A 57,517-nucleotide genomic window follows, 5' to 3' on the forward strand; every position below is an offset into this window, starting at 1 on the left:
GTGGCCGACACGATCGACCTTGGCGCGGTGTGGGCGGCGACGACCGAGGAACTGGCCGACGAGATTATTTCGGCCCAGCAGCGCGCCTATCTCCGGCTGACCCGTCTGCACACCATTATCGAGGACACCGCGCTGCTCTCCGTACCGGACGCCTTCACCCGGGACGTGATCGAGTCGCGGCTCCGCCCGGCGATCACCGAGGCACTCTCCCGCCGGCTGGGCCGGGCCGTCCAGGTGGCGGTCACCGTACGGCCACCCGAGGACGGCCAGGTGCGCCCGGCCGGTACCGGCTATTCGGCCGGACCCGAACCGGCGGGGATGGCCGTACCCCCGGGGTATCCCGGATCCGGCGGCCCGTCGGGCTATCCCGGAGCCGAGCCGGCCGGCGGATACGACGGCGCCGACCCGCCAGGAGGCTACGCCGAGCCGGATCCGGCCGGTGGATACGGCGACCGCGAGCCGGCCGGGTACGCCGACTCCGACCCGACCGGCGGATACCGGGCCGAACCGCTCCGCTTTCCCGGCGAGGCCGAGCGCGAGTACCCGGTACGACCGGAGCAGGAGTTTCCGGCCGGCCCTCGCGCGGAGCCACCCGAACACCGGAACCCGGTGCCGGACCAGACCGGCGGGCGCAAGCCCCCGACGTTCACCGGCTCGGCTCAGGTGCCGTCCGGCGCTGCGGGACGGCCGCCCGGTCGCCCCGACCCGGCCCGGGGCAACCTGATTCCGGCCAGCCGGGACGGCCAGGAGCCGCTCTTCAGCGCGCCCTATCCCGAGCCGTACCGGCCGACCGCCCCGCACCAGGAGCGGCGCGGCTTCGACGAGCGGGGGACCGACACCGGCGACCTGGGTCAGTTCGGCGACCACCGGCCGGCGGACCGCCGCTACCACGACACCCGGGACGGTGCCGGACGGCTCGGGCCGGGTCGGGACGGCGGCCCGGACAACGGCCCGGGGCGGGGCGGCGGCAACGCCTTACACCGTCCGGGTGGTCGGGACGACCGCCGGCCGGGCGGGGTCGGCGGGGCCGGAGACGTCGGCGGCAACCGGCTGAACCCGAAGTACATGTTCGAGACCTTCGTCATCGGCTCGTCCAACCGGTTCGCCCACGCGGCGTCGGTAGCGGTCGCCGAGTCGCCGGCCAAGGCATACAACCCGCTGTTCATCTACGGCAGCTCCGGGCTGGGCAAGACCCACCTGCTGCACGCCATCGGGCACTACGCGACGACGCTGGGCAACGCCCGCTCGGTCCGGTACGTCTCGACCGAGGAGTTCACCAACGACTTCATCAACTCGCTCCGGGACGACAAGACGAGCGCGTTCCAGCGCCGCTACCGCGACGTCGACATCCTGCTGATCGACGACATCCAGTTCCTGGAGAACCGCGAGCGGACCCAGGAGGAGTTCTTCCACACCTTCAACACCCTGCACAACGCCAACAAGCAGATCGTGATCACCTCGGACCGGAAGCCGAAGGACCTGGCGACGCTGGAGGACCGGCTGCGTACCCGGTTCGAGTGGGGCCTGCTCGCCGACATCCAGCCGCCGGACCTGGAGACCCGGATCGCGATCCTGCAGAAGAAGGCGGCCCAGGAGCGGCTCTTCGCCCCGCCGGACGTCCTGGAGTTCATCGCCTCCCGGATCGCCAACTCGATCCGGGAACTCGAGGGGGCGCTGATCCGGGTGACCGCGTTCGCGTCGCTGACCCGGTCCCCGGTCGAACTCTCGCTCGCCGAGGAGGTGCTCCGGGACTTCATCCCGGACGGCTCCGGGCCGGAGATCACCGCGGACCAGATCATGATCTCCACCGCCGACTACTTCGGGGTGAGCCTGGAGGACCTGCGTGGGCAGTCCCGGTCCCGGGTACTGGTCAACGCCCGGCAGGTGGCGATGTATCTGTGCCGGGAACTGACCGACCTGTCGCTGCCCCGGATCGGCCAGGCGTTCGGCGGACGCGACCACACCACCGTGATGCACGCCGACCGGAAGATCCGGCAGCAGATGGCGGAACGCCGCTCGCTCTACAACCAGATCGCCGAGCTGACGAACCGGATCAAGCAGAACACCTGACCCGACCGACCGAACCGGCGAGGGCCGGGTACGGGCCGACCCGGTCCGTACCCGGCCCTCGGTCGTGATCCGGGGCCCTCGACGACGATCGTCCGGCCCTCGGTCGTACCCAGGGCCGCTCGTTGTACCCAAGCTGTCCACAGCCAGTTGTCCACCGCCGGTGGATAACCTCGGTTCGGCTTCGCACCGGGAACCCACAACCTGTGGACAGAGGTTGGGGAAACGTGTGTGGACAGTCACCCAGCGTCACATGGTTGTCCACCACTCACGGCGGGCTGTGTACGGGCTGTTGAAGGTTCTGGGGACGGTGCCTGTCGATCTCCGCCCGGCTGTACCCACAGATGGGGAAAAGCCGGTGGGTAACCCGGTGGACGACCGGTGGACAAGCGTGGAAAACCCCGCCGACGGCGGCGGCTGTGGATCGCGAGCCCGGTTTCGGCCCCGGTTGTCCACACCTCGCACACCGGTGGAGAAGCGGCTGACCTGCGCAGAGGCCGCTCCTCCACAGTTTGCACAGCACCGATGAAGACGATTGAGTTATCTCTTCAAGAGAACAAAAACCAATCATCGGCGTTGGGCATCCTGTGGACTCTTTTGATCCGTCGTACCCATGGGTCAAGATCTGCCGAAGTACCGGGGTCGGGCGCACAGCCGATGTGGCCGGGTCCTAAGGTGCGATGCAGGGCCGCACGGTTGGCGGGGCCGGAAGGCGGCCGCCGGCATGAGACAGTTGTCGCTGACGTCGATCCGGAGGCATGGCATGAAGTTCCGCGTGGAGCGTGACGCGCTCGCCGACGCCGTGGCGTGGACCGCGAAGAGTCTGCCCAACCGTCCCTCGGTGCCGGTGCTGGCCGGCGTGCTGCTCCGGGTCGGTGAGGGTGGGCTGCACGTCTCGGGCTTCGACTACGAGGTGTCCAGCCAGGTGACCGTCGACGTGCAGAGCGAGGCGGAGGGCGCGGCGCTGGTCTCCGGCCGGCTGCTGGCGGAGATCACCAAGGCGCTGCCGGCCAAGCCGGTGGACATCGCCGCCGCGGGGGCGCATCTGGAGCTGGTCTGTGGCAGCGCCCGGTTCACCCTGCCGACGATGCCGGTCGAGGACTACCCGACCCTGCCGGAGATGCCGGGCAGCGCCGGCACCATCGACGCGGCCACCTTCGCCGCCGCGGTCGGCCAGGTCGCGATCGCCGCCGGCCGGGACGAGACGCTGCCGATGATGACCGGCGTACGCATCGAGCTGAACGGCTCGACCCTGGCGATGCTCGCCACCGACCGCTACCGGCTGGCGCTGCGTGAGATCGAGTGGCGGCCGGACGACCCGGAGGTCAGCATCAACGCGCTGGTGCCGGCCCGGACCCTGCACGACACCGCCAAGGCCCTCGGGCCGATCGGCGGCGACGTCACGATGGCGCTCTCCCAGGGCGCGGCCGGCGAGGGCCTGATCGGGTTCGCCGGTGGCACCCGCCGGACCACCAGCCGGCTGCTGGACGGCGCCAACTACCCGCCGGTGCGCTCGCTCTTCCCGGCCAGTTCCAACGCGGAGGCCCGGGTCTCGGTCGCCGCGCTCGTCGAGGTCGTCAAGCGGGTGTCGCTGGTCGGCGGCCGGACCACGCCGGTGCTGCTCAACTTCAGCTCGGACGGCCTGGTCGTCGAGGCCGGCAGCACCGAGGAGGCCCGGGCAAGCGAGGCGATGGACGCCACCTTCACCGGCGAGCCGCTTACCATCGGTTTCAACCCGCAGTACCTGATCGACGGACTCCAGAACCTTGGCTCGGCGCTGGCGGTCTTCTCCTTCGTCGACGCCTTCAAGCCTGCGGTGATCTCGCCCTCCACCGAGGATGGGGAGATCATCCCCGGCTACCGCTATCTGATCATGCCGATCCGGGTCACCCGCTGATCGCACCGGTTCTGGAAGGAAAGTTCATGCAACTCGGCCTGGTGGGCCTCGGCCGGATGGGCGGCAACATGCGCGAGCGACTGCGCGCCGCCGGGCACGAGGTAGTCGGCTACGACCAGAACCCGGCGCTCAGCGACGTGGCCAGCCTGGCCGAACTGGCCGAGAAGCTGGCCGCACCCCGGGCGGTCTGGGTGATGGTGCCGGTGGCGTACACCGAGCCGACGGTCGACGGGCTGATCGAGGTGCTCTCCGCCGGCGACATCGTCATCGACGGCGGAAACTCCCGGTTCAGCGACGACCTGCCCCGGGCGGAGAAGCTCGACCGGCACGGCATCGGCTACATCGACGTCGGCGTCTCCGGCGGCATCTGGGGGCGGGAGAACGGCTACGGCCTGATGGCCGGCGGCGACGAGCAGCATGTCGGGCGGTTGATGCCGATCTTCGACGCGCTCAAGCCGGAGGGTGAGTTCGGCTTCGTGCACGCCGGGCCGGTCGGCGCCGGGCACTACGCCAAGATGGTGCACAACGGCATCGAGTACGGCCTGATGCATGCCTACGCCGAGGGCTACGAGCTGCTCACCGCCTCCGAACTGGTGACCAACGTGCCGGGGGTGTTCAAGTCCTGGCGGGACGGCACCGTGGTCCGGTCCTGGCTGCTCGACCTGCTCGACCGGGCCCTCGACGAGGACCCGGAGCTGTCCCAGCTCAGCGACTACACCGAGGACACCGGCGAGGGACGTTGGACGGTGGACGAGGCGGTCCGGCTCGCCGTGCCGCTGAATGTGATCACCGCCTCGCTCTATGCCCGGTTCGCCTCCCGCCAGGACGACTCGCCCGCGCTGAAGGCCGTCTCCGCACTGCGCCAGCAGTTCGGCGGACACGCCGTCCGCAAGCACTGACCCGGTGTACGTCCGCCGGCTCGAACTGGTCGACTTCCGCTCGTACGAGCGGGTCGGGGTCGACCTGGAGCCGGGCGGGAACGTGCTCGTCGGCCCGAACGGGGTGGGCAAGACCAACCTCGTCGAGGCGCTCGGCTACGTGGCGACGCTGGCCAGCCACCGGGTCGCCACCGACGCCCCGCTGGTCCGGGCCGGCGCCGCGACGGCGGTGCTCCGGTGCGCGATCGTGCACGAGGGCCGGGAGCTGCTGGTCGAGCTGGAGATCGCCCCGGGTCGGGCCAACCGGGCCCGGTTGAACCGCTCACCGGCCCGCCGGGCCCGAGACGTGCTCGGCGCGCTGCGGCTGGTGCTCTTCGCCCCGGAGGACCTGGAACTGGTCCGGGGTGACCCGGCCGAGCGGCGGCGCTACCTCGACGACCTGCTGGTCAGCCGGATGCCCCGGTACGCCGCCGTCCGCGCCGACTACGAGCGGGTGGTGAAGCAGCGCAACGCGCTGCTGCGTACCGCCTATCTGGCCCGGAAGACCGCTGGTGGGCGGGGCCGGGCCGCCCGCGTCGATGCCGAGCGCCCGGCCGAGGGCGGCGGTGACCTGTCGACCCTGGCGGTCTGGGACACCCACCTGGCCCGGCACGGGGCGGAGCTGCTGGCCGGGCGGCTGGAGCTGGTCGCCGCGCTCGGCCCGCACGTGACCAAGGCGTACGACGCGGTGGCCGCCGGGCGGGGCGCGGCGTCGGTCGCGTACCGCCCGTCGGTGGAGCTGCCCGACCCGGTGCCGGACCGGTCGGCGCTGGAGGGAGCCCTGTCGGCCGCGCTCGCCGAGTCCCGGTCGGCCGAGATCGACCGTGGCATGACCCTGGTCGGGCCGCACCGCGACGAGCTGACCCTGACGCTGGGCACCCTGCCGGCCCGGGGGTACGCGAGCCACGGCGAATCCTGGTCGTACGCGCTGGCGCTCCGGCTCGCCGCCTACGATCTGCTCCGCGCCGACGGCGTCGAACCGGTACTGGTGCTGGACGACGTCTTCGCCGAGCTGGACAGCGGCCGCCGGGAACGCCTCGCCGAACTGGTGGCCGGGGCGAGCCAGCTCCTGGTCACCTGCGCGGTCGCCGACGACGTGCCGCAGGCCCTGCGAGGCGCCCGCTACGAGGTCTCCGACGGGCAGGTGTTCCGTGCCGACTGACCCGCGGACACCACGTCCGGGCGCGGAACCGCGCGGCTCCGATGACGGCAGTGGCCGGGCCCGCAGCAGGCCGACGGCGCGGTCCTCCGCCGACCGGGCCACCCCGGCCGAGCCGACACCGCCATCAGACGCTGCGCAGGCCGATCCGGCACCGCCGGCCGGAGACGGTGAACTGGCCGGTCCGGCGCTGGCCCGGGCGGTCCTCGACGCCGCGCTCGCGAAACGGAGGACGCCCGGCCCGCGCCGGCGTACCCCTGGCGGAGCCGACCTGGACGCGGCGCCGACGGCCGACGGGGCGGCAGGCGGCCCCGGCGGTGCCGGCTCGACCGCCGGTCGGCCGGGCGGGCAGCGGCGCCGGCCGCGCGGCTACTCCGGCCCGGGGCCGGATCCCCGCGATCCGCAGCTGTTCGGTACGGTGCTGGCCCGGCTGGTGAAGGCCCGGGGCTGGCAGCAGCCGACCGCCGAGGCGACCGTCTTCGGCGCCTGGGAACGGGTGGTCGGGCCGGACGTGGCCCAGCACAGCCGCCCGGTGAAGCTGGAGAACGGCGAGCTCACGGTCGAGGCGGAGTCCACGGCGTGGGCGACGCAGCTCCGGCTGCTCGCCGGCTCGCTGCTGCGGCAGATCGCCGCCGTGGTCGGGCACGGCGTGGTTCGTCGGCTGCATGTGCACGGCCCGACGGCACCGTCCTGGTCGCGAGGTCCGCGGCGGGTGCGAGGACGTGGCCCTCGGGATACGTACGGCTGAGCCGGACCGACGGGATGCGCCGGGCGAACCGGCTGACCGCGAGCCGGCGCCGGACGGCGCCGGAGCGGGCGGCCGGCAGCGCGAGCCGGCCCGGTGCGGGTCCGGCGGGCGCCGGCTCGCGGCGGGACAGTGCCAGGCCGGCCCAGACCGAGGCGAGCAGGCCGACGCAGCCGGCGAGGACCAGGGTCTGCCGGGGACCGGCGTGCTCGGAGAGCCAGCCGAGGACCGGCGCGCCGACGGCGGCCGCGACCGAGCCGGTCACCGCGATGGCGGCCAGCACCCGGCCCCGCATGGCGCCGTCGGTGTCGAGCTGGGCCCGGGTGCCGACGGTGGTGTCGATGATCACCGCGGCGGCGGCGATCGGCAGGATCGCGACGGCGAAGGTCCAGATCCCCGGGGCCAACCCGGCGACCGCCTGCAACACGCTGGCGGCCACCCCGGCACCGACCAGGAGCCGGTAGCTGAGGTCGCGCCGGCGGGCGGCGGCCAGCGCGCCGAGCACCGTGCCGACCGCGAAGACCGTGGAGAGCAGCCCGTACCCGCCGGCTCCGCCGCCGAGCGGGCCGGCGCTCATCGCCGCCATGGTGACCTGGTAGTTGCGGCCCAGGCTGCCGAGTACGAAGGCGAGTGCGAGGGCGGTCAGCACGACCGGCTGCCGGCAGAGGTAGCGCAACCCGGCGCGTACGCCGTGCCGGTCGCCGCCGCCTTCGGCAGCGGCGGCCTCCGGCTGGTGCAACTCCCGCTGGCGTACGGCGAGCAGCCCGGCGACCACCGCGGCGAAGCTGACGGAGTTGATCACGAACAGCATCGCCGGCCCGGTGGCGGCCACCACGACCGCGCCGACGCTCATTCCGAGGATCCGCCCGGCGGAGTTGGTCAGCGAACCCAGCGCCAGGGCGTTGCCGAGGGTCTCCCGGTCCACCATGGTCGAGCCGTACCGGCCCATCACCGGTCCCTCGATCGCCGAGAGCACGCCGCTGACCAGCGAGATCAGGTAGATCGTCGACATCTGCGGCGCGTCCGACCAGGCCACCGCGGCCAGCCCGGCGGCGAGTCCGGCGTGCCCGACCTGGGTGGCGACCAGCAGCGGCCGGGCGGGCAGCCGGTCCGCCAGCGCGCCGCCCCAGCCGCTGAGCAGCAGGGTGGGCAGCGCCTGCAGCAGCACCGCCAGCCCCATGGAGGTGGCCGAGCCGGTCTGCTGGAGGACGTACCAGTTGACTCCGAGCACCTGCATCCAGGTGCCGATCACTGAGACGAAGCCGGCACCGGCCCAAATCCGGTAGTTCCGATGGCGCAGCGCCCCGAACGTCGTACGCAAGGCCGCGAACCCTCCCCGTTGGTCGGCGGCGAACGCGGTACGTCCTGACGCCGTGGCCCTATGTCACCGAGACGTGACTCTCTGGGCGACGGGCAAGTCTGACTTCTGCTCCGCCCCGCCGTGCAGGGGGCGATGAGCTGCGTCACGCCGTACCGCCGCACAATCGACGATTCGGGCCAATAGCGGCGTACCCGTTCGGAGGAGGGGAGGTCGGTCGGGCGCCCGGGGAGGGTGGACGGACCACTCCCGTCCGCCAGCCCAGCCGTCGTCCAACGCTCCGGTGTCTGCGCCAGAGTCGGTGGCGGAGCCGGTTCAGGCGGGAGCCGGTTCAGGCGGGAGGCGGGAGGCGTCGGTCAGGAGTCGGCGTAGACGGCGAAGCCGCGTTCGGCGCACCGGCGGTAGAAACCGGCCAGCACGCCCAGTTCGGAGCGGGAGAAGCTCCACTGCGGCGGCGCACCGGACTCGTCGCGCAGCGCGTCGAGCCGGCTGTCCAGCCAGCGCAGTTGCTGTTCGGCCAGGCGGCCGCCGGCCAGCGCGGCCCGCAGTACGGCGCTGACCGTGTCGAAGGTCACCGAGTCGCCGTACTCCCGGTGCCCGTCCACGAAGCGCTCCAGGCCGCCGGCGATCCAGGCGCAGCCGTCCGGGTCGATCACCGGGTCCTCGTCCTCGGCCGCGGCCTCGGTGGCGTAGAGCACCCCGTCCAGCCCGAGCAGCAGGTCGACCAGTTCGGTGTAGGCGGTCGCCCGGACCGAACCGTTCTTGGCGATGTATCCGGCGAGGGCCGCGGTCGGGGCGGCCACCTCGGGCGAGTCGGCCAGCTCGCCGAAGTCGACGAACTCGGCCGGGGCGACCGGGTCGTAGAAGCGGCCGGTCCGCGGCCAGCGCACCGCGACGTTGTCCAGCCCCATCGGGCGTCACCTCTCCATGCACCTGACGAAACCGGTCGTTGGGACCGTCCGATGCGCTTACCGGGCATCCTGGCCACGGAGCTTACTTCCGGCGTCGCCAAGTTACGGCACCGCTCACCCTCCGCGCGACCCCCCGGGTCGGCGTGCGCCGAACGACCGGTCCGAGATGGCTCCGGCTGGGCGGGGACGACCAGGCTGGGAGGTGTCGGCCGGCGACGGTACGGCGATGCCGGAAACCGCCCCCGATTCGATCTCAGGCGTGTGGGGGGAGTCGTGGGCGAGGGGGTACGGCCGCCTACGAGGTTCTCAGGGCGCCGCGCAGGGGTGCCGCATACCCAATATGTCATCTGGGCACAGTAAGATTGATAGCGAGACGACGACACGGTGTGGAGCGGAGACCGGGCCCGGGGTGGTCCGGCCGGCACCGCACCGGGTCCGAGCCGATCGCGATCCGTGGGCAGCCGCGGCGACCGGCGCGTTCGACCGTACCCGGAATTCCTCGTGGTGCCGGCCCGCGCGCCTGTCGTGGGCCGCCCACCAAACCCGCGCTCCCGCGCCGCACGGCGCGGACCGCGCGAGAAAGTGGCCAAGGTGGCAGCGCAGAAGAAGCAGGAGTACGGCGCCGAGTCGATCACCGTTCTGGAGGGCCTGGAGGCCGTTCGCAAGCGGCCCGGTATGTACATCGGATCGACCGGTGAGCGCGGTCTGCACCACCTTGTCCAGGAGGTCGTGGACAACGCCGTGGACGAGGCGATGGCCGGCTACTGCGACACCATCGAGGTGGTGCTGCTCGCCGACGGCGGCGTCCGGGTCACCGACAACGGGCGGGGTTTCCCGGTCGACCTGCACCCGAAGCTCAAGAAGCCGGGTGTCGAGGTGGCGCTGACCGTGCTGCACGCGGGCGGCAAGTTCGACGGCAAGGCGTACGCGGTCTCCGGCGGCCTGCACGGCGTCGGCGTCTCGGTGGTCAACGCGCTCTCCACCCGGATGTTCGTGGAGATCCACAAGGACGGCTACGTCTGGCGCCAGAGCTACACCAACTCCAAGCCGTCACCGCTGGAGAAGGGCGAGACCACCAACACCAGTGGTTCGGCGGTCTCCTTCTGGCCCGACGCGGACGTCTTCGAGACCGTCGACTTCTCCTTCGAGACCATTTACCGGCGGCTCCAGGAGATGGCCTTCCTCAACCGGGGGCTGACCATCCAGCTCCGCGACGAGCGGGTGCGGGAGGAGGACGGCAAGCCGCGCGAGGTGACCTTCTGCTACAAGGGCGGCATCGCCGACTTCGTCCGGCACCTCAACGCCTCGAAGAACCCGATCCACAAGACCGTGGTCGAGTTCGGCGCGGAGGAGGACGGCATGGCGGTCGAGATCGCCATGCAGTGGAACGAGTCGTACGGCGAGTCGGTCTACACCTTCGCCAACACCATCAACACGCACGAGGGCGGCACCCACGAGGAGGGCTTCCGGTCCGCACTGACCAGCGTGGTCAACCGGTACGGCACGGACAAGAAGCTGCTCAAGAGCGACGAGAAGCTCTCCGGCGAGGACATCCGGGAGGGGCTCGCGGCGATCATCTCGGTCAAGCTGACCAACCCGCAGTTCGAGGGGCAGACCAAGACCAAGCTCGGCAACACCCCGGTGAAGAGCTTCGTGCAGCGGGTCTGCAACGAGTGGCTGGTCGACTGGTTCGACCGGAACCCCGGCGAGGTCAAACTGATCATCACCAAGGCGACCCAGGCGGCCCGGGCCCGGATCGCGGCGCAGCAGGCCCGCAAGCTGGCCCGGCGCAAGTCGCTGCTGGAGTCCGGCTCGATGCCGGGCAAGCTGGCCGACTGCCAGTCCACCGACCCGCGCGAGTCCGAGGTGTTCATCGTCGAGGGTGACTCGGCGGGCGGCTCGGCGAAGCAGGGCCGGGATCCGCGTACCCAGGCGATCCTGCCGATCCGGGGCAAGATCCTCAACGTGGAGAAGGCCCGGATCGACCGGGTGCTGAAGAACAACGAGGTCCAGGCGCTGATCACCGCGCTCGGTACCGGCATCCACGACGACTTCGACATCGAGAAGCTGCGCTATCACAAGATCGTGCTGATGGCCGATGCCGACGTCGACGGGCAGCACATCCAGACCCTGCTGCTGACCCTGCTGTTCCGGTTCATGCGGCCGCTGGTCGAGCTGGGCCACGTCTACCTGGCCGCACCGCCGCTCTACAAGATCAAGTGGAACCGCAAGGGCGACGACGCCCAGTACGCCTACTCCGACCGGGAGCGGGACGGGCTGATCGCACTGCGGCAGCAGAAGAAGCCGAATGCCAAGCCGGACGACATCCAGCGGTTCAAGGGTCTGGGCGAGATGAACTACCCGGAGCTGTGGGAGACCACGATGAACCCGGCGACGCGTACGCTCCGCCAGGTCACCCTGGACGACGCCGCGACCGCCGACGAGCTGTTCAGCGTACTGATGGGCGAGGACGTGGAGGCGCGCCGCTCGTTCATCCAGCGCAACGCCAAGGACGTCCGTTTCCTCGACATCTAGTGGCGGTACGGCGGCTCCCGGCACCGGCCGGACCGGCCGGGTCGAGATCTCCGACCCGGCCGAACGGCCGACCGGGACCCGCCGTTCCACACAGTTATCCACAGCTTCCACGGTTTCCACAGCCGTTATCCACAGCGGAATGCGGCTTTGAGTCTGATAAGGGTTGACAGTGACGGATACTCCCGAGTCCTCCGCTAACGAGCCGGAGCAGGAAGCGGCCGCCAGCGCGGTCGCTCAGCACGACCGGATCGAACCGGTCGGGCTCGAGGTGGAGATGCAGCGCTCCTACCTCGACTACGCGATGAGCGTGATCGTCGGGCGGGCGCTGCCGGACGTACGGGACGGGTTGAAGCCCGTACACCGGAAGATCCTCTACGCCATGTTCGACTCCGGTTACCGGCCCGACCGGGGGTACGTGAAGTGTTCCCGGGTGGTCGGCGACGTGATGGGTCAGTTCCACCCGCACGGCGACTCGGCGATCTACGACGCGCTGGTCCGGATGGCCCAGACCTGGTCGCTGCGCTACCCGCTGGTCGACGGCAACGGCAACTTCGGATCGCCGGGTAACGATCCGGCTGCGGCGATGAGGTATACGGAATGCAAGCTTGACCCGCTGGCCATGGAGATGCTCCGGGACATCGACGAGGACACCGTCGACTTCCAGGACAACTACGACGGCCGGGCCAAGGAGCCGACGATCCTGCCGTCCCGGATCCCCAACCTGCTGGTGAACGGTTCCGAGGGCATCGCGGTCGGCATGGCCACCAAGATCCCGCCGCACAACCTGCGGGAGATCGCCGACGCGGTGCAGTGGTGCCTGGAGCACCCGGACGACGACGAGGCCACCACGCTCGACGCGCTGATCGGGATCGTGAAGGGGCCGGACTTCCCGACGCACGGGCTGATCGTGGGGACCACCCCGATCCAGGACGCGTACCGGACCGGGCGCGGCTCGATCCGGATGCGCGCGGTGGTGGAGGTCGAGGAGGACAAGAAGGGCCGGACGAGCCTCGTCGTCACCGAGCTGCCGTACCAGGTCAACCCCGACAACCTGGCCGAGCGGATCGCCGAGCTGATCAAGGAGGGCAAGCTCGCCGGGATCGCCGACATCCGGGACGAGTCCTCCGGGCGTACCGGTATGCGGATCGTGCTGGTGCTCAAGCGGGACGCGGTCGCGAAGGTGGTGCTGAACAACCTCTACAAGCACACCCAGCTTCAGGAGACTTTCGGCGCCAACATGCTGGCCCTGGTCGACGGGGTGCCGCGCACGCTCAACCTGGCCCAGTTCATCCGGCACTACGTGGGCCACCAGATCGACGTGATCCGGCGGCGGACGGCGTACCGGTTGCGCAAGGCCGAGGAGCGGGCGCACATCCTGCGGGGTCTGGTCAAGGCGCTGGACGCGCTCGACGAGGTCATCGCCTTGATCCGGCGGTCACCGACGGTGGAGGAGGCCCGGCAGGGCCTGATCCAGCTCCTCGACATCGACGAGGTGCAGGCCACCGCGATCCTGGACATGCAGCTCCGCCGGCTCGCCGCGCTGGAGCGTCAGAAGATCATCGACGAACTGGCCAAAATCGAGCTGGAGATCGCCGACCTCAAGGACATCCTGGCCAAGCCGGAGCGGCAGCGGAAGATCATCTCCGAGGAGCTCGGCGAGATCGTGGCCAAGTGGGGCGACGAACGGCGGACCAAGATCGTGCCCTTCGAGGGCGAGGTCTCGATGGAGGACCTGATCGCCCGCGAGGACGTGGTGGTCACCATTACCCGGACCGGGTACGCCAAGCGGACCAAGGTCGACCTCTACCGCTCGCAGCGCCGGGGCGGCAAGGGGGTCAGTGGCGCGACGCTGCGTCAGGACGATATCGTCAGCAACTTCTTCGTCTGCTCCACGCACGACTGGATGCTCTTCTTCACCAATAAGGGGAGGGTCTACCGGGCCAAGGCGTACGAGTTGCCAGAGGCCAGTAGGGTGGCGAGAGGCCAGCACGTGGCCAATCTGCTCGCCTTCCAGCCCGACGAGCAGATCGCCCAGGTGATCGAGATCCCGGACTACCAGGTCGCACCGTACCTGGTCCTGGCCACCAGGAACGGTCTGGTGAAGAAGACGAGGTTGGAGGAGTTCGATTCCAACCGCTCCGGCGGCATCATCGCGATCAACCTCCGCGACGAGGACGAGCTGGTCGGAGCGGCGCTGGCGGGACCCGGGGACGACCTCCTGCTGGTGTCCAAGAAGGCGCAGGCGATCCGGTTCAACGCCACCGATGAGGCGCTCCGGCCGATGGGTCGGGCCACCTCCGGCGTGATCGGAATGCGATTCACCGACGACGACGTGCTGCTGGCGATGGAGGTGGTCCGCGAGGGCATGGATCTGGATGTCCTCGTGGCGACGAACGGGGGTTACGCGAAACGTACCCCGATCGAGGAATACCCCGTGCAGGGTAGGGGAGGTAAAGGGGTGCTGACCGCGAAGATCACAGAGCGCCGCGGCGGTCTGGTCGGCGCGGTCGTCATCAGCCCGGACGACGAGCTGTTTGCCATCACCAGCAACGGCGGCGTGATCCGGACTCCGGTGAAGCCTGTACGCCGAACGCGTGACCGGAACACAATGGGGGTCAAACTGATGGACCTACCAGACGGCGTGACTATTGTGGCGATTGCTCGCAATGCCGACGAGCCTGACGAACAGGACTAGTTGATGACGGAGACACAGGCGAAGTCGGGGGCTGCGGGGACCTCGACCAACCCGGTCGACGAGGAGGCCGCCGCGGGCGGTGCACCAGCGACCGGCCGCGCGGCCGTCGGCCGGGCGATGGTCAGCGCCGACACGCCGTCCCCCAAGTTCACCCGGGCGCCGGGCATGCCGCCGCCACCCGACCAGCTGCCCGAGGAGTCGACCACGCCGTCGGCCGGGGCGGCCGAGGACGGAGAACCGGTGTCTGCCACGACGGAAGCCGCGACTGCCGCGACGTCTCCGGCGGCGACCGCCGCGGCTTCCCGAGGCAGTTCCGGGGTGAACCGCTCCGATCAGGCGGGCAACAGCGATGCGACCGTGACGAGCCGGCTGGACCAGCCCGGCGAGGCGGTCCGTACCGAGCGGATTCCCGGCCGGACCGACCGGCCGGGCTCCTCTGGTGCCGCCCCCGGCGCCGAGGCGACCCAGCCGATCTCCGGCGGCACGCCGCAGGGCGCGTTCCGGCCGGGCCGGGCCGGTGGGAGTGCCCAGACAACACCGGGCACCGGCCGGTTCGGCCTCGGCGGCGCGGCGGCGCGTACCGCGACCGGAGCCGCGGGCGCGGGTGCGCCCGGTGGCGCCGGCGCGGTCGGTGCGGCCCGGGTGACCGAGGCGGTCCGCGCCGCCCGCAGTACGGTCAGCTCCGCCGCCTCGCGTGGTCCCCGTCGGGCCCGGCTGAACCTCAAGCGGATCGACCCGTGGTCCGTGATGAAGTTCTCGTTCGCGGTCTCGCTGGTGCTGTTCATCGTGGTGATCGTCGCGACCTCCGTGCTCTACCTGGCGCTCGACGCGATGGGCGTCTTCGACAGCGTGAACGGCACGTTGACCGACATGATCAGCGCGAGTGGCGGGCAGGGCACCGGCGACACCTTCCAGATCACGGCCAAGGGCGTCATCCTTACCTCCGGTCTGATCGGGCTGGTGAACGTGGTGCTGTTCACCGCGCTCGCCACCCTCGGCGCGTTCATCTACAACGTCTGCGCCGACCTGGTCGGCGGCGTCGAGCTGACCCTCGCCGAGCGCGACTGAACGGTCGACAGCAGCTTCGCCGATGCCGGGGCGCCGCAAAGCGGTGGCCCCGGCATTCGCCGTTCCGGTACGGTCTGCGTCGTAGCTGGTACGACGGCTCGGGTCGGCGAACCGCCGCCCCGAGTTGGGATCGGCACCGGAGGTACGGTAACCTTGCTCGTCGCAACGGGGGGCTATAGCTCAGTCGGTTAGAGCGCAGAGCTGATAACTCTGAGGTCGATGGTTCGATTCCATCTAGCCCCACTTCATACCGTCCGACGGCTCGTCGAGCGTGAGGATACGTCCATGTTGAAGAAGATCCTGCTCGTTGTCGGCGTGGTGGGCGTCGCGGCCCTCGTCTACAAGAAGGTCAGGGAATCCAACGACGAGCGCGCCCTCTGGCACGAGGCCACCACCGCACCCGACCTGAGGTAGGGCGTCGACTGGACTGCCATCCCCGGGACGGCATCGTCCCGCCCGGGGCCGTAGCTCAACTGGCAGAGCACTGCCTTTGCAAGGCAGGGGTTAGGGGTTCGAGTCCCCTCGGCTCCACCAGCACGAATACCTGTCGACCTCCGGTCCGGGTACGGCCATCTGCACAGCTCGTCTTCGCCGGGCGGAAGTGAACCAGTCCGTGCTCGGCGCGCTGCGGCGCCTGGGGCCGGCATCGGTCAGCCGCTGAGCAGGAGGTTGGCTGCCGAAAGAATCAACCACGGTGGTCGCCCTGGTACACGATGGGTTCATGACGGAATGTCGGCACTGCGGGTCGTCGGTCCCGCTCCGGCGGATGGCTGGGATCGGTGGCCCTACGGCGATGGCCCGTAGGAGGTCCGCCCTCGGCGCTGCCAGCCTCGGCGCATCAGCTGTCGGCGCGCTCGCCGTCGGCGCCGTCGCCGTCGGTGCGCTGGCCATCGGCCGGTTGGTGATCCGTCGCGCCGTCATGCGGGAGGTACGCCTCTACTCGGTACGAGTCGGCCGATTGGAGATCAACGATCTGGTTCTGGCACAGCAGGCGACCGGTACGCGTCCGATCGGGGAGTCCCCTGGTGACGTGGCTGCTCGGGCCGAGTAGACAAGAGCGCGCCGGCTATATGGTGGCGGCGATGCGTTCGGCGCCCCGGCCGGAGAGCGTGGCGAGGCCGGCGGCCCGCCCTGTGGCCAGCATGAGCAGGTCGGCGACGGGTCCGCGTACCTCGTCGGGGCCGTCGCCCGCCGACCAGTCCAGGTCGGTGGCGACCAGCCGGGTGCCCCGGAAGCGCTTGCGGGCACCGTAGAAAGAGCTGCGTCGGGCGTATCCGAGGCCGGCGAGCGCCGGCTCCAGCGGCATCGTCCGGACCCGGCCGAGTGGCCGGGCGATGTCCTGGCCGTGCACCAGCGCGTCGACGAGCGGATCCAGCGGCCCCGACCCGGGAGAACGTCGGCGGGAGCGGGCACTCTCCCGGAACTGGGCGACGAGTTCGGCGGGCCCGAACCGGGCGGCCCGCTCGCGCGCCATCCTGGCCTCCATCCGGTTGAAGCTGCCGCCCGAGCTGATCACGCCGACCAGGAGGTCACGGACGCTGGTCCGGGTGGAGAGCGTCAGGTGCGCCACCACGTCATGCACCGTCCAATCCGGGCAGAGCGAGGTCACCCGCCACTCGTGCTCGTCGAGTCCGTCGAGGAAGTCGGCGAGGCTGAGCCGTTCCGCGACCGTCCACTCGAAGATCTTTTCCGGATCCATCCGCCACTTCCCCCCTCGGGGCGTACGCCTTTCGCAGAGGTCGGAGCGGTCCGTCCCGGCTCGACATGCCGCACGAATCGAATCACCGGAATCTCCGGCCGGGCACTACCGGCCGTCCGGGGTCAGCCGGGTCGCCCGGTTCTGGAGGTACTCCTGTTCGGGCAGGCTGGTGGTCAGCCGGGCAGCCGTCAGATAGCAGCACCGGGCGCCCTCGCGGTCACCGGCCAGCTCCAGCAGGTGGGCCCGGACCGCGTGCAGCCGGTGGTGCCGGGCCACCCGATCGTCGGCGTCGAGCGGTGCGAGGAGAGCCAGTCCGGCCTGCGGACCCTGGGCCATCGCCGCCGCCACGGCGTGGTTGAGCGTCACCATCGGGTTCGGCGCCAGGTGTTCGAGGAGCTGGTAGAGCGCGAGGATCTGCCGCCAATCGGTCTCCTCGGCCCGGTCCGCCTCAGCGTGTACGACGGCGATCGCGGCCTGGAGCTGGTACGGCCCGAGCGGCGCACGGGAGAGCGTACGCGTGATCAGCGCGATCCCCTCGTCGACGTACGCCCGGTTCCACCTGCTCCGATCCTGCTCGGCCAGCGGCACCAGGCCGCCGTCCGGACGGGTACGCGCCGGGCGCCGCGCGTCGGTGAGCAGCATCAGCGCGAGGAGCCCGGCGGCCTCGCCGTCGTCGGGCCGGATCCGGGTGACGGTCCGGGTGAGCCGGATCGCCTCGGCGGCCAGGTCGGCACGGTGCACCTCCGGTCCGGCCGTGGCGGTGTAGCCCTCGTTGAAGATGAGATACAGCACGTGCAGCACCGCCCGGAACCGTTCCGTCCGCTCCGCCTCCGGCGGTGGGTGGAACCGGCCCCCGGCTGCCCTGATCCGCTGCTTGGCGCGGCTGATCCGCTGCGCCATGGTCGGCTCGGGGACGAGGAACGCCCGGGCGATCTCGGCGGTGGTCAGCCCGCCGACGGCCCGCAGGGTCAGCGCGATCTGGGAGGCCGGGGTGAGGCTGGGATGGCAGCAGAGCACCAGCAGGGTCAGCGTGTCGTCCGCACCCCGGAGGTCGGCGGCGTCGGCGGCGGGCGCGAACAGCTCGTCCGGCACGGACCGGGCCGCGACCGTCGCCTCCCGGCGCCGGCGGGCCAGCTCGCTGCGCAGCTCGTCGGTCAGCCGGCGCGAGGCGACCCGAATCAGCCAACCCAGCGGACTCTCCGGTACCCCCGTGCCGGGCCACTGTGTCGCGGCGGCCAGCAGCGCCTCCTGGACGGCGTCCTCGGCAGCCTCGAAGTTCCCGTAGTGCCGGACCAGCGCGGCCAGGGCCCGCGGCGCCAGCCGGCGCAGCAGGTTCTCGGTGCCGTTCTCGGGCCGCACGGCCGGGTCAGGTCCTCACATCTCCTGGCCGGACCGCTCCATGATCGCGCGTACCTCCACGGCGCCGCCGAACCGGGTGTCAGGGAACCGGGCGGCGATCTCCGTCGCCCGTTCCAGGCTCTCGCAGTCGACGATGAAGTACCCGGCGAACTGCTCCTTGGCCTCGACGAACGGACCGTCGGTGACCGCCGGTACGCCGTCGCGTACCCGGACGGTCCGGGTCTGGGCGGGGTCTGGCAGCGCCTCGGCGCCCACCAGCTCACCGGACTCGTGGATCTCCGTGAGCAGCGTCTCGAACTGCCGGGACAGCTCGGCCCGCTCCTCGGGCGACATCGCCAGCGCCTCCGCGGTACGCAGGAAGGTCGGATGCCCCCAGTTCTGCGGGTTGGCGTGGATCAGCAGCATGTACTTCATCCTCGACTCCTCACCTCACAGCCGACCCGGCCACACGGCCCGAGGTCGGCCACCTTCACCCCCGGAGATCGGCGCGGAGCGCCCGGCCTCGACGAATTCTGGCCGATCGGGGTCGGCGGAGTCGGTACGACCGATCTCAGTCGCAGTGCTCGAAGGGACTGTGGTAGCTGACCCCGCCGGCCGACCCGCCCCACCTGACGCAGGTTCCGGCCGCCTTGGCCCGTACCGGGCCCGCGTAGTACTCGTACGCGCCGCCGTCGGTGTGCCGGCTGCCGCCCTGCACCTCCAGGTACGCCGAGACCTGGCTCGCGGTGCCGACCGAACTGGTCTTGATGGCGACCGTGCAGTTGTTGCCGTTGCTGTTGTTGTAGAGCAGATACACCCGGGCCAACTGAGCCCCGTTCGGGCCGTTCAGGGTCGCCGAGTCGATGATCTCGTACCCGCTGCCGCAGACCTTGCCCGCGGTGTGCGGGTTCTTCTCCGGCTCCGGACGGGTGGCGCTGGGCTTCGGGTCCGGCGTGCCGGCACCGCCCGGCTGACCGGGGCGGGCCGCCGCCGAGCGGTCCGGCCCGCCGGGTGTGCTCGCCGACGGGTTCGGCCCGGCGCTCGCGCTGGCCTGGGCCGCCGGCTCGGTCTCGTCGACCCCGGTCCCCGGGTCGCCGCTGGTCGACGTGCCGACCCGTACCCGGTTCTGCGGCCCCGCCGTCGACTCCTCCGGCCCGGGCTGCAGGACCAGCAGCGCGACCAGGCCGACCACCGCGATGGCGACGGTGGCAGCCACCCCGGCCAGTACGGCGGTGCGGCGCCGGTTGCCGCCGGTGGTCGCCGAGTCGACCGGGCCGGGCTCGGCGGGCAGGGTCGGCCCGGTGTGCCCGGGCCCGCCCGGCCAGCCCGGCGGAAACGCCGACGGCGAAACCCCGGCCGGCGACAGCGGTCCGGCTGGCAGCGGCATGGTGGACTGCGGACCGGAGGGCAGCGCCCCGGGTGGCCGCAGCGGCATGGTCGGCTGCGCGGGTGGGCTGGAGGGCAGCGGCACCGTCGAGGAGGACGAGACGGCGTGCCCGGCGGCGCGGGCGGCCTCGGCGAACGCCGCCGCACTCGGGTACCGGTCGGCCGGCTCCTTCGCCAGGGCCCGGTTGATCAGCATCGCCACCGGGGCCGGTACGTCCGGCGGCAGCGCCGGCGGCGCGTCCTGGAGGTGCTGGGTCACGATGTGCAGCGGGTTGCTGCCGGTGAACGGCGGCCGACCGGTCAGGCAGGAGTACGCGACCGCGCCGAGCGCGTAGACGTCGGTCGCCGCCGAGACGGGGCGGCCGGCGATCTGCTCCGGGGCCATGTAGTGCGCCGAGCCCAGCACGATGTTGCTGGCGGTGATGCTGGTCACGTTCGCCGACCGGGCGACCCCGAAGTCGACCAGTACGACGGAACCGTCCGGCTGGACCAGCAGGTTGCTCGGCTTGACGTCCCGGTGCACGATGCTGGCCTGGTGCGCGACGTGCAGTGCCTGCGCGGCCTGGGTCAGCACGGAGAGGGTCTCGGCGACGCCCAGTCGGCCCAGCTCCCTGATCCGCTTCGACAGCGACGTCCCGTCGATGAACTCCATCACCAGGTAGTCCACCCGGCGGCCGTCGACCACCGCGTCCTCGCCGTAGTCGTAGACGCCGACGATGCCGGGGTGCCGCAGCGCGGCCATCAGCCGGGCCTCAGTGCGGAACCGGGTGATGAACTCGGTGTCCGAGACCAGCGCCGGCAGCAGCACCTTCACCGCGACCCGTCGCTTCAGCAGGGTGTCGGTGGCGGACCAGACGTCTCCCATGCCGCCGGTCGCGATCCGGTTGCCGAGCAGGTAGCGGTCGTTGAGCACGACTCCCGGAGACAGCATTCGATCACGGTACCGGTCGCCGGACGGCCGGTCCGGCGGCGGTTACCACCCGGCCCGACCGTCCGGCGACCGGTCAGAAGCCTTCCGGGGCGTGCGGTACGTAGTGCTCGCCGAGCCGGCGCAGCTCGTCCTCGCCGAGCGACAGGTCGACGGCGGCGACCGCGTCGGTGATGTGTTCGGGCTTCGTCGCCCCGACGATCGGGGCGGTCACCGCCGGCTGGTGCAGCAGCCAGGCGAGCGCCACCTGGGCCCGGGGAACCCCGAGCGCGCCGGCCACCTCGGCGACCGCGCCGACCACCCGCCGGTCGGCCTCCTCGGCCTGCTTGTAGAGGGTGCCGCCGAAGTTGTCCGTCTCGCTGCGGGTGGTGGTGACCTCCCAGTCCCGGGTCAGCCGGCCCCGGGCCAACGGGCTCCAGGGCAGCACCCCGACGCCCTGGTCGAGGCAGAACGGAAGCATCTCCCGCTCCTCCTCCCGCATGATCAGGTTGTACTGGTCCTGCATCGAAACGAACCGGGTCCAGCCGTGCAGGTCGGCGGTGTACTGCGCCTGCGCGAACTGCCAGGTCCACATCGAGGAGGCGCCGAGATAGCGCACCTTGCCAGCCCGTACGAGGTCGTGCAGCGCCTCCATCGTCTCCTCGATCGGCACGTCCGGGTCGTACCGGTGGATCTGGTAGAGGTCGATGTAGTCGGTGCCGAGCCGGCGCAGGCTCTCGTCGACCTGGGTGAGGATCGCCGCCCGGGACAGCCCGCCGCCGTTGGGCCCCGGACCCATCCGGCCGTGCACCTTGGTGGCGATGACCACCTCGTCCCGCCGGGCGAACTCGCCGAGCAGCTTTCCGGTGATCTCCTCGCTGGTGCCGAGGGAGTAGACGTTGGCGGTGTCGAAGGTGGTGATCCCGGCCTCGATCGCCTGCCGGACGAACGGCCGCGCCTCGTCCAGCCCGACCGACCAGGGGTGGGTGCCGCGCTGCGGGTCGCCGAAGCTCATGCACCCGAGGACGACGCTCGACACTTCCAGTCCCGAGCCGCCCAGCCGTACGTACCGCATCAGTACTCCTCGCCTCGTCCGTCGTCGTGCGCGACGACCTCGGCACACCGCACCGGCGAGCCGTCGATCACCGGCTCCAGGCAACGTACCGGCGGGCGGGGCGACCGGGGAACCCGCGCGTGACCATGACGGCAGACACCATCGCGATTTCTGCGCCGGCCGGGCCGACCCCCGGACGGCCGGCGGCCCCTCCCGGTCGGGTGTGACCGGGAGGGGCCGCCGTGAACGGTCGACGGTGCTAGTCGGCGCTCACCGGGTGACGCCGAAGACGATCCGGCTGAGGGTGTCCTCGGTGCCGGTGAAGCCCTCGCCCGGGTTGAAGGTGTCCTCGCCGAAGTCGACGTCGGGGTCGTCGGCGGTGCCGCCGACGCCGTCCGGGCCGACTCCGAACATGAGCGGGAAGTTGCCGCCCTGGTCCATCAGGTTGGCGTGGTCGTTGAACTGGTCGACGTGCCAGTCGCCGAAGAAGTGCCCGGCCTCGTGCGCGGTCACGTTGCCCACCGCCTGGCCGACGAAGCCGATCCGGTCACTGGCCCCGGTGAGGTACGTGTTCAGCGACGCATCGTCACCGGCCGGGTCGCTCAGCACGTCCAGCAGCACCAGGGCGGAGTCCTGGGTGCCGAAGTTGCCCGGGTCGATGAACTGGGCGATCCCGATGGTGGGTACGCCCGACTCGTCGATGCTGCCGCCGATGATGATCCGGCTGACGTTCGCCTGCCCGAACGGGTCCGCGTGGTCCCGGCTGTTCAGGATCCGGATGTCGAAGCGCTGGTTGAGACCACTTTCGATCATGTCTCGGCGAAGGTTCTCCCGGACCTCGGCGACGATCGCGTCGATCACCGCGTCCTCGTCGGCGGCGGTCAGCCCCCAGCGGCCGAGGAAGGCACGCATCGGGCTGAGGGTGCGTACGCCCGGGCCGCCGAAGATGGCGGTGTTGATCCGCGCGCCGTCGAAGTCGAGGAAGAGCGTCTGCCGCGGCTGCTGCCCCGGCCGGTACGCCTCGACCGTGATGTCGTACATGCCGTCGCCGAGGTTGACGCCGACGTAGTGCCAGCCGGCCTCGTCGGCCACGTGCTCGGTGACCGCGTTTCCGCCGCCCGGGAGCGGGCTGTTCGGCGGATAGAGGGAGGAGCCGTCCTGGTCGGAGCCGTGCACCTCGTGGCCCTCCGGGTCGTAGACCGTGATCTTGGCGGCCGACCCCTCGACCGAGGCACCGAGTACGTCACCCGGCCGCAGCTTGACGGCGAAGAAGTCGGTGTCCTGCTCGGCGGTCCCGATGGTCACCTGGTACGGCCCCTCGCTGCCGGCACCTGCGCCGCTGGCCGAGTCGAACGGGTCGTCCGGAATCGTCGGGAAGCCGACCACCGCCACGTAGTAGGTGCCGTCGGCGGCGAACTGGTGCACCAGCAGGCTGTCCAGTCCCTCCGGGCTGTCGTCGTTGAGCGCGAGCAACTCGCCCTCCGCGTCGTAGAGCAGCACGACCGAGTCGAGTTCGCCGGCCGGCGTGTCGATGTCGACCGTCAGGGTCCGGCCGGCGGTGCCGGTCACCTCGTAGAAGTCGAAGTCGCCGCTGCCGCTGCCCGCGCTGCCGTGCGGGCCGTCCCCGATCGCCGCCGTGGTGGTGACGGCCTGCTCGGCCGCACCGACCCCGGTCTCGCCGGCCAGCGGGATGGCGCCGTCGTCCTCCGGGTTCGGCTCGATCTCCGTGGCGTCCACTGCCTCCGGAGAGAGGGTGCCGACGATCCGTAGCCGGGGATTGTCCTTGCCTGCCGTACCGAATCCGGTGATCCGCTGCGCGGTGGCCGGGGTGTCGTTGCCGCCCCGGATGCCGGCCGGCTCCTCCTCGTCGGCCAGCACCGGCGCGGCGGCCACCGCCCGCTGCTGCGCCCGCAGCCCGGCCCGCTGGTCGCCCTGCTTCGCCAGCCAGTTCTTCCACCCGACGTAGTCCGCCTTGGCGGGATCCGGCAGCAGCGCGAGGAACGGGTTCGGCCCGGCCGGCCGCTTCGCGGCGCTCGGCTTCACCGTGGCGAGGCCGATGGGCGGGGCGCTGGTGGCAGCGCCGCTGGTGCGCTCGTCGGCACCCGGCCGGGCCTGTGCACCGGTGGGTGTCAACCCTGCGGCCACCAACGTTCCGGCGGCCAGAATGGCGATCGTTCGACGCATATGTCCCCCTCCGTCTGCCATCTCTCGGTGGCCCCCGCCACCGATGGCTACCGTGACGCTACTGATCTCGAAGGGAAATTAATAGAAGTAGCGACATATCTGAGTGTGCCGCCGTGTATCTCAGGGGTGTCGTTCCCACCTGTGGCGGTTCGTTGAGGATCAGCCGCTGTCACAGCTGGCGGGCGGGCGGGCGGTTGGATGCGACCAAGTGTTCGGCGCCTCTTGGGCCCAGCGGCACGCGGGTGCTGGCCAGTGTGGACAGCGGTTCGGCCGCGTACAGCTCGTGAGCCGGAGCCGGGTGCTGGTCAAATTGGGTGCCTGGGTGTAGAGCGGTGGCCAGCGGTCGGGGCACCGGCCGAAAACCGACCGGTACGCTGTCGACGCTGCGGATGTCGCACAGCGCGGCGAGGACCGCTTGCGCGATGATCTTCGCTTACCCGGCGATACGTTTGTGACCAGGCACGTTGTACATCATCCCGACGGACGCAACCTGCGGAGTCCTGCTGTCGGCTCCTCTTGCCGCGCTTCCCGGGCCCGCGATGGAACATTGGGCACAAGGCTTCCGTGTCGTGGTTATACGTCCGGGTGATCTGCAGAAAGAGGCTTTATGAGCAGAAATCTGGTATGACCAAAAAGTAACGTCTACAGCAGAGAGAAGCGCCTTCATCACTGTTGGTGATGGAGCTGTCAGGTGAGTTGTCGATGTAGGCCGTCGCAAGCCGTCGCTCGGGACCGGCTCGAACATGAACATCTACCAGGATCTACACATGCGACGGCGCGCGAGCCCAACTCTCGCGACTGGTCCACGTAGAAAACGTTGTTACGGCCTACCGCGAGACGGCAGCGGACCTAGCGTCACCGCTGTGTGGTTGCGGCGCCGCAAAGCGGCTTCCTCTTTCCCTGGCTATGGGCCATGATCTGTTGCGGCAGATGCCTCCCGATGTCGCATTCCCTCGGGCGGCAATGGAGTGACTGCCGGTCGAAGTAAGCATCGACCTGACAGTGTTTCCTTCCATCCGACAGGAGATTGTGTGGTGCCCAAGAACTCCCGAGCACGCAAGCTGTGCATGCCGAAGAGATTCCTGGCGGGACTGCTGACGGCATTTCTAGCCACCGCCGGCATCAGCGTAGTAACCGCCGCACCGGCGTTTGCTGATCCTTACTGGCAAACCTACTCCAAAACGGGGACCTGGCACTGCGGGGAGTATGTGACCTGGGGTGATGTCGGGCAGTTGTGGGAACAGAACGCAGCCGAGGCGTGCATTGTAGTAAATGGCAACCTGACGCAAGCTGTCGTCATTGCACATAACTACGGTCCGGGAGGGAATGATATTTGGGCCGAGGAGGTTAAACTATGGAAAGATGGCAGCCTCATATATAATCGATTCTGTTACGTCAGTTGGTTGAATACCGGAGCCTCGCGAGCATGCATGGCTCCGACTAATTCCTATCCATGCACAAGCAACGTCCAGGCGCAAATAACTATGCACCACGGGACGTATGTAAAGAACCTGTGGAGCCCGACAACAAGGATGTGTACGACCTAGCATAGGAGGCTACCTGAGACCGCCTAATCGCATCTGATCGAACAGGCGGCGGTCGAAGAAAGCCGTAGTACCGGTTACCACGGAAGGTCGGCCCGGCTCAGCCGCCGGGTCGGCTGGCGCCGGTGGTGCCGTCGTGATTCGCGGCGGTGCCACCGGCCGGCGCCGTGCCGCCGGTTCCGTCGGGATGCTTGATCCCGTTGGCGTGTCCGTCGGCGGCCGGTGGGGCGATCAGCCGGTCGACGGCGGTGTTGGTGAGGGTGGCGCTCAGCGCGCTGCCGGCGGCGATCCCCCAGCCGACCGGCCCGAGCGGGGTGCAGCCGAAGAACTGGCTCAGCCCCGGGGTCTGGATCACCCCGGCGAGGACCGCCAGCGAGACCACGGTCGAGGCCAGCACACTCGGACTCGCTCCACCGTCCAGCAGGGTCTGGCCGAGCTGGGTACCGACCAGCGAGGCGAGCGCGACCGTCCCGGCCCGGCGGCGGGTGCCGGTGTAGCGGGCCAGGGTCCAGCCGGTGGTCGCACCGAGGGTCGTGGTACCGGCCCGGAGCGCGATCTCCCGGGTGAGGGTGGCGCCGAGGGAGGTCTCCGGCCCCTCGGTGAGCAGGCCGTCCATGCTCTCCTTCCGGGGCGCCCGGACCGCGATCGCCATCGCCGGCGCCAGGTCGGTGAGCAGGTTGACCAGCAGCATCTGCCGGCCGTTCAGCGCGGACCGGCCGGTCAGCGCGGCGGTGAGCACGCTGAACGCGATCTCGCCGAGGTTGCCGCCGACCAGGATGCTCAGCGCGTGCCGTACCGAGGACCACATCGCGCGCCCCTCGACCAGGGTGGCGATGATCGTTTCGAGCCGGTCGTCGGTGACCACCAGGTCGGCGGCGGCCCGGGCGGCCGGGGTGCCCCGCTGGCCGAGCGCGATGCCGACGTCGGCGAGCCGGATCGCGGGCGCGTCGTTGGCACCGTCCCCGGTCATCGCCACCGTACGGCCGCACTTCTGCAACGCCCGGATGATCCGTACCTTGTGCGTCGGCGTGCACCGGGCGACCACGTCGGTCCGGGCCAGCCGCTCGGCGAGAGCGTCGTCGTCGAGCCGGTCGAGCTCGGTGGCGGTGACCACCCGCTGGTCGGTGCCGTCGGTGCTGATGATCGCGGCGATCGCCTCGGCGGTGGCCGGATGGTCACCGGTGATCATGATGGTGTGCACCCCGGCCTGCCGGATCCGGCGTACTGCCGGGGCGGCGCTCTGGCGCACCCCGTCGGAGAGGGCCAGGAAGCCGACGAAGGTCAGCTCCTCGACGTCGGCCTCGGTGACCGTGTCGCCGGGCAGTTCCCGCTCGGCCACCGCGAGTACCCGCTGCCCGGCCCCGGCGTGCCGGTCCAACGTCTCCTGGACGGCCCGCCGGCCGGCCTCGTCCAGGTCCCGGTCGCCGTGCCGGGTGCACCGGGGCAGGATCGTCTCCGGGGCGCCCTTGACGCTCAGCAGGTGGTGCCCCCGATGCCGGCCGACCGTGGCGTGGTAGCCCCGGGACGGCTCGAACGGCAGCGCGTGCTCCTGCTGCCAGGGGTGCGTCCGGGTGCCGGTGCCGACGCCGGCCCGGCGAGCGCCGGTCAGCACCGCCCGGTCGGTCTGCTGATTGACCTCCTCCGGGCGGTCGGCCGCCGGGGTGGCCCGCAGCGCCGCCGCGAGTACGCCACGCAGCGGCTTGTCCAGCGCGTCGAGGTCGGCGTACCGCTCGCCGTCGCCGACTCCGGCCAGCATCAGCTCGCCCTCGGTCAGGGTGCCGGTCTTGTCGAAGCAGAGCACGTCGACCCGGCCCAGCGCCTCGATGGTGCGCGGGTTGCGGACCAGCGCGCCGTGTTCGGCCAGCCGGCGCGCGGCCGCCAACTGCGCGGCGCTGACCAGGAACGGCAACCCCTCCGGTACGGAGGCGACCGCGAGGTTGGCGGCGGTGCCGGCCGACTCCACCAGTGGTACGCCCCGGAGCAGCCCGGCCCCGGCGACCGCCACCGCCGAACTCGCGGCGAGCGGGATCGACAGCTTGGTCAGCCGGCCGAGCCGGGCCTCGACCCCGCTGGTCGGGGCGGCCTCGCCGGCCAGCGCCATGCCCCGGCCGACCTCGGTGTCCGCCCCGGTCGCCACCACCACGGCGAGGCCCCGCCCGGCGGCGACGGTGGTCCCCTCGTAGAGCATCGATCGGCGGTCCGCGACCGTGCCGGCCACCACCGGCTGGCTGGTCTTCGCCACCGGCAGCGACTCCCCGGTCACCGACGACTCGTCGGTTTCCAGGCCGACCGCCTCGACCACCCGGCAGTCGGCCGGCACGGCGTCACCCGGGTCGAGCGCCACGATGTCGCCGGGGACCAGTTCGCCGGCGGCGACGACCCGCTCGGTGCCGTCCCGCCGGACCCGGGCGGTCACCGCCGACCGGGACAGCAGTTCGGCCAGCGACCGTTCGGTGGAGACCCGGTGCGCGGCGCCGATCAGCGCGGTCAGCCCGATCACCCCGCCGACCAGCGCGGCGTCCGCGATCGAGCCGACCGCGGCGGAGAGCCCGGCACCGCCGGCCAGCACCGGGGTGAGCGGGTTCGCCAGCTCCTCGACGAACGCCCGGGGCAGGTCGAGGGTGTCGGCCGGGCCGGTCGCCGCCGTCCGGCCGCGCCGCCCGACCTCCTCGGTGGAGAGGCCCGCCTGGTCAGTGCCGAGCCTCTCCAGCACGGTGCGTACCGGCATCAGGTGCCAGGGCGTCGGCGGGGCCGCGGTCGAGGTACGCCGCTGCGGCAGCCGGCCCGCCCGCCAGACGCCGTGCCCGATCGCCAGTCCAGCGGCGGCGTTGACCGCCGCCATGGCCCGGGCCGGCAGTTGCGCCGGTGCCGCGGTGAACGCCGCCACCGCGCCGAGCCCGCTGCCTCCGGCGGCCAGCGCGATGCTCTGCCGGGCCACCGTACGGGCCAGTCCGGCGGCCTCGACCACCAGCGCCGCCACCCCGAGGTCGGAGCCGACCAGCAGGTGGGCGCCCCACGGCGGCGGCTCGTCGGTGTGCCACATCCCGAGTCCGCAGTCGGCGGCGGCCAGCGCACGAGGATCGCTGGAGACCAGGGCGACCATCGCCCCCTCGGACTGCAACGACCGGATCGACCCGGCAAGTCGTGGCCCGCCGGGCAGGTGCCCGTCCGCGAAGTCGTGGTCGTCACCGTCACCATCACCGTCGACGGCGACCAGCAGGCGCAGGCCGGCCCGCCGGGCCGCGGCCGGCAGCGCGTCGATTCCGGGGGCGGGTTCGGCGGCCACCCGGACCACCGCCGCGAGCCGGCCGTCGGCGGTCAGGCCGAGCAGGGTGCCACCGTCGGGGCGGAGCCGTGCGATCTGCTCGGCACCGACCCCGGCGGGCAGCCGCAGCGCGTCGAGCGGGCCGAGGGTCCAGCCGTCGGCGTCGCGTACCCGGTCCGGGTCCTCCGGGTCGAAGAGGTCGAAGGCCCGTCCCGCCGCCTCCTCGGCATCGACATCGGGCAGCGGTAACAGGTCGGTGAGGACGCCCCGAGCGGAACGCAGCGCGGCGGCGTCCAGCACCAACACGTCGAGGCGCTCCAGTTCGCGCAGCACCGTACGGTCCATGGCGATCACGCCCCGGCGGGCGAGCAGCCAGCCGAGCCGGGCCGCGTACGCCTCCCGGCCGGCGACGGCCGCGCTCGGGATGCTGGCCAGGGCCAACGCGGCCGCCCGCTTGCGGCCGGCCATCCAGAGTGCGGCGGCGCCGGCGACGGTGCCGGATTCGAGCACCCGGGCCAGGTACCGCTCGACCGGGCCGTCCGGCTTCGGGCGTGGTCGCTCGTCCGGCGGCGGTGCCGCCCGGGCCCGTTCCGGGGTGCCGGCGAGCAGCGGCTCGGTCTTTTCCCAGGCGGCCAACTGGGCCCGGGCCTCGCCCCACTGCAGGACCCGCTGGGCGCCGTCGAGCAGGATTCCGGCCCAGCCGCCGGTCAGACCCTGAGCCAGCACGGTGGCGAGCGGCAGCCAGGAGTCGGCCCGCTGGTCGCCGCGCAGCCCCCGTCCGGCCAGCGCGTGCAGCCTCGGGTGCAGGTCAACCGCGCGGAGCAGGCCGGCGAGTTCGCCCGGTGCCCGGGTGAACGGCATGATCCGGACCGCCGCGGACAGGCCGAGCCCGAACGCGTCCGTGGCGATCCTGGTCATTGCCCGCCGGGTCCGCGGGCCCTCCTCCGGGGGATGCGGTTCCGCGCAGTCCGGGTCGGGCTCCCGTCCGTCGGTACGCTCCACCGCGGCGATCACCGCGATCAGCTCCCGCAGTCGCGGCGCGGGCGGGCCGACCGCCACCACCACCCGCCCGGAGGGGGCGTTGATCCGGGCCCACTCGACCCCGGGCACCTCCTCCAGTGCCTGTTCGATTTGTTTGCCCAGCCGTTCACCGCCGGGCTGGGCGATCCCGCGCACCTCGATGTGGTGCCGGCCGGGCCGGGACCAGACCGCCCGGCGATCGAGTCCGGCGGCCCGGGCCGCCCGGGTCACCATCGACTCGGCGTTGTGCGCGACTCCGGCGACGAGTTGCGGCACGCTGCGCGGCGAGAGGGCTTCGGGCAGGGTGGGCAGGTGGACGCGGCGCAGGTCCACGCCGGGAATCCTCAACCCGAGTCGCGTCATCGACCGGAGCCGCCGGCTGGCCGGCCGCTCCGCCCGGCGGCGGGGCGGCTGTCGCTGGCCGCACTCGGGTACCGCATCTCACCCTCCCAGAGCCGTAGATCGGCCCTGCGTTCCCGGTCAGCGCGGCCTTATACCCTATTCCGGCATGAAATCTCCCTGCCGTCAGACCTGGGCCATCGCGGGGCCGGCGGAGTCCTCCGGGGTGCAGACGTCCGGTCCGCCGCAGGTCCCGCCCAGGGCGTCGACCGGGCCCTCGGGTGCGGGTGCCGGCCCGGTGAGGCCGGCGAGCAGGTGGCGCGGCCCCGGGCCGGTGCTGGCCATCACGTCGTCGGGGTTGGAGAGCGCACACCGGTCCAGGGACAGGCAGCCGCAGCCTATGCAGTCGGAGAGGTCGTCGCGGAGCCGTTGCAGGGCGACGATTCGCTCGTCGAGCTGGCCGCGCCAGTTCGCCGAGAGCCGGGCCCAGTCCGCCCGGGTGGGTGTGCGCTCCTCGGGCAGGCTGGCCAGGGCCTCCCGGATCTGGGCCAGCGGCACACCGACCCGCTGGGCGAACCGGATGAAGGCGACCCGGCGCAGGATGTCGCGGCCGTAGCGGCGCTGGTTACCGCTGGTCCGGGTACTGGTGATCAGCCCCTTGGCCTCGTAGAAGTGCAGGGCCGAGACGGCGACACCACTGCGCTCGGCGAGCTGTCCGACGGTGAGGGTGTGTGCGGGTTCGGTCACAGGTCGAGGGTATCCCCGAATACCTCAACTATTGTTCAGGTGTGGCGTGTCCCGCAGTCGGGTCGCCCGTTGGCTTCCGGCCGGAATTCGGTGGACCGCTCCGGCCGGGCACCGGAAGCTGGTCCCGTGGCTGATCTTCCCGAGCTGTACGTCGCGGTCGACGTCGAGGCGGACGGGCCGATCCCCGGGCCGTACAGCATGATCTCGCTGGGCATGGCGGTGGCCGGGCGCCCCGAGCTGGCCTTCTACACCGAACTGCGCCCGATCTCCGACGAGTTCGTGCCGCAGGCGCTCGCCGTCTCCGGCCTGGACCGGGAGCGCCTGCTCCGGGAGGCGCCGCCGGCCGAGGTGGCGATGACTGCGGCGGCGAGGTGGGTGAACGGGCTGCGCAAACAGGGCCGGCCGGTCTTCCTGGCCGCTCCCGCCGTCTGGGACGGGATGTTCGTGCACTGGTACTTCGTCCGGTTCACCGGCCGGAGCCCGTTCGGAGCGACCGGTTCCGGAGTGGACCTGCGCAGCTACTGGATGGGACGGACCGGCAGCGAGTGGGCCGGTACGCACAAGGGCAGGATCAAGCACGCCCTCGGGCTGACCGGGATCCCGCACACCCACCACGCGGGCGAGGACGCGGCGGAGCTGGCCCAGGTCTTCGACGCCGTACTGCGGCACCACCCGAGCGGGCGATCGCGTCCGGAAAGCGAATAATTTCCAGCTTCGGCGCCTAGGCTCGAACGCATGATCTACATGGCTCTGGCCGCGATGATGTACGTCTGCGGCTTCGTCTTCCTCTACGGCGTGGTCCGGTTCGCCGTCCGGCACGCCATCGAGGACGTCGAGCTGCAGCGGGAGCGGGCCGCCCAGGCACCCGAACGGGACCGGCTCCGCGAGCGCACCCTGGTGCCGGACAACGCCTTCCTCGCCGGTAGCTGACCGGCGTCACCGCCGTCGGTCGACGCACCGGCACGCGGGCGGTGTGCCTGGCCGGGGCGGGCGGTGCGAGGATCACGGGCGTGATGGGAACCCTGAAGACGGAGCCGGCCCGGACCCGCCAGGACCTGCTCGCCCCGCCGGTCACCGAGGCCCTGCACCGCTGGCCCGCCGACTCGCCGGTCGGCGTGGACGACATCCTGGTCGCACCGATCGACGCCACTCTGGCCGACACCGCCGCCTTCTGCGCCGCGTACGACGTCGGGCTGGACGTGTCGGCGAACTGCGTGGTGGTGGCCGGCAAGCGGGAGGGGGCGGTCCGGTACGCCGCCTGCGTCGTACTGGCCACCACCCGGGCCGACGTGAACGGGGTGGTGCGCCGCCACCTCGACGTACGCAAGGCGAGCTTCGCCCCGATGGCCGAGGCCGTCGAGCTGACCGGCATGGAGTACGGCGGCATCACCCCGATCGGGCTGCCCGGCCAGTGGCCGATCCTGGTCGACTCGCGAGTGGTCGGCACGCCGTACGTGATCGTCGGGTCCGGCGTCCGGCACAGCAAGATCGCGCTACCCGGTGCCGCCCTCGGGCTCCTGCCGAACGCCGAGGTCGTCGAGGGGCTTGCCCGGGAGGTCGGCTGACGGCTGCCCCGACCGGTCGGCCGGCTTCGGTCTGGACGGCTCGGCCCGCTTCGGCCTGGACGGCTCGGCCGGCTCCAGGTCGGCCGGCTCGGTCGAGCGGTCCGGCCAGCAGGTCCGGCATCCGCAGAGGACGATCCGGATCTGGCCGGTGCCGGAGACCAGGCGTACCTGCCCGGGGCAGTGGTGGGGCGGTGCGGTCACCGGCGGGCGCAGCGCGAGCGCGCAGGGTAGGCACAGCGTCGTCTCGCTCATCCGGGACACTCCCCTTCGCCCCCGTCGACCGGCTCGCCGCCGGTCACCCCCGTCCAGGGGCAGCACAGCTGTCGATGTCTACCACATCGGCAACCGCATGTGCGGGTACGAATGGATCGTTCACCATTTCTAAATAACCGCGTACCTTCGCCGGTGCCCGGCAACCCGGCGGTTTGCGGATAGACGACCGCCGGGGTCGCGGCCGGTGTGCGATCAGGATGAGTGAACCTATTCAGCCGGACGGCGCGGCGGTTCGCCCGGCTTTTCACCTGCGGCGCCGACGGACCGCAAGGGGAGGTTGAGGGGGTTCGGCGCACGCCTCGGGTAGCACCCCAACCGCACTGGCGAGTCGCCTCCTGAGCTGCCCGGGAAGGTGCGGCGGTCGCCGGCACGACCGCCGCACCCGGTGGGGCGCTTGCCCGCTTCCCAGGGGGAAGAGAGCGGGTACGCGCCCCGGTCCCGCGCGGACCGATCACGAGCCGACCTGGAGGCCGACGAGGTCGAGCCGTGTCATACCCGCGGGCCGTGGAACTCCCGTCCCGGCACCGATCCCGAGGTCATCCCAGGCTTACGTTCTGGGCCCGGAAGCGGTAGAACATTGATCGGTGCCACATCGAACTGGAGCGATCCACATCCCCACATTCCCGTAATCAGAGAACTACCGATAGTAGGCGCGGTTTTCAGGTGTTTTCCGGAGCGCACAGGCGGTAGACGGATGGATCACGTCGGCGCAAGGCTGAGGGTGGCGCGTACGGACGCCCAGGTCACCCTGACCCAGATGGCGGCCCGTACCAACTACAGCAAAAGTCATCTGTGCAACGTCGAGCTCGGCAAGCGACCGGCCACCCCGGACCTGGTCCTCGCCTACGAGCGGGTGTTGGGAGACAGCGTGAACCGCAGAGGTGCCCTCGCGCTCGCCGCGACCGTCGTCGTCTCCTCCGCCGTGGCCGAGCTGGTCCAGCACGGGTTCGCCGCCGCCATCGGGCCACGTCGGGACGTCGACGAGTGGGTCGCCCGGGCCGAGGCGTACGGGCAGGACTACATGTCGCTCGGCGCCGCCGAGTTGCAGGCCAGGCTCGCCGCCGACCTGGTGGTGCTGCAACAGGAGCTGGACAGTCCACACCTGTGGGGCGTGGCCGCCCGGTTGATGACGGTGCACGGCAAGACCCTGCCCGGCAACGACGGTGGCCGGGGCGCGATCCGGTCGTACGAGATGGCGGCGATCGCGGCGGACCGTTCCGGCGACCTGGAGACCCGGGTCTGGGTACGCGGCCGTGCCGCCCTGGCGCTGGCGTACGAGGGGGCGCACCTGCCGGTCGCCGCCCGCCTCGCCGAGCAGGCCGTCGCGCTCTCCGACCGGCCGACCCTGGGACGGTTGAACGCGCTGACCGCGCAGGCGCACGTCGCCGCCTGCCGGGGCGACGCCGCCACCGGGCTGGCCAGGCTGGACGACGCCCGCCGGGTCTTCGACACCGCCGGCAGCTCCGAGCAGATCTCCGACTTCGCGGTGCCGCGGTGGAGGTTCCACACCTTCGAGTCGATGCTGCTGTCCCGGCTCGGCCACCCCGGAGCGGTGGCCGCACAGGACGCGGCGGACCGCATCCGCCCGGACAGTCTGCCCCGGTTCGCCACCCACATCGAACTGCACCGGGGGCTGATGATGGCCTCCGCCGGAGATGCGGCCGGCGGTCTCGGCCACGCCCGGCGGGCGCTCGACCGGTTGCCGCCGGAGCGGCACAGCCTGTCGCTGCGGCTGATGCTGGCCGAGGTGGAACGGGCGGCCGGAGCGGCGCACTGACGGACCGCCCTCCGGTGGCTCCAGAGCGACGTCTGTCGATGTTGTTGCACGTGAAACGTTGCCGTACCCCGGGTTTCGGCGCTGTGTGGTCAGTCGAGCTGCTCCCGGACCTGCCGCTTGAGCCGGGCCAGGATGGCGTTGCCGCCGCGTACCCGCAACGGGCTGATCGCCTGGGCCAGCCCCATCCGCTGGTAGAGGTCGTCCGGTACGGCCAGCACCTCGTCGGCGTTCGCCCCGGCCAGCCCCTCGGCCAGGATCCCGGCGAAGGCCCGGGTGGTGGGCGCCTCCGGCGGGCAGTCGAACCAGGTCGTCACCGTGCGGTCGGCGGCCACCTCGGCCCGCAGGAAGAACGCGGTCTGGCACTCCGGGACCTGCTCCATCCCGGCGTGGCCGGTCAGCTCCGCCGGCAGCGGCGGCACCGCGTCGGAGTACTCCAGCAGCATCTCGAGGACCACGTCCCGGGGAGCGGCGGCGAACTCCGCCACGATCTCGGCGAGTTTCGGTGGCATCGACTGCGGCATGGACCCAGGCTACCGAGGTGCCTCACAGGCGCGGACTGGCCTTGCTGATCTCGCTCAGTGCCGGCGACGGGTCCAGGCGTACCGCCAGATCGCCCAGGGAGACGATGCCGACCAGTTGCCGGTCGTTGTCACAGACCAGGATCCGGCGTACCGCCCGATCCCGCATCAGGGCGGCGGCCTCGGCGGCGGTGGAGTTCTGTTCGATCATCACGATGTCCCGGGAGGCCACCGAGCCGATCGTGGTCTGCCGGGCGTCCCTGCCCTCGGCGACGGCCCGGATCACGATGTCCCGGTCGGTCACCATGCCGAACAGGTTCGGCCCGTCCGTCACCACCACGTCGCCGATGTCGGCGTCCCGCATGGCCCGGGCGGCCTCGTCCAGAGTGGTGGCCGCGGGAAGATAGACGATCCCCCTGGTCATGACGTCGCGGACTCTGACCTCAGTCACGGTGTGCCTCCGAACCCCCGGTTTTGCCGATACCACCTGCTACCCCCTGCCCGGCACGCTAACACCGTGTCGGGTTTCCGATCGGCCACTCCGGCCGTTGGACGGTACGGTGCGGTTGATCCCGATAAGCCGGAGAGATCCGAGCGACTCTGTGAGGTGCGAGTGAAGGCCACCGAGCTCTCCATCCCCGGCGCCTGGGAGTTCCTCCCTCAGCAGTTCTCCGACGACCGGGGCCGGCTCGTCGTCTGGTACGACGCGGCGGTCTTCGCCGACGCGCTCGGCTTCGAGCTGGCCGTGGCGCAGGCCAACCAGAGTGTCTCCCGGCGGGGCGTGATCCGGGGGGTGCACTGGGCCGACGTGCCGGTCGGCCAGGCGAAGTACGTCTACTGCCCGCGCGGCGCCGTACTCGACATGGTGGTCGACCTGCGGGTCGGTTCGCCGACCTTCGGCCGGCACGAGGTGACCCGGCTGGACACCATCGACAACCGTGCCGTCTATCTGCCCGAGGGGGTCGGCCACGCCTTCGTGGCGCTGGAGGAGGAGAGCATCGTCAGCTACCTCTGCTCCGCCCGGTACGCCCCGGCGCGGGAGCGGATCGTGCACGTCCGGGACCCGGAGTTGGCACTGCCCTGGCCGGCCGACCTCGACCCGATCCTCTCCGAACGCGACGCCGACGCGCCCAGCCTGGCCGAGCTGCGCGCCGCCGACCTGCTGCCCCGGTACGCCGAGTGCCAGCGGCTCTACCAGGCACAGCGGTCCCGCCGGGCCGGCCAGCCGACGGACTAGGCGTAGGAGGCCGGGACGCCGCCGGCACCGCGGCCACGTTGTGCAGCGGGTGGCTCGCCGTCATGGGCGCCGTCAGGTCGGTGGTAGTGGTGTGCGGATTCCACGTGCTCGGTGCGTCGCGGGTTCAGGGTCGGACAGGTGCGTCCGGTTCGGCAGCAGGAGCGGGGTGGCGAGCAGGAGAACGCCGGAGATGGTGATCGCGGCGAGCGGGCTGGTGAGGGTGGCGAGGATGCCCCAGATCACCATGAGGGTGGCCTGGAGGAGTTTGCTGCTGACACTCCAGGTGCTGAGCACCCGGGCGACATGATCCGCGGGGGTTCGTTGCAGGCGTTCTGTGGCGTAGATCGGGTTGAAGACACCCATGCACGTGATCAGCAGGCCCTCGACGACGATCACGGTGAGGAGGCCGGCGATGCCGGGCTGGAGGAACGCGAGACCGAACGGGAAGAGCGATCGCAGCCAGCCGGAGACGGTCATGACCCGGTGCCGGCCGTAACGCCGCACGAGGCGTGCGGAGAGGCGGGCGCCCACGAAGCCGCCGAGTGCCGGGATGCCGAAGGCAAGACCGTACTGCCAGGCCGGGAAGTGGTATTCGCCCAGCAGAAGGACGGCCAGGAGCGGGGCGGTGGCCATGATCAGGCCGCTGACCAGAATCGAGTTGAGGAACAGGCACCGTAGTGCGCGGTCGTGCAGGATGAACCGCCAGCCACCGAGAAGGTCGGCTCCGCGCAGCCTGTTGGCCTGGTCGCGGGGTGCCGCGACGTCGCCGCCGCGGATGCGGAGGATCCCGAGCGCGGACAGCAGGTAGCTGACGGCGTCGGCCGTGACGGTGATGACCGGGCCGAGCAGCCCGATGAGCGCGCCGCCGAGCGGCGGTCCGGCCGCGGTCGCCAGCCAGTTCGTGCCCTCGAATCTCCCGTTCGCGGTCAGCAGGTGATCACTGCGGACGAGGTGTTTCAGGTACGCGCCGGATGCGGCGGTGAAGGCGATGCTCGCGGCTCCGGAGATGACCGAGACGACCAGCAGTTGGCCGTAGGACAGCAGGCCGAGGAGGTACGCGACCGGAACACTCGCCATCGCGAGGAACCGAGCCAGGTTCATCGTGATCATCACCGGGCGCTTGGACCGGTGGTCGACCCACGGCCCGAGCGGGATCGCGATGATCGCCGCGACGGCAAGCCCGGCTGCCTCCAGGAGCGCAATCGCGAATGCCGACGAGTGCAGCACTCGAACCGCGATGAGCGGGAACGCTCCGAAGGCGACCCACGTGCCGTACGTGCTGACGGCATGGGCCGACCACAACCAGCCGAAACCGGGCCCCAATTTCCCGCGCACCTGACTCCTCCGCGACAACCGATGTTTGGGTCCGGTGCATCACATCGGCCGCGCGAGGCAGGATCAAACAACCGCCTTTCGGCGAGCCACAACGATACGTTGGGCGGGCCTAGGCTGGACCGGTGGATACCGAGGCGGTGCGATCGTTCGTCCGGGCGGCCGAGCTGGGACAGTTGCAACACGCGGCCGACGAACTGGGCGTGACGCAGCAGGCGGTCTCGAAGCGGGTCGCCACCCTGGAGCGCGAGCTGGAGGTCCGCCTGTTCACCCGTACCGCCCGAGGGGTCGAACTGACACTCGACGGCCAGGCATTCCTGCCACACGCCCGGAACATCGTCGCGGGTGTCGATCGCGCCGTCACCGCGGTCAGGCCGGGCTCGCGGGCCCAACGGATCGACGTGCTAGGCCTGCGAAGCGCGCAGGCCGTCGTCCTGCACGACTATTGGCGGTCGCATCCCGAAACCGACCTCGACGTGGTGACCCTCAGGGTCGACGACCCGCACCTGGCGGCCGCCGCCGTCCAGGCCGGCGATGTCGACGCCTCGTTCCGCACCGTCACCGATCCGGCCACGCTGCCGCGCGACGTGCGAATGATCCACGCCTTCGACTCCGCGCTGGAACTCCTGGTCGGCCCCAGGCATCCGCTCGCCTCCGCACGAACAGTGACACCACCCCAACTGCGCAAACTCCGAATCTGGGTGCCGGGCATCGTGCCCCGGAGCGAATGGGCAGAGTTCTACGATCAGCTCGGCACCGCCTTCGACCTCCGCATCGACGCGGCAGGCCCGAACTTCGGTAACGAGGTACTCCTCGACGTCCTCGCGGACTCCGCCGACGTGGCCACCCTCGTCGGCGCGCGCGACCGGTACATCTGGCCGGCGAACCACGACCTACGCCGTATCCCGATCGTGAACCCGACGCTCGCCTACCCGCTCTTCCTCATGTTTCCCAGAACGAGTCCGCACCCGGGACTTCGGGCGATCATCAACCACTTCGCAAGCCTGCCCCCGCTTCCCGAGGCGGCCTGGCTCCCGTCCTGGGCAACGACACCGCGAGACGGCCACTAGCTCGCCGGGAGGCCGCCCGATCCGGGACCGGCCGGCTCGGTCAGCCGTGCCAGCAGCTCCGCCGCCGGCAGCTCGGTGCGGTCTCCGGTGGCGCGGTCGCGCAGTTCGACGTACCCGTCGGCCCAGCGGCGGCCGACCACGACGGCGCGCGGGATGCCGATCAGCTCGGCGTCGGCGAACTTGACCCCGGCCGAGACGTGCGTCCGGTCGTCGACCAGCACCCGCAGGCCGCGCCCGGCGAGTTGCCCGGCCAACTCCAGCGCCGCCTCCACCTGCGGCCCCTTTCCGGCCGCTACCAGGTGTACGTCGCACGGCGCCACCGCCGCCGGCCAGACCAGCCCCCGGTCGTCGTGGTGCTGTTCGGCGATCGCCGCCACCGCCCGGGACACCCCGATGCCGTAGCAGCCCATGGTCAACCGGACCGGCTTGCCGTCCTGGCCCAGCACGTCGACCCGGAACGCGTCGGTGTAGCGCCGGCCGAGCTGGAAGACGTGTCCGATCTCGACGCCCCGGCGGATCGTCAGCACCCCCGGGCGGCAGGCCGGACAGCGGTCGCCGGCCCGGACCTCGGCCGCCTCGATCGTCCCGTCCGGGGTGAAGTCCCGCCCGCAGACCACGTCGGTGGCGTGCCGCCCCGGCTCGTTGGCGCCGGTCAGCCAGGCGGTGCCGGGCGCCACTCGGGGGTCGACCAGATAGCGGATGCCGCGCTTGGCCAGCAGTTGCGGGCCGATGTAGCCGCGGATCAGCTCAGGCCGGTCGGCGAAGCCGTCGAACATCGACACGGTGGCCGGGCTCAGCACCGCGGCGAGCCGCTTGAGATCGACCTCGCGGTCCCCCGGCACGCCGATGACCAGCAGTTCCGGCTCGTCCGAGCCGGGCCGGCGCAGCTCGACGACGACGTTCTTCAGGGTGTCGGCGGCCGTCCAGTCGCTCCGGCCGCCGAGGTGCCGGGCGTTGGCGAGCGCGACCAGGGACTCGATGGTCGGCGTCTCCGGGGTGTCGTACACCTGCGCCGAAGGGTGGGCGTGCACGTCCCCGGCCGGTGCCGGCGGGGTGGTCACCGCCTCGGTGTTGGCCGCGTAGTCGCAGGCGGTACAGCCGACGAAGGTGTCCTCACCGACCGGGGTGGCGGCGAGGAACTCCTCGGAGGCGGAGCCGCCCATCGCGCCGGAGGTCGCCGCCACGATCGTGTACGCCAACCCGAGCCGGTCGAAGATCCGCTGGTACGCCGCCCGGTGCCGGCCGTACGCCGCCGCCAGCCCCGCCCGGTCCAGGTCGAACGAGTAGGAGTCCTTCATCAGGAACTCCCGCCCGCGCAGCAGCCCGGCCCGGGGCCGCGCCTCGTCGCGGTACTTCGTCTGCACCTGGAAAATCGAGACCGGGAAGTCCCGGTAGGACGTGAAGGTGTCCCGGACCAGCAGGGTGGCCATCTCCTCGTGGGTGGGGCCGAGCAGGTATTCCGCGCCCCGGCGGTCCTTCAGGGTGAAGATGTCGTCGCCGTACTCGGTCCACCGGCCGGTCGTCTCGTACGGCTCCCTGGGCAGCAGGGCCGGAAAGAGCACCTCCTGGCCGCCGATCGCGACCATCTCCTCCCGGACCACCTGGGTGACCCGGTCCAGCACCAGCCGGCCGAGCGGCAGCCAGGTGTAGCCGCCCGGGGCGGCGCGACGGACGTAACCGGCCCGGACCAGCAGCCGATGGCTCGGCACCTCCGCGTCGGCCGGGTCCTCGCGCAGCGTACGCAGAAACAGCGTGGACATCCGCAGCAACATCCGGGCAGCGTAGACCCGGGGCGGTAACGAGGCATCGGAATTGTCGCCCGTCGCCGGCGCGCCGTGCCGGCGCTCGTGCGGTCCCGGTCACCTTCCGGCGCCGGGCGTGCCCGGAACGGGGTCGTGCTGACAGACTGACCCCCGGTCGGTGGGAGTGGGGAGTAGTGCAGGGGAGGCCCGACATGCGCTGGCGCAACTTCGTGGCGGTCGGAGACAGTTTCACCGAGGGACTGGACGACCCGTATCCGGATGGCAGTTTCCGGGGCTGGGCCGACCTGGTGGCCGCGACGCTGGCCGCCGAGGCCGGGCCGGATTTCGGGTACGCCAATCTGGCGATCCGGGGCCGGCTGTTCGGCAACATCGTGGCCGAGCAGGTGCCGGCCGCCCTGGAGATGCGCCCCGACCTGGTCAGTTTCGCGGCCGGCGGCAACGACGTACTGCGCCGCAACTTCGACCCGGGCGCCCTGGTGGAGCGCTTCGACCAGGTGGTCGCCGAGTTCCGGGCCACCGGGGCGGACGTGCTGCTGTTCCGGTTCGCCGACGTGATGTCCCGGCTCCCCGGGCAGCGGCTCGTGGCGCCCCGGGTGCAGATGCTGAACCGGGCGGTCGGTGAGACGGCGGAGCGGCACGGCGCCATGCTGGTGGACCTCTTCGCCGACGACGTCTTCGGGCACCCGCTGCTGTGGAGCTCGGACCGGCTGCACCTGTCGGCGGCCGGACACCGCCGGGTCGCCGGCCGGGTGCTGGCCACCCTTGGGGTGGCGCCGGACGAGAGCTGGTTGGTGGTGCCGCCCCGGCCGGCCCCGACGCCGTGGCTGGCGGCCCGGGGCGCGGACCTGCGCTGGGTCGGGCAGCACTTCGCGCCCTGGATCAGGCGCCGGCTCACCGGCCGGTCGTCCGGCGACACGATCACCGCCAAGCGCCCTTTGCTGGAGCCGTACGCCGAGCGGTGAGAGGGACACGTACTTCTCGTCGCCTTCCTCGCTGCGTCCCGCAACCTGCCAGGTTCGCCGTCCGTGACTCGGACAGGAGACCGGGAACGGAGTAGGAGGGCGGCGGCCGATGCGGGACGCGCATGGCTTTGACGAGTTCTATCGCGCCACATCGCTGCGGATGCTGAGGTACGCGGTGGCCCTGACGGGCGACCGCACCGAGGCGGAGGACGCGGTGCAGGAGGCGTACGCCAGGGCCTGGCGGCGTTGGCAGTCGGTGTCGGCGCATCCGGCCCCGGAGGCGTGGGTCCGGCTGACAGTCAGCCGGCTGACCACCGACCGCTGGCGCCGGATCTTCGGGCTGCGGAGCGCCCTGGCCCGGCGCGGCCCGGCGAGCGAAGCGGTCGACGCACCCAACGAGGACAGCGTGCTGCTGTTGCGGGCACTCCGGGAACTGCCGGCGAACCAGCGCCAGGCCCTGGCCAAGCACTACCTCTACGACATGTCCGTGCAGGACATCGCGGACGAGTCGTCCGTGGCGATCGGCACGGTCAAGTCGTGGCTGTCCCGGGGCCGTGCACGGCTCGCGGTCGTCCTTGCCGACCTGGCTCCGCATCGCACGTTGGAGGTGCACGATGTCTGACCTCAGTCGCATGTACTCGGAACTCGGAGGCACCGTGGAGCCTGGTGCGTTGACCCCGCCGGAGGAACTGCGCCGTGGCGCCGACCGGCGGGCCCGGCGCCGGACCCTGGTGGTGGTCGCCGGGGCCGTACTCGCGATCGCCGGCACCGCCGTGGTGGTACCGAACCTGGTCGACGCGAACGGGCCCGGCCCGATCGTCGGTACGACGCCGACCGCCGAGCCGACCGACGTGCCCAGCAGCACCCCGCCGACCAGTACCCCGACCCCGACCCCTCCGGCCAGCACGACCACACCGGGCGGACAGGCCACCGGTACGACGATCCGCCCGCCGACCTCGATCCCGGACCGAGCCTTCCTGATCCAGCCCAAGGACACCTTGGCGGGCGTGTCCCGGCGCAGCCCGGAGTGGCAGCAGATGCTCCCCAAGCTCTGCGGCCGGAAGTTCGGCACCGACGCCTCGATCGTGGCCCGCCGCTCCCTGATGTACGTCTACGGCAATCCGCCCACCCGACCGGGCCACGTACCGGACGCGTATCTCGTCCAGACGATCACCAGCTACGAGGATCGTGCGGCGTCGACCTTCATGGACCAACTCGCCGACGCGGTCCGGGACTGCCGGCAGGAGTCCGACGGCCCCCGGGTGATCCGGTACAAGCTGCTGACGGCTCCCGATCGGGGCGACGAGGCACTGCTGATCCAGATCCGCAGCGACGTCCTCGACATCAACACCAACGAGGCCACCGGCACCGCCGACACCCTGGTCTCGGTGGTCCGGATCGGGCCGGTGGTGACGATCCTGCACGACATCAGCTGGGAGTCGGGCGTCGAGACCCAGCCCGAGGTGATGCAGAACTTCACCCGGCTGGCCGTCGACGGCATCGACAACTGGCTGCGATAGGCCGATCGCCAACCTGGGACGCCCGCGTGGTGGAGGTCGGTCCGGTCCGGCCTCCACCACTTGGCAGCGGTCAGCCGACCGGGAAGCCGAGTGCAGTCAGTCAGCCGACCCCTGGAAGTCGAGTGCGGTCAGCCGACCTGGAAGCCGAGGGCCTGGGCGAGCACGATCGTCTGGTTCGGGTCGACGATCGCACCGGAGCGTTCGACGGTGGTCGGGTCGAGTGTGCTGAGATCGCTGCCGCGCAGGTCGGACCGGACGAACCGGGCGCCGCGCAGTTGCGCGCCGGAGAGGTCGACGTTGGTCAGGATCGCGTCGGTGCAGTTCGCGCCGGTCAGGTCCGCCTCGCGCATCCGTACGCCCTGGATGGTGACGCCGCGCAGGTCTGCGCCGGAAAGGCCCACGAACGACCAGTCCCCGCCGAGCACGGTGAGCGGCCGGACCGCCGACTCGACGAAGGTGCTGCCGACCACCTTGCAGCCGGCGAACTCGGCCTCGAAGAAGTTGCACCGGGTGAAGGTGCAGCGCAGGTACGCCGAGTCGGTGTGCCGGGAGGCGTTGAACCGTACGTTGCCGAAGACGCAGTTGGTGAAGCTGACCCGTTCCAGGGTCGCCTCGGTCAGGTCGACGTCGAAGAACTCGCAGTCGACGTACTCGTGTTCGACGAACTCGTCGCCGTACCAGTCGTCGCGTCGGAAGGTCCGACCCTCGTGTCGTACGCCTGTGCGGGCCGGCTCCGTCATGTGACGACGCTAACCGAGGAGAGCCGGCCTCCTCCAGCAGGCGCCCGGCGTACCGTGGAGATCATGCCGATCCCGAGCGATCCCGCACCGAGCCTTCAGGGTTACGCCGACCCGCAGCGCCTGGTCACCACCGAGTGGCTGGCCGAACATCTGGGCCAGCCGGGCCTGGTGGTGATCGAGTCGGACGAGGACGTGCTGCTCTACGAGACCGGCCACATCCCCGGCGCGGTCAAGGTCGACTGGCACCTGGAGCTGAACGACCAGGTGACCCGGGACTACCTGGACGCCGAGGCGTTCGCCCGGCTCTGCGCGGCCAAGGGGATCGGCCGGGACGACACGATCGTCTTCTACGGCGACAACTTCAACTGGTGGGCGGCGTACGCGCTCTGGGTCTTCACGCTCTTCGGACACCCCGACGTACGGCTGCTCGACGGTGGCCGGCAGAAGTGGGTCGCCGAGGGGCGGGAGCTGACCCGGGAGAAGACCGCGCGGCCCCCGGCCGACTATCCGACGCCGCAGCGGGACGACGCGCCGATCCGGGCGTACCGGGACCAGGTGCTGGCGCACATCGCGGCAGCCCGGCCGCTGGTCGACGTCCGCTCCCCGAAGGAGTACACCGGGGAGCTGACCCACATGCCGGAGTACCCGCAGGAGGGCGCGCTGCGCGGCGGCCACATCCCGGGCGCGCTGAGCAAGCCGTGGAAGTCGGCGGCGAACGACGACGGCACCTTCAAGGGCCCCGACGAGCTGCGGGCGATCTACGCCGACCAGCTCGGGCTGTCGCCGGACGACGACGTGATCGCGTACTGCCGGATCGGCGAGCGGTCCAGCCACACCTGGTTCGTGCTGCGGCACCTGCTCGGCTACCCCCGGGTGCGCAACTACGACGGCTCGTGGACCGAGTGGGGCAACCTGGTCCGGGCACCCGTGGTCAAGGGCGACCAGCCAGGCGGGCTCACCCCGCAGTCCTAGCCCGCTCCAACCCCTTCGGTGCTCGCCCTGTTCCGGTGTCCGGTCAGGGCGAGCATCGCGACGATCACCGCGATCACCGCGACCAGTTGCAGCCAGGCGCTCACGACGGTGCCGAGCGGCACGGTGCCGAGTACGATGCCGGCGGTCACCCAGCGGCTCCACCAGAGCGGCACGTGCAGGGACTGCCGGGCCACGGCGATCCCGGCCAGATAGAGGGCGACCCCGCCGGCCAGGGCCAGGGCCGCGTGCACCGACGCCGGTTCGCCGGGGTGCGCCACCACGGAGTGGATCCCGGCGGCCGCGACCACGATGCCGAGCAGCAGCGGGATGTGCGTGAAGCCGATCCGGAGCGCCAACCGGGCCCGGGGCCCGCGCTCGGCCCGCTCCAGCGCCGCCTCCGTCGCCCCGGTCTCGGTGAAGTACGTCCACCAGAGCGCGAAGGGCAGGGCCAGCGCCGCGACCGTCACGGCGACGGTGCCGGCGGTGAGGTGTGCGACGTCCACGCTGATCCCGATCGCCACCACCGACTCGCCGAGCGCGACGATCAGCAGCAGGCCGTGCCGCTCCACGAAGTGCCGTGCGGCGATGTGGAACGAGGCGATGACGCTGACCCAGGAGAGCCGGGGTACCAGGTAGGGGACGACCGACTGGAGGGCGAAGGCCGCCAGCCACAGCTCGTACCGGGCCGCTCCGTCGGCGAGCCCGCCGAGGACGACCAGCAGGGCGGAAGCGACGTTGTAGACCGCCAACCAGAGCAGGGCGATGCCGATCCCCGCCTGGGTGAAGAGCAGCAGGTGGACGCAGATCACCACCAGGTATCCCACGCCGAAGACCAGACCGGTGCGGCCGAACGCGGGAGCGCGTCCGGCGGTCGCCCCGAGGCGAGTACGGCCGGCGGTCAGCCGGGTACGACCACCTGACGCAGCGCCACCAACCCGGGTACGTCGATACGTTGCCGTACTGCCCCGGTGCCGGGGTCGACCCGGAGTACGGCGTCCGGCTGGCCGACGTAGAGCCGGGAGCCGTCGGGCGGGCCGGCGAGGCCGCGTACCTCGGTCGGGGTGGACCAGCGCGGCGCCGTGCCCCCGCCCGTGGTGGCCGCCATCCCGGCCACCTCGCGGCCGGCCCCGACCAGCAGTCTCCCGGCACCGTCGAAGCTCGCGGCGGCAGCGGGTGCGGCGTTACCCGACCCGGCGGTGCCGGCCAGCGCGTCGAACCGGACGGTCTCCATCACGGTCAACCCTTCGGGGTCGATCGTGGCCAGCGCGCCGGTACCGGTGTCCGCCACGTAGAGCCGGCTGCCGTCCCGGCTCAGCGCGATCGTGTGCCCGGTCGCCGCACGCTCGCCGAACGGCGCCGGCAGGTCGACGCAGAACGCCCAGCGTTCGGTCAGGTCGAGGGTGTGCACGAAGGCATGCACATGCGGGGCGTCCTCGCGCGCCCCGGCGCCGTGCGGGTTCCCGGCAGCAGCGATCCGGTCCCGGGTGTGCACATGGTCCGGCTGGTGCGTGTAGAGGGTGAAGAGCCGGTTGCGCTGCGAGTCGTACACCGCCTGCCGGCCCTCGCCGCGCATCTCCTCCTCGGCACCCTCCGGCACCACCGCCTTGACCCGGGTCAGCAGCGGCTCCACCCGCCCGGACGCGATGTCGACGACCCGTACCCGATAGCGGTCCGGTGCGGTCGGCGGCAGGTAGTCGAGGACGAAGAGTGCCTGGCGGGACGCGTCGAACGCCTCCGGTTCGAGGTTGCCGGGCAGTTCCAGCCGGCGCCGCTGCCCGGCACCGTCGGCGACCACGATCGTGGTCCGCTCCCGTGGCCCCGGCCGGTAGGGCGAGTGCCCCGGCCCGGCGTCGTCGGCGAGCGCCACCAGGCCGCCATCGGCCGAGGTGGTGCGGACCGCGAGCGCGCCGGTCAGGGTGCCCGCGCTGACCGCCGCGCCGTCCGGCAGCCGGTGACTGGTTACCCGGGTACCCCCGTCCGGGCGCTCGACCCGGACCAGCCGGCGGCCGTCGCCGCTGACCACCGCCGGAGCGGGCTGGACCAGCATCCGCCCGGTGGCCGCGTCGACCACCGCCAGCTTGCCGTCGGCCAGCTCCACCACGAGCGCCTCACCCTGAGCCAGCTTGCGGCGGGCGGCCTCCTCGTTCTCCCGGTCGCCGGACCGGAACTGGCAGCCGGCGCTGGCCGCGACCGCACCGATCCCGGCGGTACCGGCCAGCAGCGCGCCGGTCAACCGCAAGACGTCACGCCTCGTCGTCGTCATGCCGGGTAGAGCCGTGACACCCACCACCGGTTCCACCGTCACCGGTCCGGCCACGCCCGGACAGTTCTTGGTGGTCCCGCTCGTCGTCAGCGTGGGCGCGAGCGGGGCAGCCAGTAGACGATCCGGGTGGCGAGTTCACGGGGGTCGGTAGTGGGCAGGTCCTGTAGCGCGCGTTGCAGTTGGCCGGCGAGGTAGACCAGCAGCCCGATCCGGTTGTCGCGGTAGGCGCGGAGCAGGCCGAGCCGGGCGGGTTGGCAGGGCCAGCCCGCGCCGCAGGTCCGGCACCGGAACGACGGGCGTGCGGGTGTGTGCGGGCGGAACCGCGCGTGGGGGCCGTACATCGCGGTTTCCCGGTCATCGGTACTCGACCTGCCGGGTGCGGCCGGTCCGGTGATGGTGTCCGGCCCCGAGGGTCGTTCTCCAGGCCGGGCCGGCGTTGGTGTGCCGGACCCGGGCCGATGGTGGTGGCGACCCGACGGTACGCGGGCAGCGCCAGCGGCGACCACAGGAGCAGAAGGTCCAGAGGAAGTACCAGGCACGGTAATGCCGAATGGGCTGGCGATGGCGTCTGGGCATTGATCATCCCTTCTTTGCTGCTCTCGTGACGGAATTGGATGCGGGGTCGTTCCGGTGCCGGATGGAACGACCCCGCTCGGTTCCGCCCGTCCTGTTTCGACCCCGAGCGGTCCCGCTGACTTCCACTCTGGACGGCCGCCCCCTAACCTCGATAGGCGTGTGTCGCACCCGTCATGACCTGCACGAATGGTCGACAGTGCGAGTGGCGAACCGAGGCGAACTGTGGAGCGGATCCATTGACTTGCGGAGGGATTTATGACAGAGGCGCGGCAATCGATGATCGAGTTCATTGTCGACGAGATCCGCCGGGCGAGGGTGAGCGCCGGAATGACTCAGGACAGGTTCGGGCGGGGCGCCAGCTTCTCGGCTTCCCAGGTGAGTGCCGTCGAGACCGGAACTCGCGCGCTCACCCGGGAGTACGTCCGAGGCGCCGACAAGGCGCTGAAGACCGGCGGCCTCTTCGAGCGCATGGTGCTCAAGCTCAAGCTCGACGGCGAACCATCCTGGTTACGCGAGTGGATCGAGATCGAGCGCAAGGCCGACTCGTTCCGCTGGTTCGAGAACACCGTCATTCCCGCCTTGCTTCAGACCGAGGAATACGCCCGGGCCGTCTTCGCGAGTACCGGCGTGTTGACGGCCGAGGAGGTGGATGCTCGTGTTGCCGCTCGGTTGGAGCGGCAGGCCATCCTCAGCCGGGGAAAGCCCCCGCAGATGACGGCCGTGCTGGATGAAGGGCTGCTCCACCGGCCGATTGGCGGGCCGGAGGTGATGCACGAGCAGTTGCGGCACCTGGTGAGGGTTGCGGGCGAGATGCCGCAGCTCCGGCTTCAGATCGTGCCGACCGGCGTCGGCGCGTACGCCGGGTTGACCGGTCCGTTCGTCGTCGCCTCGCTGCCCGGCGACGAGAATCTGGCTTTCCTCGACAACTACCTCCAAGGCATGGTGGTGCACGACGCGTCGGAAGTAGCGTGGATTGTCAAGGCATGGGAGTCCATTCGAAGCGAGGCGCTACCGCACCACCAGTCCACCAAGTTGATATTGGAAGTGGCGGAGAGATGGAGTTGACCGGGGCGGTTTGGCGTAAGAGCACCCGCAGCAACGGGCACAGTGGCAACTGTGTGGAGGTCGCGGACAACCTGCCAGGGTTGGTCGGGGTCCGGGACAGCAAGGATCCGGCGGGTCCTGCGCTGCTCTTCAGCGCATCCGCGTGGCGTTCGTTCGTCGGGCAGGTCCGGGCGCGCTGACTGCCAGCGTCGTACCCGCCTCAGCAGCGCATCTGCTGGAGCTTTGCGCAGAAGCGGGTGAAGTGCGGGTCGAAGCGGGTCGGGTCCGCGTCACGTACCTCTGCCGGCGACCACCAGCGGGCCTCCCGAAACTCGCCACTGTCCAGTGTGAGCGGTTGTTCCCGGCCGAGCCTGAGTAGGAACCACAGGCTCACGTCGGTGTGTCCGGCGTCGATCCCGACGGTACGGGTCACGGTGACGAACACCGGCTCGTCCCCGACGAGGCCGCTCTCGACCGGTACGCCCAACTCCTCGTACGCCTCCCGGCGAGCCGTCTCGGCGGGGTGCTCGTCCGGGTCGACGTGCCCGCCCGGCGGTAGCCACAACCCGGCGTTGACGTGGTCGACCAGCAGCACAGCACCGTCGGCCGGATCGACCGGCACCACGTACGACACCAGGTGCCGGGGCGGGGTGGCCGGCTTCACCCGCCGGAACACGTCGTCGGTGCTCCGCAACCAGTGCAGTGTCTCCGACCGGTGGCCCGCCTCCACCTCGTCGCCGGGCACGATCCCCGCCACCACACCCCGCACCGCTCCCACCGACGCCCGCACCCATGCATCATGTCAGGACGTAGCGTTCGGCCGGCTATAGCGAGCCGAACGCTACGCGCTGACGATGGTCCGTTCGCGGGGTCGGAGGGAGTGCCAGGAAGCCATCGTGAGCAGGGCGAAGATGGCGGTGGCGGCGTACAGCACCGGGGGCAGGCCGGCGGTGGCGCCGAGCACTCCGGCCAAGGTCGCGCCCACCGGGGCGGCAAGCAGTGCGACCGTACGCTGGGCGCTGCCGACCCGGCCGAGCAGTTCGGCGGGGACGTTCCGCTGCCCGTACGCCGACCAGAGCGCGTTCCAGATCGCGGTGCCAGCCGAGCAGACGGCGAGTGCGACGGCGCCTGGCACCGGGTTTCGGGCGACCGCCAGCGTGGCGACCGCCAGCGTCTCGGCGACCAGCACCCAACGCAGCCCGGGCAGGGTGCCGAGCCGGGTGGCGACCTGCCCCGCGCAGAGTCCACCGGCCAGCGCGCCCAGCACCGCTGCCGCCATGAACAGTCCGTAGCCGGCGGCGGGCACCGCCAGCACCTCCAGCGCGTAGAGCACGATGATCGCGATCAGGCCGCTGGTGGCCAGGTTGGTGACCACGGTCAGACCGGTGATCCGGCGCAGTGTGCGGTCCTGCCAGATCCAGCGCAGCCCGGCACCGGCCGCCCGCCAGGCGGCATCTGGACCGGTGGGTCGGGCGCGTGACGCTGCGGCAGTGGCGCGGGTCGCGGTGGCAGTGGCGGGGGGCGTGGTGGCAGTGACGGGGGGCGTGGTGGACGGGTGGAACTGGGTCGGTCGCAGGGTCAGCGCCAGCAGGGCGGCGACCGCGAACGTCAGCGCGTCGACGGCGAAGGGCAGGGCCGCCGAGAGCGCGAAGAGCACCCCGGCCAGCGGTGCGCCGACGAATCCACCGGCGACGGCGGTACCGGCCTGGAGGCGACCGTTCGCCACCGCCAGCCGTTCGACGGGCACGATCCCGGGGAGTACGGCGAACGCGGCGGCGTCGAAGAGTACGCCGAGGGTGGCGAGCAGGAAGGCGCAGCCGACGAGCGCGACGGTTCCGACCTCGCCGGTGACGACCAGCAGCGCGAAGCCGGCGACCAGGACGGCACGCAGCCCATCCACCGTGGCCATGGTTCGGCGCCGGTCCCAGCGGTCGGCGTAGACGCCGCCGAGCAGGCCGAACAGCAGTGGCGGGAGTTGCCCGGCGGCCACCACGGCCGCGATCGCCCGTGGATCCCGGGTCACCGACGCGGCGAGCAGCGCGATAGCCGGGGTGCGCAGCGCGTCGCCGAGCCGGGACACCACCGATGCCGTCCACAGTGTCCGGAAGCCACCAGCCCGAAGACGGCCGACGGATCCCGCCGCCCTCGCCGCTGTCGTGTCGGACATCGGTGACCGCCTCTCCTCGACTCGCCGTACCGGTCCCGGACCGGGCCGAGCCTGCGGTCTCGATCGGGTCGAGGGTCAAGCCGGCCGCCCGCCGTCTGCGGGGAAAGTCGGCGGAAAAGCCGGACGCGGCGGGTCGCCCCGGGCCGGTACCGTGAGCGCCGTCACCGGACAGGAGTGAGTGAAGCGATCGTGGACCGCACCTTCCAGGTCGACCTCCGTGGCGTGGTCGACCTGCTCAGCCATCACCTCTACGGCAGTCCCCGGGTCTACGTCCGGGAGCTGTTGCAGAACGCGGTGGACGCGATCACCGCCCGGCGGGCCACCGACCCCGGCGCCCCGGCCGTGGTCCGGATCGAGCCGCCGGAGCTGACCGGCGACGGCACGCTGCGGGTGCACGACACCGGCATCGGCCTGACCGAGTCGCAGGTGCACGAGTTGCTCGCCACCATCGGTCGCAGCTCCAAGCGGGACGAGCTGGGCTTCGCCCGCCACGAGTTCCTCGGCCAGTTCGGCATCGGCCTACTCTCCTGCTTCCTGGTCGCCGACGAGGTCCGGGTCCGCACCCGGCACGGCGACGAGCCGACCGTGCTCTGGACCGGTTACGCCGACGGCCGCTACCGGGTCGAGCCGGCTGCCGCCGACGCACAGCGCGCCGAGCCGGGCAGCACCGTCACGCTGGTCCCGCGCCGCGACGCCGAGCAGTGGTTGACCCGGCCGACCGTGACCGAGTTGGCCCGGCTGTTCGGCTCGCTGCTGCCGATCCGGGTGCTGGTCGGCGACGTCGAGACCACCACCGGGCCGCCGCCGTGGTCGGTCTCCGCCGGCACCTCGCCGTCCGCCCGCCGGGACAACCTCGTCGGGTACGCCCGCGAGGTGCTCGGCTTCACCCCGTTCGACGTCGTACCGCTCTCGGTGCCGGAGGCGGGGCTGACCGGCGCGGCCTTCGTGCTGCCCACCCCAGTCAACCCGGCGGGCCGGGCCGGTCATCGGGTCTATCTGAAGCGGATGCTGCTCACCGAGGGCGCCGAGGGACTGCTGCCGGACTGGGCGTTCTTCGCCCGCTGCGTGGTCGACTCCACCGAGCTGCGCCCGACCGCCAGCCGCGAGGCCCTCTACGAGGACAGCCTGCTGGAGGCGACGCGGGAGGCGCTCGGCGACCAGCTCCGGGGCTGGCTGGTCCGGCTGGCCGGTGGTGCGCCGCGCCGGCTCGCCGAGTTCCTCCAGGTGCACCACCTGGGGGTGAAGGCGCTGGCGCTGCACGACGACGAGATGCTCCGGCTGGTCGAGCGCTGGTGGCCGATGGAGACCAACACCGGGCAGACCACCCTGGCCGAGTTCCGCGAGCGACACGGCCTGATCCGGTACGCGGCCAGCATCGACGAGTTCCGCCAGCTCGCCGGGGTGGCGGCGGCGCAGGACCTGGCGGTGGTCAACGCCGGTTACACGTACGACACCGAGATCATCGAGCGGTTGCCGACGGTGGACCGGTCGGTGCTGGTCGAGCGGCTGGAGCCGAACGATCTGACCACCCGGTTCGACGCCCTTGACCCGGCGGCGGAGCTGGCGCTGCGGCCGTTCGTCGTCGCCGCGCAGCGTGCCCTGGACCGGCTCGGTGTCGAGGTGGTGCTCCGCTCGTACGCCCCGGCGTCGCTGCCGGCGCTCTATCTGGTGAGCCGGTCGGCGGCCTTCGAGGAGCAACTCCGGTCGACCCGGGAGCGGGCCGACGAGACCTGGGCCGGGGTACTCGACGCGCTCGCCGCCTCCGGCCCGGCCGAGCGCCCGCAGTTGGTGCTCAACCACCGCAACCCGCTGGTCCGCCGGGTCAGCGCGCTCGGCGAGCCGGCGCTGGTCGGGCTCGCCGTCGAAGCCCTGTACGGCCAGGCGCTGCTGCTCGGCTACCACCCGATCCGCCCCGCCGACGCCGCCCTGCTGAACAGCTCGTTCCTCGGCCTGCTCGGTCGGGCCGTACCAGGACAGGAGTGATGATGGACCGGGACACCGACGACCTCTGGCGGACGATCGACCGGGTCGGCGAGATGCCGTACGGCAGCGGTCAGGTCGCCGCCGCCGAGCAGCTCCTCCGGCAGGTGGACGCCACCGGTGACGAGCAACTCGCGTTCGCGGCCCGGATGCTCGCCACCGCCGCCTACTACTACGGTGGCGAGCCGGCCCGGTCGTTCGTCACCTTCTCCTGGTGCCTGGCCGAGTTCGACCGCAACCCGAGGCCCTATCACCAGCGGCACCTGCACACCCTGCTCTGGTACTTCAAGCACATGGTCAGCGGCCTGCTCGAATTTCCCGAGGTGCCGCTGGACCGCACCATGGCGGTACTCGACGACATGGAGCGCCGCTACCGCGACGGCGGCCACAGCCTCCAGATGGTCTACAAATACCGGCACCAGGTGGCGGTGCACGTCGGCGCGGCGGAGGAGGCCGCCGAGTGGTACCGCCGGTGGACCACCGCGCCCCGGGACGACCTCTCCGACTGCGCCGGCTGCGACCCGACGGACCAGATCGAATACCTCGCCTCGCTCGGCCGGCACGAGGAGGCGGTGGCAATGGCCGAGCCGGTGCTCGCGGGCCGGCTGGGCTGTGTCGAGCAGCCGCAGTGCGTACTCACCGCGCTGATGCTGCCGTACCTGCACACCGGCCGGCGGGAGCAGGCGCGGGACGCACACCTGCGGGCGTACCGCCGGCACCGGACGAACATCGCGAACATGTCGCTGGTCGGTGAGCACCTGACCTTCTGCGCGCTGACCGGCAACGAGGCGCGCGGGCTGGAGTTGCTGGAACGGCACCTGGGCTGGTTGGACGAGGCGCCCTCGCCGGCCGACGCGATGGCCTTCGCCGCCAGCGGGGCACTGCTGCTGCACCGGCTGGCCGCCGACGGCCACGGGGAACTGCCGGTGCAGCGCCGTGGCCACCTGGAGCGCCCGGCGGCCGAGGTGCCGGTGACGGTGCTCGCCACCGAGCTGGCCGGGACGGCCCGGGACCTGGCCGCCCGGTTCGACGCCCGGAACGGCACCGGGGCGCAGTCGGCGATCGTCGCCGAGCTGCTCGGCCGGCAACCGGTGGGCGGGTACCTGCCGCTGTCGCCGACCGCCCGCCGCCGCCCGGCCCCCGCCAGTACGTCCCCCACCGCCGCCCCCGCCCGGGCCAGCCGGTCCGGCGGCAGCACCTCGACCGACGAGGGCAGCAGCGCGTTGACCGGCGAGGACAGTGGAGCGTCGACCGGCACGGCCGGGTCCGTTCCGGCCGCCGAGCCGGGTGGAGCCTCCGCAGGGTCGGCCCGGCCACCCGCCCGGCCCGACGTACCGCCGGACGCTAGCCCGGAGCAGTTGCTCGACCTGGCCGAGGCGGCCTGGCGTACCGAGCGCGACGGCGACCTCTTCGCGGTACTGGCGGTCTTCGACGAACGGTTCGCCGGGCAGGCGCGGGGGCAGTCGGTCGCCGCCCGCCGGGCCGAGTTCCGGGCGGTCGAGCGGCAGGTGGCCGGCGACGTGGCCGGAGCGGTGGCGGCGAACCGGGAGGCGCTGGCGCTGCACCGGCAGGTGCCGGATCCGCTCCGCGCCCAGGTGGTGGCCGGCCGGCTGGGCGTACTGCTGGTGATGTCCGGTGAGCCGGACGAGGGGGTGCCGCTGGTCCAGGAGTCCGCCGACTACCTGATGGTGCACGGTGACGCCTGGCATCGGGCCGCCGCGCAGGACCGGTTGGCGATCGCGTTTGCCGAGCGGGGTCGGGGTGCCGAGGCGCTGGCGGCGGTGGACCGGGCGTCGACCGAGGCGGCCGGTGCCGGAGACCGCTATCTGGTGGCACGGATCGCGCTGACCAGGGTCCGGGTCCTGGAGTTGCTGGACCGGGGCGCCGAGGTCGGCGAGGCGGCGCTGCGGGCCCGGGACCTCTACGACGAACTCGGCCTGCCCGATCACCGGGCGGTCGCCAGCCTCGGCTACGCCAACTCGCTCGACGACCCGGAGCAGGCGGTCTCGGCGTACGACGAGGCGGTGCGGCTCGCCACCGGCAAGCTGGCGCTGCCGGCCCGGACCGGGCGGGCCCGGGCGCTGGTCGCCGCCGGCCGCCCGGGTGAGGCGGTCGACGACCTGGTGGAGGCGGTCGCGCTCTGCGTCGAGCGCGGCATCGTGGACGGCGCCGCCTACCTGCGCTGGGAGCTGGCCGACGCCTACCGGCGGGCCGACCGGGCGGTGGAGGCGGCCGAGGCGGCGGAGGAGGCGGTCGGCGAGCTGGACCGGCTCGGCCGGCAGGCCGACGCGGACCAGTGCCGGCACCTGCTCGCCACCGTCTACCGGTCGCTCGGCGAGGACGGCCCCGCTCTGGCCCTGCTGGACGAACTCGCCGACAACCTCGACGGCCCGGACAACCTGCCCGCCCGGGCCGGGGTGCTGGAGGAGGCTGGCGAGCTGCTCTACGCCCAGGACCGGGACAATCTCGCCGCGCAGCGGTTCGGTGCCGCCGCGACCGCGTTCCAGCTCGCCGGGCTGCCCCTCGACGAGTTGCGGGTCCGGCGTCGGGAGGTGGCCGCCCAGCACTGGGCCGGTGACCCGGCGGCGGCGCTGGCCGCGCTGGAGGTGGCCGATCGGGTGGCGGCGGCCCTGCCGGGCGGGTCCGCAGACTCGGCACCACCGGCGGGGTCCGGATCTGGTACGCCGGATTCCGGCGACGCCGAGGTCGAGCCGGCGGTGCACTGGGAGCGGGCGATGCTGGCCGATGTCGCGGCCCGGGCGCTGCTCGGCGCGGACCGGCCGGACGAGGCGCTGGCCCGGTTGGACGGCGCCGCCGACACGCTGCGGTCGATCCAGGCCTTCGGCGAGGCGCTCCTGGTGGACCTGCTGACCGGGGAGGTGTTGCTCCGGCTGGACCGGCCGGCCGAGGCCGAACCGCTGCTCCGGAGCACCCTGAACAGCCTGCCCGAGCACTCCGAGCCGGTACGCCGGACGGCCTGGCTACTCGCCGTCGCGCTCGCCGCGCTCGGCCGTACGGCGGAGGCCGACGCCCTGCGCGCCAGCTACGACCTCGACCCCGACGACGAGTAGCCGGCCCGATCCCGCCCGCCGGATGGGGCACCGGTCCGGGCGCGGATCGGACGGACCCGTCCGCCCAGTGGCGGCCGACACTCGGCAGGGAGCCGGCGATTGACAGCTGACTAGGCTGGTCGGGTGACGGTGGAGGAGCAGGTGATGGCGACGGAGGCCGGCGCGCCCGCCAGCGGCGTGCGGCGACGGCGGTCCCGGCGCGAGGAGATTCTGGAGATCGCGGTCGGCCTCTTCGCGGCCCGCGGCTATCACGGGGTCTCGATGGACGACATCGGGTCGGCCGCCGGGGTGACCGGTCCGGCGCTTTACCACCACTTCGCCGGCAAGGAGGCGATGCTCGTCGCCGCGCTGATGCCGGTGAGTGACGGGCTGCTGGCCGGCGGTCGGCAGCGGGTCGCGGAGCATCCGGAGAACTCCCGGGCGGCCCTCGAATCCCTGATCGACTTCCATGTCGAGTTCGCCCTGGCCAACCCGGCGGTCATCGCGCTGCACCTGCACGAGCTGGACCGGCTGCCGGAGGAGCCCCGTCGGCAGATCCGGCGGCTCCAGCGGCTCTACGTCGAGGAGTGGGTGGGGGTGCTGACCGCGCTGCACCCGAAACTGTCGGCGGGCGAGGCGCGGGTGCTCGCCCATGCCGCGTTCGGTCTGATGAACTCCACGCCCTTCCTCGGCGGCGAGGTGGACCGCCAGCGCCGGGCCGCGCTGCTCCGAGCCGCTACCCTGGCTGCGCTGCTCGCCGACCCGGACGACTGAACCTTTCGACCTGAACCGCGTGGCGTTCGGGCACCGCGTCCGACTTGCGGTCCGCCAGACCGCAAGGGGAGGTTGGAAGAGGTTCACTGAGCCGGGCCGCGGACGGCCGTACAACGAGGTGCGGCCGCTTCGAGTACGGAGAGGTAGAACACGATCATGATCGAGTCCCTGCTCGTCGCGAACCGTGGCGAGATTGCCCGCCGGATCATGCGGACCGCCCGGCGACTCGGCGTACGGACTGTCGCGGTCTACTCCGAGGCAGATGCCGACCTGCCGTTCGTCCGCGAGGCCGACGAGGCGGTCTGCGTCGGCCCGCCCAACCCGGCGCAGAGCTACCGGAACGCCGAGGTCATCCTCGCCGCCGCCAAGTCGACCGGTGCGCAGGCGATCCACCCGGGGTACGGCTTCCTGTCGGAGAATGCGGACTTCGCCCGTACCGTCGAGGCGAACGGCCTGGTCTGGGTCGGGCCCGGCGCCGACGCGATCACCGCGATGGGCGACAAGATCAATGCTCGTAACCTGATGGCCGCCGCGGGCGTCCCGGTGGCACCCGGCACCACCGACCCGGCCGGCACGGTCGAGGCCGCGCTCGCCGCCGCCGGGGAGATCGGCTTCCCGGTCATGGTCAAGGCCGCCGCCGGGGGCGGTGGGATGGGCATGGCGGTCGCCGCCGACGAGGCCAGCCTGCGCACCGAGTACGACAAGGTCCGCGCGTTCGCCGAGCGGATGTTCGGGGACGGCTCGGTGCTGATCGAGCGGTACTTCCCCCGGGTGCGGCACGTCGAGGTGCAGATCCTCGGCCTGGCCGACGGCCGGGTGGTGGCGCTCGGCGAGCGGGAGTGCTCGGTGCAGCGGCGCAACCAGAAGGTGGTCGAGGAGTCGCCCTCGCCGGCCGTCTCCGCAGAGCTGCGGGAGCGGCTGCTGGCGGCGGCGGTCCGGGCCGGCGAGGCGGTCGGCTACCGCAACGCCGGCACCGTGGAGTGCCTGCTGGTCCCGCGCCACCGGGACCTGCCGGGTGCCGGCCCCGACTCCGACGAGTTCTTCTTCCTGGAGATGAACACCCGGCTCCAGGTGGAGCACCCGGTGACCGAGCTGGTCTACGGCGTCGACCTGGTCGAAGAGCAACTCCGGGTGGCCGC

45 protein-coding genes, 2 tRNA genes and 2 pseudogenes (1 of these 49 cut by a window edge) are annotated in these 57,517 nt (G+C 71.7%); 28 read left to right on the forward strand and 21 right to left on the reverse strand.

From position 1 onward, the window contains the following. The 5 genes from dnaA (at position 1) to ACSMXO_RS00025 (ending at position 6,788) form a co-directional block, all read left to right on the forward strand. Positions 1 to 2,070 (forward strand): chromosomal replication initiator protein DnaA, encoded by a 2,070-nt coding sequence (gene dnaA / locus ACSMXO_RS00005; RefSeq protein ID WP_455416258.1) that lies wholly within the window; start codon positions 1 to 3, stop codon positions 2,068 to 2,070. 760 nt (positions 2,071 to 2,830) lie between these two features. Continuing rightward, entirely contained in the window at positions 2,831 to 3,964 is a 1,134-nt protein-coding gene (dnaN, locus tag ACSMXO_RS00010) for a DNA polymerase III subunit beta (RefSeq protein WP_346262369.1), read from the forward strand. Between the two features lie 26 nt (positions 3,965 to 3,990). After that, complete coding sequence (gene gnd, locus ACSMXO_RS00015) at positions 3,991 to 4,863, forward strand: phosphogluconate dehydrogenase (NAD(+)-dependent, decarboxylating) (protein ID WP_346262368.1); 873 nt, start codon at positions 3,991 to 3,993, stop codon at positions 4,861 to 4,863. 4 nt (positions 4,864 to 4,867) lie between these two features. Then, positions 4,868 to 6,043 carry a DNA replication/repair protein RecF gene (gene recF / locus ACSMXO_RS00020; RefSeq protein ID WP_346262367.1) on the forward strand — a complete coding sequence of 392 codons (1,176 nt, stop codon included), beginning with the start codon at positions 4,868 to 4,870 and terminating at the stop codon, positions 6,041 to 6,043. Beyond that, positions 6,033 to 6,788, forward strand: a complete 756-nt coding sequence (locus ACSMXO_RS00025; protein WP_455416259.1) for a DUF721 domain-containing protein — start codon at positions 6,033 to 6,035, stop codon at positions 6,786 to 6,788. Before recF ends, ACSMXO_RS00025 begins: the two co-directional genes overlap by 11 nt. Before the next feature lie 127 nt (positions 6,789 to 6,915). Here the strand turns inward: ACSMXO_RS00025 and ACSMXO_RS00030 are convergent. Both ACSMXO_RS00030 and ACSMXO_RS00035 read right to left on the reverse strand, forming a co-directional pair. Next, positions 6,916 to 8,106: pseudogene (locus tag ACSMXO_RS00030) on the reverse strand (MFS transporter); the annotation flags it as partial. A gap of 353 nt (positions 8,107 to 8,459) precedes the next feature. Further along, positions 8,460 to 9,014 (reverse strand): hypothetical protein, encoded by a 555-nt coding sequence (locus ACSMXO_RS00035; protein ID WP_346261110.1) that lies wholly within the window; start codon positions 9,012 to 9,014, stop codon positions 8,460 to 8,462. 591 nt (positions 9,015 to 9,605) lie between these two features. On the opposite strand from ACSMXO_RS00035, the gene gyrB reads away from it, so the two are divergent. The 7 genes from gyrB (at position 9,606) to ACSMXO_RS00070 (ending at position 16,363) form a co-directional block, all read left to right on the forward strand. After that, entirely contained in the window at positions 9,606 to 11,549 is a 1,944-nt protein-coding gene (gene gyrB, locus ACSMXO_RS00040; RefSeq protein WP_346261109.1) for a DNA topoisomerase (ATP-hydrolyzing) subunit B, read from the forward strand. 169 nt (positions 11,550 to 11,718) lie between these two features. After that, on the forward strand, positions 11,719 to 14,244 hold the full coding sequence (gene gyrA, locus ACSMXO_RS00045; protein WP_455416260.1) for a DNA gyrase subunit A: 2,526 nt from the start codon (positions 11,719 to 11,721) through the stop codon (positions 14,242 to 14,244). A gap of 3 nt (positions 14,245 to 14,247) precedes the next feature. Further along, positions 14,248 to 15,312 (forward strand): DUF3566 domain-containing protein, encoded by a 1,065-nt coding sequence (locus tag ACSMXO_RS00050; RefSeq protein WP_455416261.1) that lies wholly within the window; start codon positions 14,248 to 14,250, stop codon positions 15,310 to 15,312. A 169-nt stretch (positions 15,313 to 15,481) separates the two neighbouring features. Continuing rightward, positions 15,482 to 15,555, forward strand: a tRNA-Ile gene (locus ACSMXO_RS00055). A 42-nt stretch (positions 15,556 to 15,597) separates the two neighbouring features. Next, positions 15,598 to 15,726, forward strand: a complete 129-nt coding sequence (locus ACSMXO_RS00060; protein ID WP_234359542.1) for a DLW-39 family protein — start codon at positions 15,598 to 15,600, stop codon at positions 15,724 to 15,726. A 44-nt stretch (positions 15,727 to 15,770) separates the two neighbouring features. Continuing rightward, positions 15,771 to 15,846, forward strand: a tRNA-Ala gene (locus ACSMXO_RS00065). 259 nt (positions 15,847 to 16,105) lie between these two features. Next, complete coding sequence (locus ACSMXO_RS00070) at positions 16,106 to 16,363, forward strand: hypothetical protein (RefSeq protein WP_346261106.1); 258 nt, start codon at positions 16,106 to 16,108, stop codon at positions 16,361 to 16,363. A 15-nt stretch (positions 16,364 to 16,378) separates the two neighbouring features. Here the strand turns inward: ACSMXO_RS00070 and ACSMXO_RS00075 are convergent, their stop codons facing one another. The 8 genes and pseudogenes from ACSMXO_RS00075 to soxR all read right to left on the reverse strand — a co-directional run. Beyond that, entirely contained in the window at positions 16,379 to 17,011 is a 633-nt protein-coding gene (locus ACSMXO_RS00075) for a maleylpyruvate isomerase family mycothiol-dependent enzyme (protein WP_455416262.1), read from the reverse strand. A gap of 105 nt (positions 17,012 to 17,116) precedes the next feature. Continuing rightward, complete coding sequence (locus tag ACSMXO_RS00080; protein ID WP_455416263.1) at positions 17,117 to 18,370, reverse strand: RNA polymerase sigma factor; 1,254 nt, start codon at positions 18,368 to 18,370, stop codon at positions 17,117 to 17,119. A 15-nt stretch (positions 18,371 to 18,385) separates the two neighbouring features. Then, on the reverse strand, positions 18,386 to 18,784 hold the full coding sequence (locus ACSMXO_RS00085) for a YciI family protein (RefSeq protein ID WP_346261103.1): 399 nt from the start codon (positions 18,782 to 18,784) through the stop codon (positions 18,386 to 18,388). Between the two features lie 136 nt (positions 18,785 to 18,920). Beyond that, positions 18,921 to 20,666, reverse strand: a complete 1,746-nt coding sequence (locus tag ACSMXO_RS00090; protein ID WP_455416264.1) for a protein kinase domain-containing protein — start codon at positions 20,664 to 20,666, stop codon at positions 18,921 to 18,923. Positions 20,667 to 20,739: 73 nt separating this feature from the next. Continuing rightward, a complete protein-coding gene (locus tag ACSMXO_RS00095) occupies positions 20,740 to 21,717 on the reverse strand; it encodes an aldo/keto reductase (RefSeq protein ID WP_455416265.1) in 978 nt (325 codons plus the stop codon). Positions 21,718 to 21,966: 249 nt separating this feature from the next. Continuing rightward, the gene (locus tag ACSMXO_RS00100; RefSeq protein ID WP_455416266.1) at positions 21,967 to 23,880 is read right to left on the reverse strand and encodes a PPC domain-containing protein; all 1,914 of its coding nucleotides are present in this window, start codon (positions 23,878 to 23,880) and stop codon (positions 21,967 to 21,969) included. Between the two features lie 1,644 nt (positions 23,881 to 25,524). Next, positions 25,525 to 30,072: an HAD-IC family P-type ATPase gene (locus tag ACSMXO_RS00105; protein ID WP_455416267.1), complete on the reverse strand. Its 4,548-nt coding sequence runs from the start codon at positions 30,070 to 30,072 to the stop codon at positions 25,525 to 25,527. Positions 30,073 to 30,357: 285 nt separating this feature from the next. Next, positions 30,358 to 30,795 (reverse strand): annotated as a pseudogene (gene soxR / locus ACSMXO_RS00110) (redox-sensitive transcriptional activator SoxR); the annotation flags it as partial. Positions 30,796 to 30,921: 126 nt separating this feature from the next. Between soxR and ACSMXO_RS00115 the strand changes: the two are divergent. The 3 genes from ACSMXO_RS00115 (at position 30,922) to ACSMXO_RS00125 (ending at position 32,360) form a co-directional block, all read left to right on the forward strand. Then, positions 30,922 to 31,500 (forward strand): exonuclease, encoded by a 579-nt coding sequence (locus tag ACSMXO_RS00115; protein ID WP_455416268.1) that lies wholly within the window; start codon positions 30,922 to 30,924, stop codon positions 31,498 to 31,500. Between the two features lie 30 nt (positions 31,501 to 31,530). Continuing rightward, complete coding sequence (locus ACSMXO_RS00120) at positions 31,531 to 31,725, forward strand: hypothetical protein (RefSeq protein WP_318399774.1); 195 nt, start codon at positions 31,531 to 31,533, stop codon at positions 31,723 to 31,725. An 83-nt stretch (positions 31,726 to 31,808) separates the two neighbouring features. After that, positions 31,809 to 32,360, forward strand: coding sequence for a YbaK/EbsC family protein (locus tag ACSMXO_RS00125; protein WP_455419449.1), 552 nt, complete (start codon positions 31,809 to 31,811; stop codon positions 32,358 to 32,360). Here the strand turns inward: ACSMXO_RS00125 and ACSMXO_RS00130 are convergent. Continuing rightward, on the reverse strand, positions 32,289 to 32,612 hold the full coding sequence (locus ACSMXO_RS00130) for a hypothetical protein (protein ID WP_455416269.1): 324 nt from the start codon (positions 32,610 to 32,612) through the stop codon (positions 32,289 to 32,291). The two genes, ACSMXO_RS00125 and ACSMXO_RS00130, sit on opposite strands and share 72 nt — an antisense overlap. A gap of 715 nt (positions 32,613 to 33,327) precedes the next feature. Here ACSMXO_RS00130 and ACSMXO_RS00135 point away from each other — a divergent pair. Next, the gene (locus ACSMXO_RS00135) at positions 33,328 to 34,410 is read left to right on the forward strand and encodes a helix-turn-helix domain-containing protein (RefSeq protein ID WP_346261096.1); all 1,083 of its coding nucleotides are present in this window, start codon (positions 33,328 to 33,330) and stop codon (positions 34,408 to 34,410) included. A gap of 89 nt (positions 34,411 to 34,499) precedes the next feature. Here ACSMXO_RS00135 and ACSMXO_RS00140 read toward each other — a convergent pair whose 3' ends face one another. Together ACSMXO_RS00140 and ACSMXO_RS00145 are read right to left on the reverse strand one after the other, a co-directional pair. Next, positions 34,500 to 34,931, reverse strand: a complete 432-nt coding sequence (locus ACSMXO_RS00140) for a SufE family protein (protein WP_455416270.1) — start codon at positions 34,929 to 34,931, stop codon at positions 34,500 to 34,502. A gap of 22 nt (positions 34,932 to 34,953) precedes the next feature. Beyond that, positions 34,954 to 35,379, reverse strand: coding sequence for a CBS domain-containing protein (locus ACSMXO_RS00145; protein WP_455416271.1), 426 nt, complete (start codon positions 35,377 to 35,379; stop codon positions 34,954 to 34,956). 162 nt (positions 35,380 to 35,541) lie between these two features. On the opposite strand from ACSMXO_RS00145, the gene ACSMXO_RS00150 reads away from it, so the two are divergent. Then, on the forward strand, positions 35,542 to 36,165 hold the full coding sequence (locus ACSMXO_RS00150) for a dTDP-4-dehydrorhamnose 3,5-epimerase family protein (protein ID WP_455416272.1): 624 nt from the start codon (positions 35,542 to 35,544) through the stop codon (positions 36,163 to 36,165). 72 nt (positions 36,166 to 36,237) lie between these two features. On the opposite strand, the gene ACSMXO_RS00155 is transcribed toward ACSMXO_RS00150, so the two are convergent. Beyond that, positions 36,238 to 37,500 (reverse strand): MFS transporter, encoded by a 1,263-nt coding sequence (locus ACSMXO_RS00155; RefSeq protein ID WP_455416273.1) that lies wholly within the window; start codon positions 37,498 to 37,500, stop codon positions 36,238 to 36,240. 122 nt (positions 37,501 to 37,622) lie between these two features. Here ACSMXO_RS00155 and ACSMXO_RS00160 point away from each other — a divergent pair, with 122 nt between their 5' ends. Continuing rightward, complete coding sequence (locus ACSMXO_RS00160; RefSeq protein ID WP_346261091.1) at positions 37,623 to 38,567, forward strand: LysR family transcriptional regulator; 945 nt, start codon at positions 37,623 to 37,625, stop codon at positions 38,565 to 38,567. On the opposite strand, the gene ACSMXO_RS00165 is transcribed toward ACSMXO_RS00160, so the two are convergent. Continuing rightward, positions 38,564 to 40,339: a proline--tRNA ligase gene (locus tag ACSMXO_RS00165; RefSeq protein ID WP_455416274.1), complete on the reverse strand. Its 1,776-nt coding sequence runs from the start codon at positions 40,337 to 40,339 to the stop codon at positions 38,564 to 38,566. The two genes, ACSMXO_RS00160 and ACSMXO_RS00165, sit on opposite strands and share 4 nt — an antisense overlap. 182 nt (positions 40,340 to 40,521) lie before the next feature. Between ACSMXO_RS00165 and ACSMXO_RS00170 the strand changes: the two genes are divergently transcribed. The 3 genes from ACSMXO_RS00170 to ACSMXO_RS00180 all read left to right on the forward strand — a co-directional run bounded on the left by ACSMXO_RS00170 (position 40,522) and on the right by ACSMXO_RS00180 (position 42,812). After that, positions 40,522 to 41,292 (forward strand): SGNH/GDSL hydrolase family protein, encoded by a 771-nt coding sequence (locus tag ACSMXO_RS00170; protein WP_455416275.1) that lies wholly within the window; start codon positions 40,522 to 40,524, stop codon positions 41,290 to 41,292. Positions 41,293 to 41,401: 109 nt separating this feature from the next. Continuing rightward, positions 41,402 to 41,914 (forward strand): SigE family RNA polymerase sigma factor, encoded by a 513-nt coding sequence (locus ACSMXO_RS00175; protein ID WP_455416276.1) that lies wholly within the window; start codon positions 41,402 to 41,404, stop codon positions 41,912 to 41,914. Beyond that, entirely contained in the window at positions 41,907 to 42,812 is a 906-nt protein-coding gene (locus ACSMXO_RS00180) for a hypothetical protein (RefSeq protein WP_455416277.1), read from the forward strand. Before ACSMXO_RS00175 ends, ACSMXO_RS00180 begins: the two co-directional genes overlap by 8 nt. Positions 42,813 to 42,940: 128 nt before the next feature. Here ACSMXO_RS00180 and ACSMXO_RS00185 read toward each other — a convergent pair whose 3' ends face one another. After that, entirely contained in the window at positions 42,941 to 43,552 is a 612-nt protein-coding gene (locus tag ACSMXO_RS00185; protein WP_455416278.1) for a pentapeptide repeat-containing protein, read from the reverse strand. A gap of 63 nt (positions 43,553 to 43,615) precedes the next feature. Between ACSMXO_RS00185 and ACSMXO_RS00190 the strand changes: the two genes are divergently transcribed. Next, positions 43,616 to 44,524 (forward strand): sulfurtransferase, encoded by a 909-nt coding sequence (locus ACSMXO_RS00190; protein WP_455416279.1) that lies wholly within the window; start codon positions 43,616 to 43,618, stop codon positions 44,522 to 44,524. On the opposite strand, the gene ACSMXO_RS00195 is transcribed toward ACSMXO_RS00190, so the two are convergent. From ACSMXO_RS00195 to ACSMXO_RS00205, 3 genes are all read right to left on the reverse strand, one after another. Beyond that, positions 44,521 to 45,426: a low temperature requirement protein A gene (locus ACSMXO_RS00195; RefSeq protein WP_455419450.1), complete on the reverse strand. Its 906-nt coding sequence runs from the start codon at positions 45,424 to 45,426 to the stop codon at positions 44,521 to 44,523. The two genes, ACSMXO_RS00190 and ACSMXO_RS00195, sit on opposite strands and share 4 nt — an antisense overlap. Further along, the gene (locus tag ACSMXO_RS00200; RefSeq protein ID WP_455416280.1) at positions 45,423 to 46,787 is read right to left on the reverse strand and encodes a YncE family protein; all 1,365 of its coding nucleotides are present in this window, start codon (positions 46,785 to 46,787) and stop codon (positions 45,423 to 45,425) included. Before ACSMXO_RS00200 ends, ACSMXO_RS00195 begins: the two co-directional genes overlap by 4 nt. A gap of 86 nt (positions 46,788 to 46,873) precedes the next feature. Further along, positions 46,874 to 47,128 (reverse strand): flavin reductase, encoded by a 255-nt coding sequence (locus tag ACSMXO_RS00205; protein WP_455416281.1) that lies wholly within the window; start codon positions 47,126 to 47,128, stop codon positions 46,874 to 46,876. A gap of 490 nt (positions 47,129 to 47,618) precedes the next feature. Here ACSMXO_RS00205 and ACSMXO_RS00210 point away from each other — a divergent pair, with 490 nt between their 5' ends. Further along, on the forward strand, positions 47,619 to 48,428 hold the full coding sequence (locus tag ACSMXO_RS00210) for a helix-turn-helix domain-containing protein (protein WP_455416282.1): 810 nt from the start codon (positions 47,619 to 47,621) through the stop codon (positions 48,426 to 48,428). Further along, complete coding sequence (locus ACSMXO_RS00215; RefSeq protein WP_455416283.1) at positions 48,419 to 48,607, forward strand: DUF397 domain-containing protein; 189 nt, start codon at positions 48,419 to 48,421, stop codon at positions 48,605 to 48,607. Before ACSMXO_RS00210 ends, ACSMXO_RS00215 begins: the two co-directional genes overlap by 10 nt. Positions 48,608 to 48,627: 20 nt before the next feature. Here the strand turns inward: ACSMXO_RS00215 and ACSMXO_RS00220 are convergent, their stop codons facing one another. Together ACSMXO_RS00220 and ACSMXO_RS00225 are read right to left on the reverse strand one after the other, a co-directional pair. Next, on the reverse strand, positions 48,628 to 49,197 hold the full coding sequence (locus ACSMXO_RS00220) for an NUDIX hydrolase (RefSeq protein ID WP_455416284.1): 570 nt from the start codon (positions 49,195 to 49,197) through the stop codon (positions 48,628 to 48,630). Between the two features lie 51 nt (positions 49,198 to 49,248). Beyond that, a complete protein-coding gene (locus ACSMXO_RS00225; RefSeq protein ID WP_455416285.1) occupies positions 49,249 to 50,574 on the reverse strand; it encodes an MFS transporter in 1,326 nt (441 codons plus the stop codon). A gap of 189 nt (positions 50,575 to 50,763) precedes the next feature. Here ACSMXO_RS00225 and ACSMXO_RS00230 point away from each other — a divergent pair, with 189 nt between their 5' ends. The 4 genes from ACSMXO_RS00230 to ACSMXO_RS00245 form a co-directional block, all read left to right on the forward strand. Beyond that, entirely contained in the window at positions 50,764 to 52,557 is a 1,794-nt protein-coding gene (locus ACSMXO_RS00230) for an HSP90 family protein (RefSeq protein WP_455419451.1), read from the forward strand. Next, entirely contained in the window at positions 52,557 to 55,625 is a 3,069-nt protein-coding gene (locus tag ACSMXO_RS00235; RefSeq protein ID WP_455416286.1) for a hypothetical protein, read from the forward strand. Before ACSMXO_RS00230 ends, ACSMXO_RS00235 begins: the two co-directional genes overlap by 1 nt. Before the next feature lie 144 nt (positions 55,626 to 55,769). Continuing rightward, positions 55,770 to 56,378, forward strand: coding sequence for a TetR/AcrR family transcriptional regulator (locus ACSMXO_RS00240; protein ID WP_346261114.1), 609 nt, complete (start codon positions 55,770 to 55,772; stop codon positions 56,376 to 56,378). Between the two features lie 156 nt (positions 56,379 to 56,534). Further along, positions 56,535 to 57,517: the 5' portion of an acetyl-CoA carboxylase biotin carboxylase subunit gene (locus ACSMXO_RS00245; RefSeq protein WP_455416287.1), read on the forward strand. The gene runs 394 nt beyond the window's last position; the window shows 983 of its 1,377 coding nt (coding positions 1-983); its start codon is at positions 56,535 to 56,537; its stop codon lies off the right edge, out of view.

The sequence above is a fragment of the Plantactinospora sp. DSM 117369 genome (assembly GCF_053764795.1).

What these genes read in the sequence shown, in the direction of transcription:
- gnd (WP_346262368.1), top strand. Translation starts at nt 3,991, where the DNA reads ATGCAACTCGGCCTGGTGGGCCTCGGCCGGATGGGCGGCAACATGCGC.
- ACSMXO_RS00180 (WP_455416277.1), top strand. Translation starts at nt 41,907, where the DNA reads ATGTCTGACCTCAGTCGCATGTACTCGGAACTCGGAGGCACCGTGGAG.
- ACSMXO_RS00130 (WP_455416269.1), bottom strand. Translation starts at nt 32,612, where the DNA reads ATGAGCGAGACGACGCTGTGCCTACCCTGCGCGCTCGCGCTGCGCCCG.
- ACSMXO_RS00125 (WP_455419449.1), top strand. Translation starts at nt 31,809, where the DNA reads ATGGGAACCCTGAAGACGGAGCCGGCCCGGACCCGCCAGGACCTGCTC.
- ACSMXO_RS00165 (WP_455416274.1), bottom strand. Translation starts at nt 40,339, where the DNA reads ATGTTGCTGCGGATGTCCACGCTGTTTCTGCGTACGCTGCGCGAGGAC.
- ACSMXO_RS00210 (WP_455416282.1), top strand. Translation starts at nt 47,619, where the DNA reads ATGACAGAGGCGCGGCAATCGATGATCGAGTTCATTGTCGACGAGATC.
- ACSMXO_RS00235 (WP_455416286.1), top strand. Translation starts at nt 52,557, where the DNA reads ATGATGGACCGGGACACCGACGACCTCTGGCGGACGATCGACCGGGTC.
- ACSMXO_RS00090 (WP_455416264.1), bottom strand. Translation starts at nt 20,666, where the DNA reads ATGCTGTCTCCGGGAGTCGTGCTCAACGACCGCTACCTGCTCGGCAAC.
- ACSMXO_RS00175 (WP_455416276.1), top strand. Translation starts at nt 41,402, where the DNA reads ATGCGGGACGCGCATGGCTTTGACGAGTTCTATCGCGCCACATCGCTG.
- ACSMXO_RS00200 (WP_455416280.1), bottom strand. Translation starts at nt 46,787, where the DNA reads ATGACGACGACGAGGCGTGACGTCTTGCGGTTGACCGGCGCGCTGCTG.
- ACSMXO_RS00095 (WP_455416265.1), bottom strand. Translation starts at nt 21,717, where the DNA reads ATGCGGTACGTACGGCTGGGCGGCTCGGGACTGGAAGTGTCGAGCGTC.
- ACSMXO_RS00075 (WP_455416262.1), bottom strand. Translation starts at nt 17,011, where the DNA reads ATGGATCCGGAAAAGATCTTCGAGTGGACGGTCGCGGAACGGCTCAGC.
- ACSMXO_RS00225 (WP_455416285.1), bottom strand. Translation starts at nt 50,574, where the DNA reads ATGTCCGACACGACAGCGGCGAGGGCGGCGGGATCCGTCGGCCGTCTT.
- ACSMXO_RS00050 (WP_455416261.1), top strand. Translation starts at nt 14,248, where the DNA reads ATGACGGAGACACAGGCGAAGTCGGGGGCTGCGGGGACCTCGACCAAC.
- ACSMXO_RS00135 (WP_346261096.1), top strand. Translation starts at nt 33,328, where the DNA reads ATGGATCACGTCGGCGCAAGGCTGAGGGTGGCGCGTACGGACGCCCAG.
- ACSMXO_RS00105 (WP_455416267.1), bottom strand. Translation starts at nt 30,072, where the DNA reads ATGACGCGACTCGGGTTGAGGATTCCCGGCGTGGACCTGCGCCGCGTC.
- ACSMXO_RS00070 (WP_346261106.1), top strand. Translation starts at nt 16,106, where the DNA reads ATGGCCCGTAGGAGGTCCGCCCTCGGCGCTGCCAGCCTCGGCGCATCA.
- ACSMXO_RS00205 (WP_455416281.1), bottom strand. Translation starts at nt 47,128, where the DNA reads ATGTACGGCCCCCACGCGCGGTTCCGCCCGCACACACCCGCACGCCCG.
- ACSMXO_RS00240 (WP_346261114.1), top strand. Translation starts at nt 55,770, where the DNA reads ATGGCGACGGAGGCCGGCGCGCCCGCCAGCGGCGTGCGGCGACGGCGG.
- ACSMXO_RS00100 (WP_455416266.1), bottom strand. Translation starts at nt 23,880, where the DNA reads ATGCGTCGAACGATCGCCATTCTGGCCGCCGGAACGTTGGTGGCCGCA.
- ACSMXO_RS00140 (WP_455416270.1), bottom strand. Translation starts at nt 34,931, where the DNA reads ATGCCGCAGTCGATGCCACCGAAACTCGCCGAGATCGTGGCGGAGTTC.
- ACSMXO_RS00190 (WP_455416279.1), top strand. Translation starts at nt 43,616, where the DNA reads ATGCCGATCCCGAGCGATCCCGCACCGAGCCTTCAGGGTTACGCCGAC.
- ACSMXO_RS00215 (WP_455416283.1), top strand. Translation starts at nt 48,419, where the DNA reads ATGGAGTTGACCGGGGCGGTTTGGCGTAAGAGCACCCGCAGCAACGGG.
- ACSMXO_RS00085 (WP_346261103.1), bottom strand. Translation starts at nt 18,784, where the DNA reads ATGAAGTACATGCTGCTGATCCACGCCAACCCGCAGAACTGGGGGCAT.
- ACSMXO_RS00185 (WP_455416278.1), bottom strand. Translation starts at nt 43,552, where the DNA reads ATGACGGAGCCGGCCCGCACAGGCGTACGACACGAGGGTCGGACCTTC.
- ACSMXO_RS00060 (WP_234359542.1), top strand. Translation starts at nt 15,598, where the DNA reads ATGTTGAAGAAGATCCTGCTCGTTGTCGGCGTGGTGGGCGTCGCGGCC.
- ACSMXO_RS00170 (WP_455416275.1), top strand. Translation starts at nt 40,522, where the DNA reads ATGCGCTGGCGCAACTTCGTGGCGGTCGGAGACAGTTTCACCGAGGGA.
- ACSMXO_RS00120 (WP_318399774.1), top strand. Translation starts at nt 31,531, where the DNA reads ATGATCTACATGGCTCTGGCCGCGATGATGTACGTCTGCGGCTTCGTC.
- ACSMXO_RS00035 (WP_346261110.1), bottom strand. Translation starts at nt 9,014, where the DNA reads ATGGGGCTGGACAACGTCGCGGTGCGCTGGCCGCGGACCGGCCGCTTC.
- dnaN (WP_346262369.1), top strand. Translation starts at nt 2,831, where the DNA reads ATGAAGTTCCGCGTGGAGCGTGACGCGCTCGCCGACGCCGTGGCGTGG.